Origin of the sequence: Maribacter sedimenticola (assembly GCF_900188415.1) — a bacterium.
GTDB lineage: Bacteria > Bacteroidota > Bacteroidia > Flavobacteriales > Flavobacteriaceae > Maribacter > Maribacter sedimenticola.
Genome location: NZ_FZNV01000003.1, coordinates 576,713 through 634,383 on the forward strand (window position 1 = coordinate 576,713; position 57,671 = coordinate 634,383).

General features: G+C 38.1%; 58 protein-coding genes, 1 tRNA gene and 1 pseudogene (2 of these 60 running past the window's edge). 24 read left to right on the forward strand and 36 right to left on the reverse strand.

What is annotated here, in order from left to right; translation table 11 throughout:
- A protein-coding gene (locus tag CHB68_RS11820) for a sensor histidine kinase (RefSeq protein WP_179213194.1) crosses the window boundary here: on the reverse strand, positions 1–1,548 show its 5' portion. Its footprint begins 72 nt before the window's first position; 1,548 of the gene's 1,620 nt are visible here — the first part of the coding sequence; it begins with the start codon at positions 1,546–1,548; the stop codon falls past the left edge of the window.
- 491 nt (positions 1,549–2,039) lie between these two features.
- Between CHB68_RS11820 and CHB68_RS11825 the strand changes: the two genes are divergently transcribed.
- Positions 2,040–3,404 (forward strand): adenylate/guanylate cyclase domain-containing protein, encoded by a 1,365-nt coding sequence (locus tag CHB68_RS11825; protein ID WP_089261079.1) that lies wholly within the window; start codon positions 2,040–2,042, stop codon positions 3,402–3,404.
- Positions 3,405–3,486: 82 nt separating this feature from the next.
- Complete coding sequence (locus CHB68_RS11830) at positions 3,487–4,884, forward strand: FAD-binding oxidoreductase (RefSeq protein ID WP_089261080.1); 1,398 nt, start codon at positions 3,487–3,489, stop codon at positions 4,882–4,884.
- 537 nt (positions 4,885–5,421) lie between these two features.
- On the opposite strand, the gene CHB68_RS11835 is transcribed toward CHB68_RS11830, so the two are convergent.
- Both CHB68_RS11835 and CHB68_RS11840 read right to left on the reverse strand, forming a co-directional pair.
- Positions 5,422–5,495 (reverse strand) — tRNA-Ala (locus tag CHB68_RS11835).
- A 54-nt stretch (positions 5,496–5,549) separates the two neighbouring features.
- Entirely contained in the window at positions 5,550–6,347 is a 798-nt protein-coding gene (locus CHB68_RS11840) for a universal stress protein (protein ID WP_089261081.1), read from the reverse strand.
- 53 nt (positions 6,348–6,400) lie between these two features.
- On the opposite strand from CHB68_RS11840, the gene CHB68_RS11845 reads away from it, so the two are divergent.
- The 7 genes from CHB68_RS11845 to CHB68_RS11875 all read left to right on the forward strand — a co-directional run bounded on the left by CHB68_RS11845 (position 6,401) and on the right by CHB68_RS11875 (position 12,100).
- Entirely contained in the window at positions 6,401–6,901 is a 501-nt protein-coding gene (locus CHB68_RS11845) for a GNAT family N-acetyltransferase (protein ID WP_089261082.1), read from the forward strand.
- 11 nt (positions 6,902–6,912) lie between these two features.
- Positions 6,913–8,247: an MATE family efflux transporter gene (locus CHB68_RS11850; protein ID WP_089261083.1), complete on the forward strand. Its 1,335-nt coding sequence runs from the start codon at positions 6,913–6,915 to the stop codon at positions 8,245–8,247.
- A 21-nt stretch (positions 8,248–8,268) separates the two neighbouring features.
- Entirely contained in the window at positions 8,269–9,036 is a 768-nt protein-coding gene (locus CHB68_RS11855) for an enoyl-CoA hydratase/isomerase family protein (RefSeq protein WP_089261084.1), read from the forward strand.
- Positions 9,037–9,243: 207 nt separating this feature from the next.
- The gene (locus tag CHB68_RS11860; protein ID WP_089261085.1) at positions 9,244–9,672 is read left to right on the forward strand and encodes a hypothetical protein; all 429 of its coding nucleotides are present in this window, start codon (positions 9,244–9,246) and stop codon (positions 9,670–9,672) included.
- 56 nt (positions 9,673–9,728) lie between these two features.
- On the forward strand, positions 9,729–10,178 hold the full coding sequence (locus tag CHB68_RS11865; RefSeq protein ID WP_089261086.1) for a 6-pyruvoyl trahydropterin synthase family protein: 450 nt from the start codon (positions 9,729–9,731) through the stop codon (positions 10,176–10,178).
- 83 nt (positions 10,179–10,261) lie between these two features.
- Positions 10,262–11,248: an endonuclease/exonuclease/phosphatase family protein gene (locus CHB68_RS11870; RefSeq protein ID WP_143815201.1), complete on the forward strand. Its 987-nt coding sequence runs from the start codon at positions 10,262–10,264 to the stop codon at positions 11,246–11,248.
- An 84-nt stretch (positions 11,249–11,332) separates the two neighbouring features.
- On the forward strand, positions 11,333–12,100 hold the full coding sequence (locus CHB68_RS11875) for a UDP-2,3-diacylglucosamine diphosphatase (RefSeq protein WP_089261088.1): 768 nt from the start codon (positions 11,333–11,335) through the stop codon (positions 12,098–12,100).
- 638 nt (positions 12,101–12,738) lie between these two features.
- Here CHB68_RS11875 and CHB68_RS11880 read toward each other — a convergent pair.
- From CHB68_RS11880 to CHB68_RS11900, 6 genes and pseudogenes are all read right to left on the reverse strand, one after another.
- Complete coding sequence (locus CHB68_RS11880; protein WP_089261089.1) at positions 12,739–14,001, reverse strand: MFS transporter; 1,263 nt, start codon at positions 13,999–14,001, stop codon at positions 12,739–12,741.
- Between the two features lie 106 nt (positions 14,002–14,107).
- Positions 14,108–14,473, reverse strand: a complete 366-nt coding sequence (locus CHB68_RS11885; protein ID WP_245838922.1) for a hypothetical protein — start codon at positions 14,471–14,473, stop codon at positions 14,108–14,110.
- Positions 14,474–14,667: 194 nt separating this feature from the next.
- A complete protein-coding gene (gene recJ / locus CHB68_RS11890; protein WP_089261091.1) occupies positions 14,668–16,356 on the reverse strand; it encodes a single-stranded-DNA-specific exonuclease RecJ in 1,689 nt (562 codons plus the stop codon).
- Positions 16,357–16,442: 86 nt separating this feature from the next.
- Positions 16,443–16,622, reverse strand: a pseudogene (locus CHB68_RS18740) (four helix bundle protein); the annotation flags it as partial.
- 15 nt (positions 16,623–16,637) lie between these two features.
- Positions 16,638–16,796 (reverse strand): hypothetical protein, encoded by a 159-nt coding sequence (locus CHB68_RS18745; RefSeq protein ID WP_245838924.1) that lies wholly within the window; start codon positions 16,794–16,796, stop codon positions 16,638–16,640.
- Between the two features lie 48 nt (positions 16,797–16,844).
- Positions 16,845–17,267 carry an OsmC family protein gene (locus CHB68_RS11900; RefSeq protein WP_089261092.1) on the reverse strand — a complete coding sequence of 141 codons (423 nt, stop codon included), beginning with the start codon at positions 17,265–17,267 and terminating at the stop codon, positions 16,845–16,847.
- Between the two features lie 123 nt (positions 17,268–17,390).
- Here CHB68_RS11900 and CHB68_RS11905 point away from each other — a divergent pair, with 123 nt between their 5' ends.
- Positions 17,391–17,993, forward strand: a complete 603-nt coding sequence (locus CHB68_RS11905; RefSeq protein WP_089261093.1) for a carboxymuconolactone decarboxylase family protein — start codon at positions 17,391–17,393, stop codon at positions 17,991–17,993.
- A 226-nt stretch (positions 17,994–18,219) separates the two neighbouring features.
- Here the strand turns inward: CHB68_RS11905 and CHB68_RS11910 are convergent, their stop codons facing one another.
- The 8 genes from CHB68_RS11910 to CHB68_RS11945 all read right to left on the reverse strand — a co-directional run bounded on the left by CHB68_RS11910 (position 18,220) and on the right by CHB68_RS11945 (position 24,249).
- Positions 18,220–18,798: a uracil-DNA glycosylase family protein gene (locus CHB68_RS11910; protein WP_089261094.1), complete on the reverse strand. Its 579-nt coding sequence runs from the start codon at positions 18,796–18,798 to the stop codon at positions 18,220–18,222.
- Positions 18,799–18,907: 109 nt separating this feature from the next.
- Positions 18,908–19,252: a HopJ type III effector protein gene (locus CHB68_RS11915; RefSeq protein ID WP_089261095.1), complete on the reverse strand. Its 345-nt coding sequence runs from the start codon at positions 19,250–19,252 to the stop codon at positions 18,908–18,910.
- Between the two features lie 30 nt (positions 19,253–19,282).
- Positions 19,283–20,254: a transporter family protein gene (locus CHB68_RS11920; RefSeq protein WP_089261096.1), complete on the reverse strand. Its 972-nt coding sequence runs from the start codon at positions 20,252–20,254 to the stop codon at positions 19,283–19,285.
- 3 nt (positions 20,255–20,257) lie between these two features.
- Positions 20,258–21,295 (reverse strand): cytochrome-c peroxidase, encoded by a 1,038-nt coding sequence (locus CHB68_RS11925; RefSeq protein ID WP_089261097.1) that lies wholly within the window; start codon positions 21,293–21,295, stop codon positions 20,258–20,260.
- Positions 21,296–21,345: 50 nt separating this feature from the next.
- Positions 21,346–22,149, reverse strand: a complete 804-nt coding sequence (locus CHB68_RS11930; protein ID WP_089261098.1) for an MbnP family protein — start codon at positions 22,147–22,149, stop codon at positions 21,346–21,348.
- A 207-nt stretch (positions 22,150–22,356) separates the two neighbouring features.
- Positions 22,357–22,728, reverse strand: coding sequence for a hypothetical protein (locus CHB68_RS11935; protein WP_143815202.1), 372 nt, complete (start codon positions 22,726–22,728; stop codon positions 22,357–22,359).
- 98 nt (positions 22,729–22,826) lie between these two features.
- Positions 22,827–23,498 (reverse strand): 16S rRNA (cytidine(1402)-2'-O)-methyltransferase, encoded by a 672-nt coding sequence (rsmI, locus tag CHB68_RS11940; protein ID WP_089261100.1) that lies wholly within the window; start codon positions 23,496–23,498, stop codon positions 22,827–22,829.
- A gap of 61 nt (positions 23,499–23,559) precedes the next feature.
- Entirely contained in the window at positions 23,560–24,249 is a 690-nt protein-coding gene (locus tag CHB68_RS11945) for a hypothetical protein (RefSeq protein ID WP_089261101.1), read from the reverse strand.
- Positions 24,250–24,354: 105 nt separating this feature from the next.
- On the opposite strand from CHB68_RS11945, the gene CHB68_RS11950 reads away from it, so the two are divergent.
- From CHB68_RS11950 to arfB, 7 genes are all read left to right on the forward strand, one after another.
- Entirely contained in the window at positions 24,355–24,999 is a 645-nt protein-coding gene (locus CHB68_RS11950; protein WP_089261102.1) for a thymidine kinase, read from the forward strand.
- Entirely contained in the window at positions 24,992–26,101 is a 1,110-nt protein-coding gene (gene alr / locus CHB68_RS11955; RefSeq protein WP_089261103.1) for an alanine racemase, read from the forward strand. The genes CHB68_RS11950 and alr overlap by 8 nt, the downstream gene beginning before the upstream one ends.
- 79 nt (positions 26,102–26,180) lie before the next feature.
- A complete protein-coding gene (gene mscL / locus CHB68_RS11960; RefSeq protein WP_089261104.1) occupies positions 26,181–26,588 on the forward strand; it encodes a large conductance mechanosensitive channel protein MscL in 408 nt (135 codons plus the stop codon).
- Positions 26,589–26,824: 236 nt separating this feature from the next.
- Positions 26,825–27,814, forward strand: a complete 990-nt coding sequence (locus tag CHB68_RS11965) for an aspartate-semialdehyde dehydrogenase (protein ID WP_089261105.1) — start codon at positions 26,825–26,827, stop codon at positions 27,812–27,814.
- 85 nt (positions 27,815–27,899) lie between these two features.
- Positions 27,900–30,056, forward strand: coding sequence for a prolyl oligopeptidase family serine peptidase (locus CHB68_RS11970; protein ID WP_089261106.1), 2,157 nt, complete (start codon positions 27,900–27,902; stop codon positions 30,054–30,056).
- An 87-nt stretch (positions 30,057–30,143) separates the two neighbouring features.
- A complete protein-coding gene (locus CHB68_RS11975; protein WP_089261107.1) occupies positions 30,144–31,133 on the forward strand; it encodes an ABC transporter ATP-binding protein in 990 nt (329 codons plus the stop codon).
- A 254-nt stretch (positions 31,134–31,387) separates the two neighbouring features.
- Positions 31,388–31,789, forward strand: a complete 402-nt coding sequence (arfB, locus tag CHB68_RS11980; RefSeq protein WP_089261108.1) for an alternative ribosome rescue aminoacyl-tRNA hydrolase ArfB — start codon at positions 31,388–31,390, stop codon at positions 31,787–31,789.
- Here the strand turns inward: arfB and CHB68_RS11985 are convergent.
- The 12 genes from CHB68_RS11985 to pdxA form a co-directional block, all read right to left on the reverse strand.
- Positions 31,786–32,622: a fumarylacetoacetate hydrolase family protein gene (locus tag CHB68_RS11985; RefSeq protein WP_089261109.1), complete on the reverse strand. Its 837-nt coding sequence runs from the start codon at positions 32,620–32,622 to the stop codon at positions 31,786–31,788. The two genes, arfB and CHB68_RS11985, sit on opposite strands and share 4 nt — an antisense overlap.
- 10 nt (positions 32,623–32,632) lie before the next feature.
- Positions 32,633–33,961: a GntP family permease gene (locus tag CHB68_RS11990; protein WP_089261110.1), complete on the reverse strand. Its 1,329-nt coding sequence runs from the start codon at positions 33,959–33,961 to the stop codon at positions 32,633–32,635.
- Between the two features lie 3 nt (positions 33,962–33,964).
- Complete coding sequence (locus CHB68_RS11995; protein WP_089261111.1) at positions 33,965–35,686, reverse strand: IlvD/Edd family dehydratase; 1,722 nt, start codon at positions 35,684–35,686, stop codon at positions 33,965–33,967.
- Between the two features lie 63 nt (positions 35,687–35,749).
- Positions 35,750–36,220, reverse strand: a complete 471-nt coding sequence (locus CHB68_RS12000) for a hypothetical protein (RefSeq protein ID WP_089261112.1) — start codon at positions 36,218–36,220, stop codon at positions 35,750–35,752.
- The gene (locus CHB68_RS12005; RefSeq protein ID WP_089261113.1) at positions 36,207–36,818 is read right to left on the reverse strand and encodes a hypothetical protein; all 612 of its coding nucleotides are present in this window, start codon (positions 36,816–36,818) and stop codon (positions 36,207–36,209) included. Before CHB68_RS12005 ends, CHB68_RS12000 begins: the two co-directional genes overlap by 14 nt.
- Before the next feature lie 159 nt (positions 36,819–36,977).
- Positions 36,978–38,093, reverse strand: a complete 1,116-nt coding sequence (locus CHB68_RS12010) for an NAD(P)/FAD-dependent oxidoreductase (protein WP_089261114.1) — start codon at positions 38,091–38,093, stop codon at positions 36,978–36,980.
- Positions 38,094–38,175: 82 nt separating this feature from the next.
- On the reverse strand, positions 38,176–39,528 hold the full coding sequence (gene accC, locus CHB68_RS12015) for an acetyl-CoA carboxylase biotin carboxylase subunit (protein ID WP_089261115.1): 1,353 nt from the start codon (positions 39,526–39,528) through the stop codon (positions 38,176–38,178).
- 86 nt (positions 39,529–39,614) lie between these two features.
- On the reverse strand, positions 39,615–40,112 hold the full coding sequence (gene accB / locus CHB68_RS12020) for an acetyl-CoA carboxylase biotin carboxyl carrier protein (protein ID WP_089261116.1): 498 nt from the start codon (positions 40,110–40,112) through the stop codon (positions 39,615–39,617).
- Positions 40,113–40,142: 30 nt separating this feature from the next.
- Positions 40,143–41,138, reverse strand: a complete 996-nt coding sequence (locus CHB68_RS12025; protein WP_089261117.1) for a beta-ketoacyl-ACP synthase III — start codon at positions 41,136–41,138, stop codon at positions 40,143–40,145.
- Positions 41,139–41,373: 235 nt separating this feature from the next.
- Positions 41,374–41,571: a 50S ribosomal protein L32 gene (gene rpmF / locus CHB68_RS12030; RefSeq protein ID WP_089261118.1), complete on the reverse strand. Its 198-nt coding sequence runs from the start codon at positions 41,569–41,571 to the stop codon at positions 41,374–41,376.
- A 7-nt stretch (positions 41,572–41,578) separates the two neighbouring features.
- Positions 41,579–42,109, reverse strand: coding sequence for a YceD family protein (locus CHB68_RS12035; RefSeq protein WP_089261119.1), 531 nt, complete (start codon positions 42,107–42,109; stop codon positions 41,579–41,581).
- Between the two features lie 118 nt (positions 42,110–42,227).
- Positions 42,228–43,280, reverse strand: coding sequence for a 4-hydroxythreonine-4-phosphate dehydrogenase PdxA (pdxA, locus tag CHB68_RS12040; RefSeq protein WP_089261120.1), 1,053 nt, complete (start codon positions 43,278–43,280; stop codon positions 42,228–42,230).
- 60 nt (positions 43,281–43,340) lie between these two features.
- On the opposite strand from pdxA, the gene CHB68_RS12045 reads away from it, so the two are divergent.
- A complete protein-coding gene (locus CHB68_RS12045; RefSeq protein ID WP_089261121.1) occupies positions 43,341–43,925 on the forward strand; it encodes a riboflavin synthase in 585 nt (194 codons plus the stop codon).
- Here the strand turns inward: CHB68_RS12045 and CHB68_RS12050 are convergent, their stop codons facing one another.
- The gene (locus CHB68_RS12050) at positions 43,926–45,011 is read right to left on the reverse strand and encodes an acyltransferase family protein (RefSeq protein ID WP_089261122.1); all 1,086 of its coding nucleotides are present in this window, start codon (positions 45,009–45,011) and stop codon (positions 43,926–43,928) included.
- A 10-nt stretch (positions 45,012–45,021) separates the two neighbouring features.
- Positions 45,022–46,833 (reverse strand): sodium:solute symporter family protein, encoded by a 1,812-nt coding sequence (locus CHB68_RS12055; protein WP_089261123.1) that lies wholly within the window; start codon positions 46,831–46,833, stop codon positions 45,022–45,024.
- Positions 46,834–46,908: 75 nt separating this feature from the next.
- Between CHB68_RS12055 and CHB68_RS12060 the strand changes: the two genes are divergently transcribed.
- Positions 46,909–47,664 (forward strand): sulfite exporter TauE/SafE family protein, encoded by a 756-nt coding sequence (locus CHB68_RS12060; RefSeq protein WP_245838925.1) that lies wholly within the window; start codon positions 46,909–46,911, stop codon positions 47,662–47,664.
- 115 nt (positions 47,665–47,779) lie between these two features.
- Positions 47,780–49,303 (forward strand): GH3 family domain-containing protein, encoded by a 1,524-nt coding sequence (locus tag CHB68_RS12065; protein WP_089261125.1) that lies wholly within the window; start codon positions 47,780–47,782, stop codon positions 49,301–49,303.
- Positions 49,304–49,310: 7 nt separating this feature from the next.
- Here CHB68_RS12065 and CHB68_RS12070 read toward each other — a convergent pair whose 3' ends face one another.
- A complete protein-coding gene (locus CHB68_RS12070) occupies positions 49,311–49,916 on the reverse strand; it encodes a hypothetical protein (protein WP_245838926.1) in 606 nt (201 codons plus the stop codon).
- Positions 49,917–49,934: 18 nt separating this feature from the next.
- The gene (gene cls, locus CHB68_RS12075) at positions 49,935–51,359 is read right to left on the reverse strand and encodes a cardiolipin synthase (RefSeq protein ID WP_089261127.1); all 1,425 of its coding nucleotides are present in this window, start codon (positions 51,357–51,359) and stop codon (positions 49,935–49,937) included.
- Positions 51,360–51,491: 132 nt separating this feature from the next.
- Here cls and CHB68_RS12080 point away from each other — a divergent pair, with 132 nt between their 5' ends.
- Together CHB68_RS12080 and CHB68_RS12085 are read left to right on the forward strand one after the other, a co-directional pair.
- Positions 51,492–51,908 (forward strand): arsenate reductase family protein, encoded by a 417-nt coding sequence (locus CHB68_RS12080; protein ID WP_089261128.1) that lies wholly within the window; start codon positions 51,492–51,494, stop codon positions 51,906–51,908.
- An 85-nt stretch (positions 51,909–51,993) separates the two neighbouring features.
- A complete protein-coding gene (locus CHB68_RS12085) occupies positions 51,994–53,550 on the forward strand; it encodes an AsmA family protein (protein ID WP_089261129.1) in 1,557 nt (518 codons plus the stop codon).
- A 63-nt stretch (positions 53,551–53,613) separates the two neighbouring features.
- Here the strand turns inward: CHB68_RS12085 and CHB68_RS12090 are convergent, their stop codons facing one another.
- Positions 53,614–53,796 carry a hypothetical protein gene (locus tag CHB68_RS12090; RefSeq protein WP_089261272.1) on the reverse strand — a complete coding sequence of 61 codons (183 nt, stop codon included), beginning with the start codon at positions 53,794–53,796 and terminating at the stop codon, positions 53,614–53,616.
- A 266-nt stretch (positions 53,797–54,062) separates the two neighbouring features.
- Between CHB68_RS12090 and CHB68_RS12095 the strand changes: the two genes are divergently transcribed.
- Both CHB68_RS12095 and CHB68_RS12100 read left to right on the forward strand, forming a co-directional pair.
- Complete coding sequence (locus CHB68_RS12095) at positions 54,063–55,109, forward strand: helix-turn-helix domain-containing protein (protein WP_089261130.1); 1,047 nt, start codon at positions 54,063–54,065, stop codon at positions 55,107–55,109.
- Positions 55,110–55,269: 160 nt separating this feature from the next.
- The gene (locus CHB68_RS12100) at positions 55,270–56,298 is read left to right on the forward strand and encodes a helix-turn-helix domain-containing protein (protein ID WP_089261131.1); all 1,029 of its coding nucleotides are present in this window, start codon (positions 55,270–55,272) and stop codon (positions 56,296–56,298) included.
- Here the strand turns inward: CHB68_RS12100 and CHB68_RS12105 are convergent.
- Positions 56,295–57,044: an SOS response-associated peptidase gene (locus tag CHB68_RS12105; RefSeq protein ID WP_089261132.1), complete on the reverse strand. Its 750-nt coding sequence runs from the start codon at positions 57,042–57,044 to the stop codon at positions 56,295–56,297. The genes CHB68_RS12100 and CHB68_RS12105 overlap by 4 nt on opposite strands.
- A gap of 181 nt (positions 57,045–57,225) precedes the next feature.
- A protein-coding gene (locus CHB68_RS12110; RefSeq protein WP_089261133.1) for a ferritin-like domain-containing protein crosses the window boundary here: on the reverse strand, positions 57,226–57,671 show its 3' portion. The gene runs 4 nt beyond the window's last position; only the last 446 of its 450 coding nucleotides appear in the window; its start codon lies off the right edge, out of view; it ends in the stop codon at positions 57,226–57,228.

Below are 57,671 nucleotides of genomic sequence, written 5' to 3' on the forward strand. Positions count from 1 at the left end.
ATCAAAAGTTCCCCCAATGAAATCGGTTCTAAATGCAATACTTTTTAACCCCATTCCTTTCCCTGTCTCTATAGCCTCTGGTTCAAAACCTTTTCCATCATCTTCTATCGTAAGGTCGAACCATTCTTCGCTGTATGTGATCTGTACCAGAACTTCCTTCGCTTGGGCATATTTGACGATGTTATTCAAGCCTTCTTGAACAATTCTGAATAACATAATATTGGTATTGTTATCAAATATTTTTTCAGTTCCGTGAACATGAAATTGGGCATCGAAATCATGTACCGCATCCATTTTTAGTACTAGGTCATCTAGAGCTTTCCTAAGTCCTAATTTTTTTAAGGACTGAGGCATCATTTCATGGGCAATCTTTCTTACTTCGGTACAGGCCTCATCAATCATCTGGCTAGCGGTTCCGTAGATTTTTTTAGAATTATTGTCATCAAAATTAATCTGTAAACTGCCTATATTCACTTTCAAACTAGAAAGTAAGTTTCCTAAACCGTCATGCAAATCTCTAGCAATTCTTGTGCGCTCCTTTTCCTGTCCTTCTAGCATCGAACGCATCGATATAATTTGTTGCTCCCTATTGGCTTCATTAAGTTCAAGTTGCCCTGCCTTTACCCGGTTTTGGTAATAAAGTAGAGCTATTAAAGAAACCAGAAGCAATCCTCCTAGGGAAAATAGTAATGTAGTCATACGATCTTGACTTTTTTGATTTATCACCTCTTCTTCTAAGAGCTGAATTTTTAATTGATCTTTTTCAAACTTAACCTTCATATCGGCCATCGCCTCCAAACTACTTTCACTGAGTTTGTATTCTTCTTGTATTTTTTTCTGTTGCTCCAGCAATTGATAAGCGGTTTTATAATCTTTGTTCAATACGTAGAGCTGTCGTTTAACGTCCATTATGCTGTTTTGAAAACCGATTCTTTCAGCAACTCCATTGAACTGCTCTGCAATTTCAATAAGGTGCCTTGCACTTTTAAACCCGTGGCCTTGAATTAATTCTGATATCGAGGTGGTATCTATGTTTTGTTCTGCTGCTGCATAAATCATGGAGGCTATGCTGAGCATAGATTCAACTACCCCTATATTATTAGCTTCGTTTCTGTGGTCGTACCCTTGGAGGTAATTTTTAGTGGCCAAATCCAAATCCCCGTTTATTCTATGGCATTCCCCCATGCCTTGATAGAGTCGGGCAATATCAATATGTGATATCGGTTGCTCTTTTAATCTAAATTTCAAAGCCTTTTCATACTTATTGAGTGCTCCTTTAGTATTTCCGCTAGTATATTCTGCAATAGCCCAGTTGTTGAGCACACCAGCTTGACGTTCAGCATCGGGTATTTTTAAGAAGTAATCAAAGGCCTGTTGATAGGAGAGCAGGGCTTCATTTAGTGAGCCGTACTCCGTAAGGAATACGGCCTTGGTGTCAGACACATTCCCCAAGCCATAGTAATCTTCTATCACTGAGAACTTGGCCGCAGCACTATCTAAATATGCAGTTTTCTTATCCATCTGATCAAAACCAAGGCACCAGGCCAATCTATGAAATGATTTACCGATTAGCCTTGGATTTTTAGTGATTTTCGAAAGCTTCAAGGCCTTATTGGCGTACAACTCAGACTCTTCTCCGGCATATAGGAGGTAAGCAATCCTCAGATATGCCTCACATTTTACTGAATCCTCAGGCATTGATTTTACCACGATTCGTAAACTATCTAATTCTTTTGATTGCCCGTTCATCAAATTGAAACCAATTATAAATAAAATAATGAATAGCCGTTTTGCCAGCATGCTAATAACTTTTACAGTAATAAATCAATCCACCATAGATTTTGATAGCCTTTTGTGTTTTGAGTGGAATTTAAATTTGATATGGTCAAAGTTATCGAATTCTAGGCCCCATACAACATCTAAAACAATGATTATCAGTATCACACAATTGTGTGATGTCTCCTTAAAGAGAAGTATGATTTTTTAAAATCACAGAATAGGGTGTAAAAAAAACGAAGGTCCAAATCTAACTTTGACCAGTGCCAAAAAATACAATAGGAAAAGCTTCATTAATTCAAATTCAAATGGTTAACAAGATAACATATTCAGCAATTAACAGGCAGGTAGACTTCGAATCCAATGCCAATACACTTTTGGATATATCAATCAAGAATGGAATTCCTCACTTACATGAATGCGGAGGGAATGGCATCTGTACTACCTGTAGGGTTAGGGTAATGGACGGGATAAATAATTTAAGTCCTAAAACAGAATTCGAAAATGCAAGTTGCCAAGTCAGAAAGTGGGATCCATCTATTCGTTTGGCATGTCAGGCACGTCCTAAAGGAAATGTTACGCTACAACGTTTAATATGGTCTAGTGGGGAAATTAACAATCTACAAAAAGAATTAGTCCCTAGAGGACGTGCAGAAGAAAAACCAATTGCCATTCTTTTCTGTGACCTTAGAAATTTTACGAACCTTTCTTCCCATAATCTCAACTTTGATATTGCGTATATGCTCAACAAATTTTATACGGCATTAGGAGAGCCAATTTTGATGAACAATGGTGTTATTTATCAATATGTAGGGGATGAGATAGTGGGTGTATTTGGTACCACGGGAGGCACCGCCCAAAAAAATTGCGAAGATGCGATTCGGGCGGCACTAGGTATGCAGTATTCACTTGAATCACTTAACAGATCTGATCTTAAAGATATCGACATTAAACTAAAATCGGGAATAGGCATCAACTTTGGCTCCGCTTTTTTAGGTCATCTAGGACATCCTACACATAAACAGTTTTCTGTCATTGGTGACCCTGTTAATGTGGCGAGTAGAATCCAGAACGAAACCAAGGCAACGGATACCGATATTCTAATATCAGATACGGTTTTGAAAAATGTTGATAAAGATTCGATAGTCATTGGACGCAAATTCTGCAACAAAGTAGCAGGTAAGGAAGATGCTTTGAATTTATTTGAACTAAAAGGGTTCAAAGCCATGGATCTTCAATTAGAATTGCAAGCTTCAATGAATTTAATGCTTGAGGACGAGGTGGGGTTCGCAAAAATCTTCTATGATAAGGTGTTCAAGTTAGCTCCTTTTGTGCGGGCCCTATTTCGTAAAAACATGACAGACCAAGGGAGGTTGCTTACACATATGCTCGGAGGCATCGTTTATTCGCTTTCTAGACCAGAACATTTAATGAAAGGATTGGCTAAACTCGGTCAGAGCCATGTCAATTATGGCGTAAAGGCGGAATACTACCCTATTGTCAAACAAGCAATGCTTGAAACTATTAATGAAGTTTTGGGAGATAATAAAACTAATCGAACAATTGAAGCTTGGAATGAAGCGCTGAATTTTGTGATAGATACTATGAAAACACATGCACATTCATAATCAACGCATTCATAAGGGTAAGGGTTAAAAAATAAATAAAAGCTAAAAGCATACCAATTAATATAAATTTAAAAGAACAGTTATGTCAACAAAAGTTAAAGTAAAGGAGTTGGAAGATTCGATTTTGGAAGCCTTTAAAACGCAGATCAGAGGGGAAGTTATATTCCCAAATGATGATACATACGACGAGACGCGAAAAATTTACAATGCCATGATCGATAAGCGACCGGGAATGTTCGTAATGTGTACGAATGCCGCGGATGTTATCTACGCGGTAAATTTTGGAAGGGAGAACAACCTTTTAATTGCCGTCAGGGGAGGCGGTCATAATGGTGGTGGCCTAGGTCTTTGTGATGATGGAATGGTCATAGATTTATCTGGCATAAAATTCGTACATGTAGATGTAGAGAATAGCACAGTTAGAGTAGGCGGAGGAAATTTATGGGGAGAAGTAGATCATGCAACCCATCCGTTTGGACTTGCTGTTCCAGCTGGTATCATTTCCACCACTGGAGTTGGAGGTCTCACCTTGGGCGGTGGTGTAGGATATCTTTCGAGAATGTACGGCCTTACTATTGACAATTTACTTGAAGCAGACATGATATTGGCAGATGGTTCATTTGTGACCGTAAACGCTAAACAGAATACAGATTTGTTTTGGGCTATTCGCGGAGGGGGTGGTAATTTTGGTATAGTTACTTCCTTTAAATTTCAAGCTCATCCTGTAAAAAATATTATTGGAGGGCCTTCGTTATGGCCTATTGAAAAAATAGATGAAGTGATGGAATGGTATCATAAATTCTTAAACGATGCCCCGGATGAGCTGAACGGATTTATTGCAACAATGGTCATTCCAGGGGCTCCTTTTCCGGAGGAGCTACACAACAAAATGTTCTGTGGTATTGTTTGGTCATATCTTGGTGAACCTGAGAAACTGGAAGAAGTTTTTAAACCCGTCCTTGACATGAATCCGGTCTTTTACCATGTCGGCGAAATGCCGTACCCTTCCATTCAGACCTTGTTCGACGGGATGCTTCCCCCTGGCTTACAATGGTATTGGAGAGCCGACTATTTCAATGACCTAGGTCCGGAAGTTAGAGCCAAGCATTTGGAATTTGGATCCAAAATTCCCACGCCTCTTTCACAAATGCACTTATACCCTATCAGTGGAGCGGCTAGCAGGGTCGGAAAGGAAGAAACTCCTTGGGCCAATAGGGATGCTAAATATGCTGGTGTAATCGTAGGGGTCGACCCTGACCCAAAAAATGCGAATAAGATTACAAATTGGTGCAAGGAGTATTGGGAAGCACTACATCCCTATTCGACAGGGGGAGCTTATTTGAACTTCATTATGGACGAGGGTCAAGAGCGAATAAAAGCGAGTTATAAACAAAATTATGAGCGCTTGGTCCAAATAAAAAAGAAGTATGATCCTAAAAATCTGTTTAGAGTTAATCAAAATATTAAACCAAAAGATTAGGAATATAAATTTATGATTTATTGGAAATTATTAATAGAGGAAAATGATACTATTCTGGAACCGACCTAATAACCAGTTTTATATCCTGCTGGGCTAGCTGAAAGGTTAGAAATTATTGGTTCTACCTAAATTTCGGGATGATATTACCCATCTAATAAACAGAGGCCTTCATGAAAACGGAGGCTTTTTCTTATTTACTTGCACGATTTGTACACTTTTTAAAATCACTACCTTTCCTTAAAATTTAACCTAAGTAAGCTCCAAATCCATCCAATAAGCTTAAATTATAAATTGCATTTTACGAGCAACTAGTTTTTTAAAAATACAGAATCACAGGACTATCTTAAATTTATTTATGTAAAAGTCACGTAAAACGAACGTTTTATAAAACTAATTTTCACACTCATTTGACTTAAATTCAATCTATTTATATCAAATTTTAACTGAAAAAGAAAAAATTTTCAAAAGTGTGCACAAAATGTGCATTGCGGAAAAACGAAAAAGCCCCCACATTTGTGAAGGCTTTTGTTAACTATGTGGAGAATACCGGATTCGAACCGGTGACCTCTTGCCTGCCAGGCAAGCGCTCTAGCCAACTGAGCTAATCCCCCAATTTTTAGAACGGGTCAAAGGAAATACTTTTTGGCAAAGTATCAAAAAACTATCTAATCTTTCTTTACGCTAAGGACCAATACCGGTACCGGAGCATAAAACTCGGCCTTGGAAATCGTACTTTTCTCCCATAACTTTTTAAAGAATCCCCTTTTTCTTCTAAAAACGCATAACAAATCTGGATGTTGAGCTTGGAAATGTTCCAACACACCTAAATAAGTGGTTTGGTTCTGAGTAAACGTCATTTGAGAACTAATGTCCATTAATGCGGTATTGACCTTGAGGTCATCATCAGAATAACCGGGGGTTTTTACCAATAATAGATTTACCTCAGAACTATGTTTTTTCTTGATGTCGATCAAAGGATCAAGAATACGTTTTCTTTTTAGTATGCCAGATTTAAATGCCACAAGAATGGTCTTGAATTTTTTATAGGTTGTTCCCTTTGGCACGATAAGGGTAGGTATATTGGTTCTTTTAATAATAGCTCCTGAGGTCTGGCCCAAATAAAATTCTTCCTGTACGTCATTACTTCTTGGGGCCAAGATAATAAGGTCTATTCCCAATTCTTTGTCCAATTCCCTTAACCCGTCCGCCAATTCGCCATTGAAATTAACGATCTTGATTTCATTACCGTCAACTTTCACTTGCCCCACAATATCCTTAAGTCGCTCCCTGCTATTTTCCGCAATTTTTTGGGTTATGTTGGTTAAGGTGCCTGTCTTTCCAGTAACGTTAAAAACCTCCATTACATAAATCTGGGCGTTAAAATCAGCTGCAAAATCTACTGCATATTGCAATGTTTCGTGGGCGTCCGTAGAGGTTCCAATTGGTACAAGAATGTTCATCATATTAAGAATTGTTGTTTATTACCCTAAATTTACGATTTATATAAATCGGTTTTATGATTGAGCTGGCAAAGATATCGGAATTAAATGAAATTTTACATTTAACGGATGCCTGTAGAATTGCAATGGAAAACAAAGGCATTTATCAATGGACCACTGATTACCCCTCACGAAAAGCTTTTTTGAACGATCTAGACCGTAATGAACTTTTTACTCTAAAAAACCAACAAACCATTATAGGATGCATTGTAATATCAACCTACATGGATACCGAATATTCACCCGTGTCATGGTTGACCCCTAATGGATTAAATTACTACATCCATAGATTAGCGGTACATCCTAACTTTCAAGGTAAGGGTTTTGCCCAGCGCCTTATGGATTTTGGAGAGGATTTTGCCAAAAAAAACAAGGCCCTTTCCATTAGGTTGGATACCTTTAGCCAAAATAAACGTAACCAGAAATTTTACGAACAGCGTGGCTATAAAAGGTTAGAAGATATCTTTTTTCCCCAACAAAGCCCATACCCTTTTCATTGCTATGAACTCGTCTTATAAAATCCCTTTTTTTGAAAACTTCAGTTAATTTCAAAGCAATCAATAAATTGGCCATACCCGCTACCATTGCAGGTATAGCAGAACCCCTTTTGTCTATTACGGATACCGCAATTGTAGGCAATATTCCCGTAGATGGACTTGAATCCTTGGCAGCGGCAGGAATTGTGGGATCCTTTCTTTCTGCACTTATCTGGATTTTGGGACAGACCCGTAGCGCCATATCGGCCATAATTTCTCAATATTTGGGAGCTGGAAAATTAGCGGAAGTCAAAACCTTACCGGCACAGGCCATTTTCTTGAACATTGGTTTAAGTGTCCTCATATTGTTATCCACCGTTTTTGTTATCAGGGATATTTTTGAACTATTAAATGCATCGGGCAAAATATTGGAATACTGTATTAGCTATTACGCCATACGTGTATGGGGTTTTCCGTTGACTCTTTTTGTATTTGCCGTTATGGGAATCTTTAGGGGTCTTCAAAATACATATTGGCCCATGGTAATTGCCATTACAGGTGCCGTGTTGAACGTAATTTTTGATTTTGCCTTTGTGTACGGCATAGAGGGTTTCATTGATCCTATGTTTCTGGAAGGTGCCGCTTGGGCTAGTTTATTGGCACAGGCCGTTATGGCCATTTTGGCATTTTACCTACTATGGACAAAGACAGATATCAGCCTAAAATTAAGGTTGCCCATACATCCTGAACTGGGGAGGTTGGTGGTCATGAGCCTAAATTTATTTGTACGTGCAATTGCCTTGAACACGGCCATTGTTCTTGCAGCACGTGAGGCTACGGCACTTGGAGGTCAGTTTATAGGTGCGCACACCATTGCCATAAACCTATGGCTGTTTTCGGCATTCTTTATAGATGGTTATGGTGCTGCAGGAAATATTATGGGCGGTAGGCTTCTAGGGGAACGAAACTATGATGGACTTTGGACCTTGGCAAAAAAAATCATTAAGTACGGACTTTGGGTCAGTGTATTGATTATGGGGCTTGCCAGTATATTTTATAGGCCCTTGGGAAGTTTGTTTACAAATGAAACTTTAGTGCTCACTACGTTCTATAGTATATTTTATATCATTATTTTAGGATTGCCCATTAATACCGTTGCCTTTGTATTGGATGGTGTTTTTAAAGGATTGGGTGAAATGAAATATTTACGAAATACCCTATTGGTGGCAACCTTTTTAGGTTTTGTACCTATGCTTTTCTTAGGAAAGTATCTTAATTGGGGACTTACCGGAATATGGCTTGCATTCACCGTGTGGATGCTGATAAGGGGCGGCGCCTTGGTATGGAAGTTTAGAAACAAGTTTAAACCTTTATTGCAAAATCCGTAATTTTATCACAAAGAAAATGCTATGGTCACTACACGAAAGAATGGAAGCTTATATACGCGAATAAACGGTAAGGTCGCCGAAGTGGAATTTGGCCATCCGGCTAGTAATTCATTTGTATCCGAGTTGTTGGAACGACTTACGAATACTATCGACGAACTATCTGAAAATGATGGTATTTCCGTAATTCTTTTAAAGTCCGAAGGTGAGAAAGCGTTCTGTGCAGGTGCTTCTTTTGATGAATTATTGGAAGTGACCACCCTAGAGGAAGGTAAGGCTTTTTTTAGCGGTTTCGCCCATGTTATAAACGCCATGCGCAAGTGCAAAAAAATTATTGTAGGCCGTGTTCACGGTAAGACCGTAGGGGGCGGTGTAGGTCTGGCCGCAGCGTGCGATTATGTTTTTGCCAATGTAGATTCATCCATAAAACTATCGGAATTAAGTATTGGTATTGCGCCCTTGGTAATTGCCCCAGCAGTAGAACGAAAAATAGGCAAAGCAGCCTTGGCAGAATTGTCCTTGGCTCCTACAGATTGGAAAAATGCATATTGGGCCCAAGAAAAAGGATTGTTTTCCAAAGTTTATGAAACGGCACAGGAAATGGATAAGGAACTAGAATTTTATATCCACAAATTAGCCAGCTATCATCCTGATGCATTAACGGAGTGGAAGACCGTGTTATGGGAAGGAACGGACCATTGGGACGTTCTATTGAAGGAGAGAGCTGCTATAACCGGTAAATTGGCACTTTCGGAATTTACCAGAAACGCATTATCAAAATTTAAAAAATAAACAATAAGCGCCACGCGCATTCGTTCTTTCCCTAAAATAGTTCTTATGGAAATTTTTCAATTATTAAACGGAAACCTAGTTTTTCCAATTTTGGCACTTCTAGTAGTGGTTATCTATTTTGTGAATAAAATACGTGCCAATAGAAAATTTAAAAGATAAAGACACGCAACGTTTATAAGAAATTGCATCTTTTATAAAAATTTGACAATGGTTTATAAATTCTTAAGTTTTGCTTTTTTCATTTTCATTGCATCATGCTCCAATACCGATGATACTGTAAAAGAGGATTGTAGTGAAAATACAGTTTGTACCCAAAATTTTGTTACGATAGGGGTTACCGTAAAAGATGCGTCTGGCGTAAATGTACCGCTTGATCGTTTTAAGGTTGTGGATACAAAGACAGATGAAGATATTACCCTGGTGCAAAACCAAGAAGAATTTGAGGATTATGCCAAAGACGGGTATTACCCTATTTTCAATGATGCCTACAGACTTGATTACCAAAACCAGACCACTACCATTGCCTTTATAGGGTATAACGCTGATAAAGAAATTGTAAACGAAGAATTTACAGTAGGCGCGGACTGCTGCCATGTACTTCTAATTTCGGGCAATACGGATATTATCATTGACTGATCCCAAACTATAATTGCTTTTAAAGATTCCCTACCTTTGCCATTTAATTGTAGGCTATGAGCAACATACGTATTACCAAACAGTTTAATTTTGAAACAGGTCATGCGCTTTTTGGTTATGATGGTAAATGCAGAAATGTACATGGCCATAGTTATAAACTATCCGTAACCGTTATAGGTACGCCCATTACGGATACTTCGCACGTTAAATTAGGAATGGTCATTGATTTTGGCGACCTGAAAAAAATCGTAAAGGAGGAAATTGTGGATAAATTTGACCATGCTACCGTTTTCAATAAGAATACACCCCATGTAGAGTTGGCCAAGGAATTAACGGATCGCGGGCACAACGTTATCTTGGCAGACTATCAACCTACCAGTGAGAATATGGTCATTGATTTTGCCGCAAAAATTAAATCAAGACTTCCAGAAAACATCACATTGTTCTCATTGAAATTACAGGAAACCGATTCTTCATTCGCAGAATGGTTTGCCAGTGATAATTAATTTTATCAAAATTTAATCCAAAACACTGTTTTCATCTTTCAATAATGTGTTATTTTAAGGGTAATCCCTTAATTTACAATGACATGGTCAAACATCATATTTACTGGTGGAATCTTGAAAATTTGTTCGACATTGAAAATTCACCCCGTAGAAGCCAATTTTTAAACGATCATTTAGGGTCTGAGCTCCATGGGTGGAATACCAATATCCTAAACAAAAAAATTACTAATCTCACCTCTATTATTTCGCAGTTTAACGATAACCAAGGCCCTGATATTTTGGGTGTCTGCGAGGTAGAGAACGAATTTGTAATTGAATTGTTGATCACCGCAATGAACGTTGCCCTTAACAGGCAATACGCTTTTGTTATTTCGGAAAGTGAGGACAAGCGTGGAATAGATACGGCCCTGATCTATGATACCGAAAAATACGGTCCTGAACAACTTACTTTCAGCCTACGCATTATTAAAAGAAATAGTACCAGGGATTTATTTCAGGTGCATATAAATACCGCTAACGGAAATAAGTTAATCTGTATTTTGAACCATTGGCCATCACGGTCCGGTGGTGAACTTACCAGTGAGCCCTTTAGGATCATGGTTGCAGAAAATTTATCCTATTGGATAGAGCGCATCTATGAGGAACAAGGAGATGATGCCGCAATTCTCTTAATGGGAGACTTTAACGATAATCCTTTTAACAAATCTATTACCAATTACTTAATGGCAATTAACAATAAGGCCTTGGTCAAAAGTAACCGTGTGCGACTTAAATACTTTTATAACGTAATGCATAGGTTTATGGATGACCAAATAGGCACTTTTGTTTTTGGTAATGAATATAACCTTTTGGACCAATTTATGGTTTCAAAAAGTATCCTTTCCGAAAAACCGACGTTACCATTTAAATTAAGTTCCTCAGCTATAGTAGATTTTCCGGAACTTACATCCGGCTCTTACAATAAACCCGTTAAGTTTGGCAGACCCAATGCCTCAAAATTTAATCTAAATGGATATAGCGATCACTTGCCCATAAAAATCGTTCTCAGTGAAAAAGCTTTAACCTGGTAGCAAGACAGCTTTGGTCAACTTGGTAGCATATAAAAACAAATACCTGATTTATACGCAAAACAGTTTTTATATATTTACATCCGCATGACGAACATTGAACTTCCAAAAGGGAAAAAAGTATATTTTGCGAGTGACAACCACCTTGGTGCCCCTACTATGGAGCAGAGCAAGGTTAGGGAGTTGAAATTTGTTCATTGGCTGGAGACCATTAAAGCTGATGCCCGAGTAATTTTCCTAATGGGAGATTTATTCGATTTTTGGTTTGAGTACAATACCGTTATCCCTAAAGGCTTTACGAGAACCCTGGGCAAATTGGCAGAATTATCCGATGCCGGCATAGCCATTCATTATTTTGTTGGCAACCATGATTTATGGATGAACGGGTATTTTGAGGAGGAACTAAATATACCGGTCTATCATTCACCCCAACAATATCTAATCAATAATACTTCATTTTTTATAGGGCATGGAGATGGTCTGGGACCACACGATAAAGGCTATAAAAGAATGAAAAAACTTTTTACCAACCCCTTGGCCAAATGGTTCTTTAAATGGCTACATCCTGATATTGGTGTGCGATTGGCCCAATATTTTTCCGTAAAGAATAAATTGATTTCCGGTGATGATGATGCCACGTATTTGGGCGATGATAAAGAATGGCTGGTACAATACGCCCACAGAAAACTGGAGAACCAACATTTTGATCATTTTATATTTGGTCACAGGCACCTTCCTTTAGAGATACCTTTAAATGAAAATGCTACATACACCAACCTTGGTGATTGGGTCAATTTTTATACGTATGCCGAGTTTGACGGTATACACCTGTCTTTAAAAAAGTTTGCGGAATAAGTATATTGCCCACAGAAAATTTGCCCATACAACATGTAATACTTTTCTTACAACGTATTCTTACATGTTCACAACAATAGTTTTATAAAAAAACATCTATTCCATAAATTTACAGTGTTGTTATTTAAGTATTTATGTTCCAAATCTAATTATTACCTACAAATTCCCCCGTTTAAGATTCCAAATCTTAAAAATTACCTACAGTAAAGAAAAGTCCCTAAAATAGGGGCTTTTCTTTGTTCAATAATTTGACTAATACTACAGAAAAAAGGAGGCACAGAATTGTTAACCTGCAGGTATGCCTATAAATATTTACCCCAAACTAGCGATATGAAAACTATATAAAATACAACAGTTATTTACATATGTATTCTTACAAAAAGTAACCTACTGTCCATTTCAAAAGCACTAAACAATGTGTAATCCTTTTCTTACAACATAATTTAAGGTGTTCACAACAATAGTTTTATAAAATTGGCACAACCCTATATCTTTACTTTGTTGTTAGTTTAATGGTTGATTCCCAAATCTTCAATTACCTACAAGTTCCCCCGCTTAAGTACCCAAATCTTGAGCACTACCTACAATAAAAAAAGCCCTGTAAAAAAGGGCTTTTTTTATAACTAACAATTCAGTTTTTATTTTTCATGCTCATCTATATCTTTTTGAAGGTCCAGTTTACGAAAACCTGGAGATACAATTGCCGTAAGACCAACGGTCAAAAGTGTCATGGTTCCTCCAAATACAACTGCGGTAACCGTACCCATTAATTTAGCTGTAACACCACTTTCAAACGCACCTAGTTCATTGGACGAACCCACAAACATTGAATTTACAGATGCTACACGACCACGCATATTGTCAGGTGTTTTTAATTGTAAGATCGTTTGCCTAATAATCATGGAAACCCCATCTACCGCTCCACTAATAAACAAGGCAATAACGGATAACCAAAAATAGGTAGACAAGCCAAAAACGATCATACAGACCCCAAAACCAAATACGGCCAATAGCAATTTTTTACCCGCATTTTTGTGTAAAGGAAAACGTGTGGAACCAAGCATAGTAATGGCCGCCCCTACGGCAGGTGCCGCCCTCAATACCCCAAAACCTTCAGAACCTACATGCAATATATCTTGGGCGAAAATTGGTAACAAGGCTACCGCGCCACCAAATAAAACCGCGATCATATCCAAGGTCAAAGCTCCCAATACCGCCCTGGTCTTAAAAACAAAGCTCAACCCTTCCTTTAAACTTTCAAAGACGGGCTCACCAATTTTAGGATTTAAAATTGGTTTCCTGGATATATTGAACAATGCGGTCAATGCCAAAAGTGAAAACCCGAATATGACACACATAGACCAATGTACACCTATTAAACTTATTGAAAAACCTGCCAAGGCCGGGCCTAATACCGCAGCCATTTGCCATGTTGTACTACTCCATGTAGCAGCATTGGGATATATCTTCTTGGGAACAATTAAGGCAATCAATGAAAATATTGTGGGACCTAAAAAAGCACGTACCAAACCACCAAAAAAAACTAAAGTATAAATGCCATATAAAATGGTCTTGGTTTCATAGGTTTCCAAGACGGAAGGCAGACTTAATATAAATAACCCAAAACTAATTACGGAGAAACCAAATATACATTTCATCAGTAGATTTCGCTTTTCTTTTTGATCTACTATATGACCTGCAAAAAGTGCCATACCCACCGCAGGTATTACCTCCATTAAACCTATAATCCCCAAGGACAAGGGGTCTTTGGTAATGGTATAGACCTGCCATTCTATAACAATGAATTGCATAGACCATGCAAAAACCATTGCAAAACGAACCAGAAGAAAAATATTGAATTCCCTAAACCTTAAGGCAGCATACGGGTCATTTACATTCATAGGGTAAGCGCTAATTAAACATCAAAGATATTTAATAAATAATGTGCAGTTTAAGGAAGTTGAAACTTATTTAATGCAATTTTGCTTTCTAAAAAAACAAATGAAATTAGCTTATTCCTATATCGTTGAAGTAGGCATCTAGTTGTATTTTGAATAATGTGCCGTCTATTAAATCCTTTATTTTTAATGCTTCGGTATAACTTACGGCAAACGACACTTGATGTGCCGGCGAGTTCAGCAATAACGACCTGCATTCGCCTTTAATTTGGCAGTCATTACACAAATTACCGTTACCGCTCTGCAACGTATCATGTATACATTTTGAAAAATAGTGTATTTCCTTTTTGGTAAGCAATAAACCCGTATCCCTAAAGATTATTTGGACCTTATTGGTTTTGCTGGGTTTTTCCGGTTTCCATTTAAAAGCAATACCGTATTCATTTTGGTAAATGGGCGTTATATCGTTCATCATTTTCTACATATTTCATATAAATATATTAAATTTATTTAGACTCAATATAAATAGTGTGATTTATTTCCCATAATCGACCTACTTAATAAACTATAAACGGCAATTTATTGATGAATTTTTGAAATTAATAACAGCAAATAACCCATAGCTAATAGTAAAACTATGCGTATTCTTAAAATTATAATGCGCCAGACTTATTTAATATCCCTTATTTTTAATTGTAGACTTACCGTACCTTGCCACTCATTTTCATCAATGGAGAAAACAACATCAAAAGGTTTTCTACCCGTTACCAGCGATAATTTATCTCCTAAATTAAAACCAATACCGTCAATTTTATAACTGTCCTGCTGTACTACCGCTACCTTTAAATGTGCACCATTGGCCCCGACCCCTTTTGCATAACCTGTGTCCGCCACATTTTCCGCCATAAATACAGGTGACATATTCCCTGGACCGAAAGGAGCAAATTGCTTTAATATGCGCATTAATTTTGGTGTTATCTGCTTAAGGGTAATTTTGGAATCAATAGTTATTTCCGGGGTAAGTAAATGCGGCTCTATAGTTTCCTTGACCACCTTCTCAAACTGATGTTTAAAATTATGGTACTGCTCTTCCAATAAAGTGAGACCCGCTGCGTATTTATGTCCTCCAAATTGTTCTATATAATCTGCACACCCCTCCAATGCGTTGTACACATCAAACCCTTTTACAGATCTTGCGGAAGCCGCCAATTTGTCCCCGCTTTTTGTAAATACCAATGTAGGCCTGTAATAGGTTTCTATTAAACGTGAGGCAACAATGCCAATTACGCCCTTATGCCACGAATCATGATATACCACAGATGTAAAACCTTCTATTTCTCCGTTTTCCTTGATCTGGACCAATGCTTCTTCAGTTATGGATTTATCCAGACCTTTTCTATCCGCATTGAATTTCTCTATTTCCGCAGCAAATCTTAAGGCCTGTCCCATATCGGTTTCTGTCAACAGATTTACGGCATGTTGCCCATGTTTCATTCTACCGGCAGCATTTATTCTAGGAGCAATAATGAACACAACATCTGTAATAGTAAGTTCCTTTTTATTGATTTGGTCAATTATAGCTTTAAAACCAATTCTAGGTTGCTGATTGATAACCTGTAGGCCATAAAAAGCCAATATTCGATTCTCCCCGGTTATCGGTACAATGTCCGCTCCAATTGCAGTTGCCACTAAATCAAGGTAATAGATTACATCATCTATAGTTTCACCTCTACGGGAGCCCAATGCCTGAATGAGCTTAAAACCAACACCACAACCACATAATTCATCATACGGATATGAACAATCTTCTCTTTTAGGGTCTAAGACAGCTACAGCACTTGGTAATATTGTACCAGGTCTATGGTGGTCACAAATAATAAAATCAATTCCTTTTTTTTGAGCATAGGCAACTTTATCTATCGCCTTTACCCCACAATCTAATGCAATGATCAGTGAAAAACCGTTGTCCTCGGCAAAGTCGATACCTTTAAAGGAAACCCCATACCCTTCATCATAGCGATCGGGAATATAGGTTGCCACATTTGGGTAATAACTTAACAGATAGGATGACATTAAAGCCACGGCCGTGGTACCATCAACATCATAATCTCCATACACTAAAATATTCTCACCATTGGCAATGGCTTCTTCAATTCTATGAACGGCAATATCCATATCCTTCATTAAAAAAGGATCATGAAGATCACTTAACTGTGGTCGAAAAAAATGCTTTGCCTCATCATAGGTAGATATACCTCTTTGCAACAACAATTGCGCCACCAAATCATCGACCTTTAACGCATCGGCTAAAGCATTGATATCTTCTTGTTTTGGTTTCGGTTTAATTGTCCAGCGCATGGTTTTAGTAATCAGTTTTCAGTAACAGTTGGCAGTTCTTTAAAAATCAAGTTCAAATACAAGTTTCAAGTTCAAAAAACATCAACTCAATTCTGCTTTTTGTTTTTAATAATTGTTGCTATAATTCTAATTAATTGTTCCAATTCATCTAGGAGTTCACCCCTTCTTACAGCATTACCATAATTAACTTTGGATAGTATCTTAAGATTGACTCTCGACTCCTTCAACTCTTTTAAAGAGATGGAAGCCTTATTGATATAATCCCTATCTGTATTTGTTCCTTATGCTTCGCCAAAATTTAGAGCTGAGCTACCGGCAGAACTTAATAATTGATTTCCGTAATATTGACCCGTTAAATCTGAAGGTAAGTCTTTACAGAAAATAACAACAGTGGCAGCAAATTCGACTAATCTATCTTCTAAATCAAATTTTTTATCCATCAATTAATCTTTAAGCTTGAGCTTGAAACTTGTATTTGAACTTTATTTCTAATGAAATACAGTCTTAATCTCCAGTTCAGCAAATTGTCTGAACATTTCCATTACTCCGCAATACTTCTCAATAGATAAATCTACCGCTCTTTGAAGTTTTTTCTCATTTAAATTACTTCCATGAAAATGATATTCTATCACGACCTTATCATAAAACTTTGGATGCTCATCTGTTAAATTCGCAATGGTTTCAATATGAAACTCATCTACCTCTAACTTCATCTTTTTAAACATAGCCGCAACATCCAGTCCTGAACAACCGGCCAATGAAGAAAGCATGAGTGCTTTTGGTCTTAACCCACTACTGTCACCACCATCTTCTTTGGCGATATCAATTTTTAAAGCATGTCCGGACGGATTATTACTTTCAAAGGCCATATTGCCTAACCATTTCGTGGTAATATGATTTGTTGTGCTCATAATTTTTTGTTTCTTGTAGAATACAAAAATACGATAATCTAAGCGGTTATTCTGAGCACCAAAACATGGGTTGCCCCATCAATTTAGAGATATCACTAACAAACAATTTCTTAAAATTCAACTATGGCATTAGTAACACCACTTGACCCAAATCATGATCCCGAGACCAAAGAACTGGCTGCATTTTTCAACGAAACACTTGGATTTTGCCCTAATTCAGTCTTGACCATGCAGCACCGACCCGCAATATCCAAAGCTTTCATTAATCTTAACAAAGCCGTTATGGCCAATGAAGGCAGGGTTACTTCGTCCTTAAAAAGAATGATTGCGTGGGTGAGTAGCAACACTACGGGTTGTAGATATTGCCAAGCTCATGCTATACGCGCTGCAGAACGCTATGGTGCAGAACAGGAACAACTAGATAATATTTGGGAATACAGAACACACCCTGCGTTTTCCGATGCAGAGCGTGCCGCTTTAGATTTCTCCTTACAGGCCTCACAAGTACCCAACGGTGTTGATGCCGAAATAAAAGAACGTTTATACCAACACTGGAACGAAGGTGAAATTGTTGAAATGCTAGGAGTAATCTCCCTCTTTGGATATCTTAACCGCTGGAACGATTCTATGGGGACATCTATTGAAACAGGAGCTGTTGAAAGTGCCGACCAATACCTAGGTAAACATGGCTGGGAAAAAGGAAAACATGATGGGTCGGTTTATTAGTTGATGGTTGATGGTTGATGGTTGATGGTTGATGGTTGATGGAAATTAAAAAATTCGTCATTGCATGGCACGACGCAATCTGTTTAATTGTGAATAAAAACCCTTAGCTTTCACTAAGGTTAGTTTGAGTGGTTAGTGCTTACAATAGAACAAAAAGAAAAAAATGTATCTAGAACCTTTTGGAATATGTAAGGTTCTCGAAATTTTTTATAGAAAAGCAGTTATGTCAACTTTTCTGTAAAATACCAGCAACCAATTTCTGCAATTCTCCAACAACATCATCTTCGAACCAAGGATTTTTACTTCGCCAAAAACGATTTACTGGTGATGGATGTGGCAAAAGGAAATACTTTGGCAAAAACTCTTCGTAGTGCAACACATTCTCCGTCAAGTTCTTTTTAGCTTCTTGACCCAAATATTGATCTTGCGAATACTTGCCAATAAGTAGAATGAGTTTTACATTCTTGAACTCTTCCCACACTTTTGTGTGCCACAACGGGGCGCATTCTTTCCTTGGAGGTAGATCACCTGTTTTTCCTTTTCCAGGATAACAAAATCCCATTGGTAATATTCCGAAATTACCTGGATTATAGAACTCATCGTCCGTAACACCTAGCCATTCCCGTAACTTTCTACCACTAGGGTCATCCCAAGCTTTATTTTCGACATGGGCTTTTCTACCTGGTGCCTGACTTACCAATATAATCTTAGAATTTATAGATCCTGCAACAATTGGTCGTGGTTCTAAAGGCAAATGGGCCTTACACACTTGACATCCTCTTATTTCAGTTAATAAATCTTGCATATCGTTCTCTTGTAAATCGTATCAAAACCCCAAGAACCTGACTTTTAATTGCTGAAGTCCTACGGATTTAAAACCTTGATGCTAATTGGGTCACAATTACGCTTGACTTCTAAAACGGCATTAAAGGCTCACCATTAAAATGCAATCCTTTAAATCCTGTTTTCATGAAATTTCTAATATTTTGATGCCCTTCACCATTAGGTTCCTTTAAAACTTCATCGAAATAATAAGAGCCGAAACAGGCTAAAGTTTCGTCTTTGGACAACCCCGCTTTCTTGGCAAAAGCAAAAACCTTGCACGAACCGGAATTTTGGCCGGCCTCGTTATCTAATTCCCCATTGGTAAATGATGTTGGAGTAAATTGATAATTGGCATCAATTACATCCATGGTTTCCGAAAATGATATCTCCTTAGGCCGTATTGCCAATTTTAACTTGTACTCTTCTATTGTCATTAATTCTATATTTAATCTAATTATGCTTCTTCATATATTAATGTTTAAATATAAGGAAACCCTATTTTTTACTTCCACCTTTCCGTTATTTAAGTTTTGGGATATTGGCAACATGCTTGAGATACCAAATGAATACCTCTTGTAATTCGTTTCAAAACCCAATCGGGCAAAATAAACTTCGCCACCTGTATCTGATACCTTTAAACCAAATTCCTTGTTCTCGGAAAAAATTTCGCTTCCCAGTCCTACTTGCGGTGTAAGTGAAATTGTATTGGACACATAGTAGGTCTTATAGGTGTTTAGTGTTAAATTCCATTGATTTCCAAATTGATAATTTGTACTATTTTCTGTCTTGAGCGTATAATTTACTGATGCGGACAGACCCCAATTTCTATGTACCACCCCATAATTTGTGGCAAAAAGATAATCCCAACTACCCGTACCTAATTGAAAACTTGGGTTTACGGTGCCTTCAATATTTGCAGCATCAAAACTTCCCGTGGGCACCTTGACCCCGCCACCAATCTGTAAAGTGTGTTCCGCTCCTATGGAGACCAAACTATCCGGAGTTTGGCTAAGTAATAGATAATACGCCAATACCGTAGCATCACCAACACCTTCAATACGTTGTTCGGTATTATCCGCAAAGGTCCTATTATGAAAATGATAAGGTAAAAGAGCATTTAACAATACCCGTTTACTCACCGGGAATTTACCCCAGGCCTGTACCGTATTGAAGTTTTCGTTGATCCAAGGCGAATTATCAAAAATACCATCTCTTGAACGATACTTCTGACCTATATATCTCAACCCTATGAAATTATTGTTCAACCCTGTGCCAAAACCCATGCTACCACCATTACCCCCGCAGCCACAGGTGTCGCAGAAATATTCAAAATCGGTATTTTTCCAAATACAATCAGATTCTACTTCTAGCAAATCATTTGCTTTGGCACTAAATAGTCCCCCAAGCAAAAACATATATATTATAATCTTGTTCATTTTTTAATATTCTGAAAATCGTTCGTCATTTATAAAAGTCTCATCTGTCAATAGTTCAAAGAAGGCCAATAGCCCTTCTTTTTCCGCATCGCTTAATGCTATTCCAAGTCCGTTATCAGTTCTTAAAGAATCATCCAATGTTTCTGAATCTACCACGCCATTGGCATAAAAATTCAGTACGGATTCTAGGCTACCGAACCTACCATCGTGCATGTAAGGAGCCGTTAGCGCTACATTACGTAAACTGGGCACTTTAAACTTGTAATTATCATTAACACTACCGCTAACCTCAGCCCTACCAACATCGTTCAGTTGAGGATTGGGTGGCAAGCCATTGTTTCTAAAACTACCATCGGTAAATAGATCAGTGGCATGGCAAGTGGTACACTTTTGTTGAAAAACCGATAAACCATATGCTTCAACTTCGGTTAATTCGCCGCCCTCTTCATTCCGTACAAATTTGTCATACTTAGAATTTGAGGAAATCATCATGACCATAAACTGGGATAAGGCCTTTAAAAAATTCTCGGCGTTTACACCACCTTCTTCAAAAGCATTCTCAAACTGTTGCTGATATTCACTGTCCGCTATGAGTTTATTGATGACTCCCGTCATGGTCTCCCCCATTTCTACCTCATTGGTTATAGGTATGATTGGAAAAAGGTCTAAATGCGATGTAGCGCCATCCCAAGCAAATTCATTAAAAAATGCCATGTTAGAAATGGTAGGCGTATTTCTTGTGCCTTCCAAATCATCTACACCGTGACTGAATTGATGACCGTGGTGGGTGAATGCAAAATTTTGCTCATGGCAGAACCCGCACGAGATAAAACCGTTAGAAGAGAGATTACCATCATAGAATAATTTCTTACCCAACTCAAAACCTAATTGTGTTGGCGGGTTGGCTTCTATATCATAAACCAAATCAGGAAAATTCTCAGGAACTTCTACGGTCAACAAGGTATTCTCCAATGGTAGATATTCCTCATTATTACAGGACACCAAACACACCGACAGTAATACCCAAAATAGATATTTCATCTTTTTTAATTTTTAAACAGGGCCGCTAAAATTAAGCGACCCCTATGTGTTTAATGTGAATGTCCTGTACCGTTATGAACGTGGTCTACCGTAAACATACTTGCCGTATTTAAGGCCACCAATGGCGACTTTTCTTCGCTAACCATAATTACCGACTGTTCAGAAAGTGATAATTTATGCGCTCCGTCTAAAATAGCATTGGCATCTGCCACTAGGTGAACAATGGGAGACATTTCATCACTTACCAAAGCATCTGTACCCAGGCTTAGGGTAACTTCCTTATAATTATCCAAGCTTGAACCATGACTACCCATATGCACTTTAAAATCTGTTGTTTCGGTCACGGTTTCCGAAGTAAACGTTCCTTCGAAATTCAAAAACTTATAGCCTGCCTGCCATGACCACATCATATTGGTCTCTTCGGCTACGGTTAAAAAATCGCCCTGGCCTTCAGCACCTTGAAGGTACTTTTCTTGATCTACACCCACACCAAAAGTGATAGATACATAGGTTCCCGCAGGTATATTCTCTAACACTACCTCTGTATTACCGGTTTCTTCACTGGTAACAAAGTAGCTGTCATCTTTTTCATAAGTAAAGGTTTCACCTTGATCATTGGTTAAACGAAAATTACTGACAATATAATTGAGCCTTGTAATTGTCAATGTTTCATTTTGGGAATTGGTATAGCTAGATGTCGCCAGTAAAAGATCGTCCGATCCCACACTGTTATCAAACTCAAGTGTTACACTGTTCTCGCCAATTAACTCCGTAGCAGTATCATCATCGCTGCTACAACTAACAAATACGGTTAATACTAAGGTTAGTGCTAAAATTTTATATATAGATTTCATCTGTTGATATATTATTATGAATGCAGAAGCCATATAAAATTGGCTTGTTACATTCTTGTCATTGTAATGGTTTCACCTTATGCACAGGCATAAGTTGTTTTTAAATAAAATAATTGATCAGTTACCCCCGACTTCCGAATTTGAGCCGTGGTAAAAGCACATAGCTGGGCATCACTTCAAATAAGCTTGCCTAATCTACAATGCTATTTAGGAGATGAAATTGGGTGGACGAAAAACAGGTGATATAAACTGTTGTTCGTTCAAGTTAGGATGCATTGAAACCAAAGCTGTTTTGATCAATACACTTTCAAAATCAACATCAAGAATATTTACAAAGCCAATAGGATATTCGCGAAGATCGGCAGATGGTATATCTTGATGATCTTTTTCTTGTTGTTCTTTGATCATTTGTGCCAAGTAACATTTACCATCACAATTAAGCATGGGCTTGTCTTTATTGATACACAGTACTTCAGCAATATAATCTTTATTTAACACATACTCTAACACAGGCAATACCGGCTTTACCATTGCAGTGAGGTAAAGAAGAATAAAGGTATATGTGAGAGTTTTATTCATGCTAAACTGGAGTAAAGGTAATTCTCATTTTGAAAATTTCTTATTTATTTCTCCAATTTAACACTTACTTTCTTTATTTTGAATGATTTGAATCACTCCTATTTATTCCCCCCAACAATAATAACTATTTCACCTTTTGGCGGTTTTTCCGTAAAATGTTTTAAAACTTCTTCGGCAGTACCACGAACGGTTTCTTCGTACAACTTAGTTAATTCCCTTGATACGGAAACCGGTCTTTCCGCCCCAAAAAATTCAACAAAATTTCCTAATGTCTTTAAAAGTTTATGTGGAGATTCATAAAAGATAATGGTGCGCGGTTCATCTGCCAATAACTTTAAACGTGTTTGCCTACCCTTCTTTACCGGAAGAAATCCTTCAAAAACAAATTTATCATTTGGCAAACCACTGTTGACCAATGCGGGTACAAAAGCCGTGGCTCCTGGCAAGCATTCTACCTCAACATCTGCTTCAACACAGGCACGGGTCAATAAGAATCCGGGGTCTGAAATTGCCGGCGTGCCAGCATCGGAAATCAATGCAATATGCTCACCACCTTTTAATTTTCCCACTAAATAATCGACCATTTTATGCTCATTGTGCATATGGTGACTTTTCATTGGCGTAGCAATTTCAAAATGTTGCAAGAGCTTTCCACTGGTACGGGTATCTTCTGCAAGAATAAGATCCACCTCCTTAAGAACACGTATGGCCCTTAGGGTCATATCTTCCAAATTACCTATTGGTGTAGGCACTAAATACAGTTTTCCCATCTACTTTAAAGTAAAACACCCAACACAAGTGCCGGGTGTGTACAGTGATTCAATAATATTTTTAAGCAAATCTACGTGATACCAATTCTAAAAATCGCTCTTCAAAAGGTTCCTTGCCCTCCCAATTGTTATAATCGGGTTTTACCATGTTTTGTATAAAAGCAATAGATCGCTCTTCAGTATCTATGGTATTTAATTGGGATAGTACACGGTTGTAGTCTTCCATATTATTATTGAACAAATGTTTTACAAATGCCAAACGGTCATTAAGATCTACCTTGACATTGCTTTTTCCCAAACGATCGTTCAGTGACTTAGGTGCCAACTCTTTTTTCTGCAAGTCTTCATTTGAAGGCATAAAAAGCTCCTTATCGTTTTTCATATAATTGGGCTTTGACATAAAATCTGCCAAAACATCCTCTAACTCCCCATTACTGGGCATTTCTGACACCATATCCTTTATGGTATCCATGCCGGGAATCATGATATCTTCCTCATGTGGATTGTTTTCAGGAACCGATTTGTTGGAATCCAATACGGCATTGGCCAATTCTTCAAACTTGGCGGCAATGGCGTTTTTGGAGACATTTACTTCCATGTCATTAAGTTCCACTTCTATAAACTTAAGGACGGCCAATTTTTCATAAAGTGATCGGGACTTTTCATAAAGCCCTGCAATATCATCGAGATCATCTGCCGTAAGAATATCGGTAGATAATTTCCTTAACTCCTTTTTCAACTTATTTTTCATCTCACAATTTTTTATGTCAAGACCAAGAAGGCGGCTTTTTTTAATAACTTTATCCTCGTTTAACTAATAAACGAAAAACCCCTTATTTTCGTCTAAAATTACAAAATGTTTCTTGAAAACACAGTGAATCCGAAAGAACAATTCGGATGGATAGAAGTCATTGCCGGGTCCATGTTTTCTGGAAAGACAGAAGAATTGATCAGAAGGCTAAAGCGTGCCCAATTTGCCAAGCTAAAGGTTGAAATCTTTAAGCCTATGGTAGATACACGTTATGATGACGAAATGGTTGTCTCCCATGATGCAAACGAAATTCGTTCTACACCGGTACCAGCTGCCGCAAATATTAGGATTCTTGCAGATACCTGTGATGTTATCGGAATAGATGAGGCTCAGTTCTTCGATGACGAAATCGTTACGGTTTGCAATGACCTGGCCAATAAAGGGGTCAGAGTTATCGTGGCCGGACTGGATATGGACTTTAAAGGTAAACCTTTTGGTCCAATGCCCGCTTTAATGGCAACTGCAGAATATGTTACCAAAGTACATGCCATATGCACGCGTACCGGTAATTTGGCCAATTATAGTTTTAGAAAATCCAGCAATGACAACTTGGTTATGCTGGGTGAAGTAGATGAATATGAACCTTTAAGCCGTGGGGCATTCTATAAGGCAAAACTTAAGGAAAGTGTAAAGTCGTTAGAGGTCAAATCGCAAGAAATCAAAGTCCCAAAACAGCATAAAAATGGCTAAAGCAACAGAAACGGTTTTAGAGATCGATTTGAACGCATTAGTGCACAATTACCGTTATCTACGCTCACGCATAAGGCCAGAAACCAAATTCATGGCTGTCGTCAAGGCCTACGGTTATGGGAGCGATGCCCAAGAAATAGCCATGTGCCTACAACAGGCTCAAGTGGACTATTTTGCAGTAGCTTATGTAAATGAAGGTATAGCACTTAGAAAAGCAGGTATAACCATTCCTATTTTGGTGCTTCACCCCCAAAAAGTACACTTTAAAACGCTGATTGAACATAATTTGGAACCCAGCATTTACTCCCACGCCATTTTAGAACAATTTATTAGAACGGCACAAGAACTGGGCAAATTAGCTTATCCAATTCATTTGAAATTTAATACCGGTTTAAACAGATTAGGTTTTACTTATGCGGATTTACCAAAAATTTATACCGCTACAGAGGCACAACATGCTATAAAGGTCAAGGCTATTTTATCTCATTTGGCCGCAACGGAAGACCGTAATGAAACCGAGTATACCCAATTACAATTAAATCGATTTGAAGCCATTTGCAATAAGGCCGAAACATTATTTGGCTATAAACTAATCAAACATGTACTAAATACCTCTGGCATTATTAATTACCCAAACGCGCAATTGGATATGGTACGTAGCGGTATTGGCCTTTACGGATACGGAAACGATGCAACTATAGATGCGGATTTAATACCCGTGGTAACATTAAAGACCATAATAGCCCAGAAACATACTATTCCGGCAGGAGAGTCCGTAGGTTATAATCGAAAGTATGTATCCAAAAAACCAACTGTCACCGCCACCTTGCCCCTAGGCCATGCGGATGGTATAGGTAGGCAATACGGCCAAGGCAATACTTTTGTTCTTATTAATGGCCAATTAGCGCCAATAGTGGGAAATGTTTGTATGGACATGATTATGGTAGATGTTACCGAAATTGAATGTGAGGAAGGCGATGAAGTCATAATTTTTGGGAAGAAACTGCCGGCCACGGAATTTTCTGGTACCGCGGATACTATTTCCTATGAACTATTGACCGGAATATCCCAACGTATACCACGTGTTATATACAAGAATTAATTTAACATTATTTTAAGGATTGAAAATTTTTAGTACCTTGCCGTAGTTTAATATTAACCATTAATAAAACACTAGAAACATGTTAAAAGAATTTAAGGAGTTTATTATGACGGGTAACGTCATAGATTTAGCCGTAGCCGTATTACTTGCCGGCGCTATGGGATTAGTTGTTAGCGGGTTCGTTAGCGACGTTATGATGCCAATTGTTGGTCATTTTAGCGGTGGTCTTGATTTTGCCGATATGAAAGTTGTATTGGACGAAGCAGTTGTTGCTGCCGATGGTACGGTTACTAAACCAGAAAATGCCATTCTTTACGGAAAATGGATCAATGCGATCATCAACTTGGTTATCGTTGGTTTTGTATTGTTCATGATTGTAAAAGCTTACAATAAGACCAAAACTCCTCCTGCTCCAGTAGAAGAGGCTCCAGCTGGTCCTACTGCCGAAGAATTATTGGCAGAGATTAGAGATGCTTTAAAAAAGTAATTTAAAACATACCCTTTCTAAGGGAACCGTTGCACTGCAACAAATTTTAACTTAAACCGTCAACGCTGTTTCGCTAACAACGTTGACGGTTCTTTTTTTAAATCAATACCATATATACAACATAATGAAATGTTATAAATTAAACATTTTGTTATATTTTGATTAATCTTTGTGTTTTTGCTTGTAGAGGTAGAAGTATTAGTTATTTTTGCCGCATAATTTATAATGTATAAAAAATGAAAGTAGCTGTAATCGGTGCCACAGGTATGGTTGGCGAAGTAATGCTTAAAGTCTTGGCAGAACGTAATTTTCCGTTGACCGAATTGTTGTTGGTAGCGTCTGAACGTTCCGTAGGTAAAAAAATGAACTTTCAAGGTAAGGAATATACCGTTATCGGGCTAGCGGATGCAGTAGCGGCAAAACCAAATATCGCCATATTTTCAGCAGGTGGAGACACCTCTTTGGAATGGGCTCCAAAATTTGCGGAAGTAGGTACAACAGTGGTAGACAATTCTTCTGCCTGGAGAATGGACCCTACAAAAAAGTTGATCGTACCAGAAATCAATGCTCATGAATTAACGGCACAAGATAAGATTATAGCCAATCCTAATTGCTCTACCATTCAATTGGTTATGTGCCTTCATCCATTACACCAAAAATACCATATGAAGCGTGTAATCGTTTCCACATACCAATCCGTTTCCGGTACGGGTGTCAAAGCTGTAAAACAGTTAGAAAATGAGGTTGCCGGTGTACAAGGGGAAATGGCCTATCCTTATCCTATTGGAAGAAATGCCCTCCCTCATTGCGATGTCTTTTTAGAGAACGGTTATACAAAAGAAGAAATGAAATTGGCCAGGGAACCGCAAAAGATATTAGATGACCGCACGTTTTCAGTAAGTGCAACTGCAGTACGTATTCCTACCGCAGGAGGACATTCAGAGTCTGTCAACGTAGAGTTTGAAAATGATTTTGATCTAAATGAAGTACGTCAACTTTTAAATGATATGCCCGGTGTAACGGTACAGGATAATCCAGACACAAACACCTACCCAATGCCTATCTATGCGCATGATAAGGACGAGGTGTTCGTAGGACGCATACGTAGAGATGAGACCCAACGTAATACATTGAATATGTGGATAGTTGCAGACAACCTAAGAAAAGGTGCCGCAACAAATGCCGTTCAAATTTCAGAATATTTAGTAGAAAAAGGTTTGGTCTAAACCTTATTAACAGAACGTTAAAACCTTCAAAACATATATGTTTTGGAGGTTTTTTTATCTTAATTTAGTAGAAACTCAACTACTAATGAAAATAATACTACCCGGTCTTTTGACCCTTATTTTAATTTCTTCATGTAAAAATGAAGCCAAACCACAACCTATTATCGTGAATTACCCCACCACTGCAAAAGTAGATACTACGGACACCTATTTTGGAACTGAAGTAAAAGACCCTTATCGTTGGTTAGAAGATGATAGAAGCCCAGAGACAGAGTCTTGGGTAAAAGACCAGAACAAAACAACTTTTGGCTATTTGGAACAAATTCCATTTAGGGAAGATTTAAAAAAAAGACTGGAAAAATTATGGAACTATGAGAAGTTAGGTTCTCCTAGAAAAAGGGGAGATTATACCTATTTTTATAAAAATGACGGATTGCAGAACCAATATGTAGTCTACAGGGAAAAAGATGACGAGGAGCCAGAAGTTTTTCTTGATCCCAATACATTTTCAGAAGATGGGACCACTTCACTGGCAGGGTTGACCTTTACCAAGGATGGCTCTTTGGCAACCTATTTAATTTCAGAAGGAGGAAGCGATTGGCGCAAGGCAATCGTTATGAATGCCATAACTAAGGAAATTATTGAGGATACTCTTGTAGATATCAAATTTAGTGGTATTTCCTGGCGTGGTAACGACGGTTTCTATTATTCCAGCTATGATAAGCCCAAAGGAAGTGAACTCTCCGCAAAAACTGACCAGCACAAGGTTTATTACCATAAACTAGGCACTTCACAACAGACGGATAAATTAATATTTGGTGGAACACCTTTGGAAAAACACAGATATATAGGGGCAAGCGTTACAGATGACAATAAATATTTGATTATTAGCGCATCTGTATCCACTTCTGGCAACAAGCTGTTCATCCAAGACTTGGAAGACCCTAATGCACTGTTGATTCCTATTGTAGAGGATACCTCTTCTGACAACTATGTTATTGACAATGTGGGCTCAAAGCTTTATATCGTAACCGATAGAAATGCACCCAATAAAAAAATTGTCACCGTAGATGCCAATAATCCACAGGAGGAGCATTGGGAAGATTTTATCCCTGAAACAGAAAACGTACTTAGTCCCAGTACGGGAGGTGGCTACTTCTTTGCAGAATATATGGTAGATGCAATTTCAAAAGTTTTTCAATATGATTATGACGGTAAACTTTTACGGGAGGTAAAGTTGCCGGGATTAGGTTCCGCAAGTGGTTTTGGCGGAGAAAAAGAAGATAAGGAGTTCTATTTTTCGTTTACGAACTACAATACGCCCGGATCAACCTATAAGTATGATGTTGAAAGCGGTTCATATGAACTTTATTGGAAACCTGAAATAGATTTTAATCCAGAGGACTATGAGTCTAAACAAGTGTTCTACGATTCTAAGGACGGCACCAAGATTCCTATGATGATCACCTATAAAAAAGGTCTGGAACTTAATGGTAAAAACCCAACGATATTATATGGTTATGGCGGATTCAATGTAAGTTTAACCCCCTCTTTCAGCATTACAAATGCCGTCTGGATGGAGCAAGGAGGTGTTTATGCGGTTCCTAATTTACGAGGCGGTGGAGAATACGGTAAAAAATGGCATAATGCGGGTATCAAGACTAAAAAACAGAATGTATTCAATGACTTCATTGCCGCAGCGGAATACCTTATTGCCAACAAGTATACATCAAAGGATTACTTGGCCATAAGGGGCGGATCCAATGGTGGTTTGTTGGTCGGTGCAACCATGACACAAAGACCGGATTTAATGCAAGTGGCATTGCCTGCTGTTGGTGTTATGGATATGTTACGCTACCACACATTTACCGCCGGCGCAGGCTGGGCCTATGACTATGGTACGGCAGAAGACAATAAAGAAATGTTTGAATATCTAAAGGGTTATTCACCCGTACACAATGTAAAGGCCGGTACTGAATATCCTGCTACATTGGTAACCACAGGTGATCATGATGATAGGGTAGTACCCGCCCATAGTTTTAAATTTGCGGCAGAATTACAGGAAAAACAAACAGGAACAAACCCTACCTTGATCCGTATTGAAACCAATGCTGGTCACGGAGCAGGCACTCCGGTAAGCAAAACCATTGAACAATATGCCGATATTTATGGCTTTACCTTGTTCAATATGGGATACACCGAACTGCCGAACAAAAGTGTACTTAAAGATTTTAAAGAGTAAGTTTTTTTCTAGGAATCAATAAAATATTGAAAAATCCGTTTCAAATAGAAGCGGATTTTTCAATTTTGCACATCAAAGATCAAATACATGCTACGAGTAGAAAATCTTTCCTTTTCCTATGATGAATTAGAGGTACTTTCATCCATAGATATCCGTATACAACGTGGAGAACATGTTGCCATTATTGGGGAGAGTGGTTGTGGTAAGAGCACATTGCTCAAACTTATATATGGTCTAATGGATCTGGAGCATGGTGAAATATTTTGGGAAGATGAGCAGATTCTTGGACCTGCCTATAATTTGGTGCCAGGCGCACCTTTTATGAAATATCTTTCCCAGGACTTTGATCTGATGCCCTTCATTACTGTGGCAGAAAACATTAGTCAATATTTATCCGTTTTTTATCCTGATGAGCTCAAACAAAGAACACAGGAACTTTTGGAATTGATAGAGCTTACGGATTTTGCGAATAAAAAAGTAAAGACCTTAAGCGGTGGGCAACAACAACGTGTAGCCTTGGCAAGGGTATTGGCACAAAAGCCAGAAGTTTTGTTATTGGATGAACCTTTTGGACATATTGACAATTTTCTAAAAAACAGCTTACGACGGAATATTTTCAATTACTTAAAGGAAAATAGGATTACAACTATCGTTGCTACCCATGATGTGCACGACGTTTTGCCGTTTGCAGACCGCGCCGTTGTTCTTCGTAATAAAGAAATTATAGCTAGGGCCAGACCTATGGAACTTTACCGCAATCCAAAGTCTCTCTATGTAGCTTCTTTATTTAGTGAGGCCAGTATGATCGCTATAGACGTGCTGAAAACCTACGCAAACACAAAACGAAAAATTATTGTATATGCCCATGAATTTAGGGTGTCACCATCTTCAGGGTTACAGGTTACCGTAGAAAAAGCATACCCCATGGGAAGCCATTATTTAACCGAAAGCAAGAACGAAGATGGAGAAACCGTTTTCTTCAATGCAGAACAATTACTACCCAAAGGCAAAGTGGTCTATTTAAATGTTGCCATTGAAACCATAAACCAGCGAATTCAAGAAGCCACAACGATTTAATATTTAAGACCACATCTACTATTTAATACGTTTTGTTGTTGTAAAGCGCTATTTTTCAATGCAATGCGTTAGTGTCCTGAATATTAAATTTATCCCATGAAAAAATTACACTTTGTATTGGCCTTGGTTGTTTTTGCAATGCTGCTTTTACCACTGTTATAGACCATAAAAAGTCTTTGAGATATACTACTGTTCCTATTTTTCAATGAAATTTAGGAACATTGGTTTTTATGTACTTTTGTGAAAATTAAATTGTGGACCAAAATCAAATTCTTACCGAAATACAATACAAGGCTATAAGAAGTGGTGGTCCGGGTGGACAACATGCCAACAAAGTTTCTTCAAAAATTGAACTTACATTTAATTTAAACGCTTCCGCCGGATTAACGGATAAGGAGAAAAAAAGAATTTTACTTAAACTAAAGAGTAGATTAACCAATGATGGCTTGTTAATTTTACAATGCGATAAAACTAGAAGCCAGCATAAGAACAAGGAATTGGTTTTAAAGCGTTTTATTAAATTGTTGAACAGTACTTTAACCATTCCAAAACCCCGGAAAAAAAGTAAACCCACAAGATCTTCAATTGAAAAAAGACTAAAAAGCAAAAAAATAGCTTCGCTCAAAAAAGAACAAAGGAGCAAGCCCACATATTAACCTACCGTATTTACCAAACTTCCTATTCCATCAATTGAAATAATTACCTCATCACCGATAGCCAGCGTAAATTCGGTTGGGGGAATAATACCCGTACCGGTCATCAATATACTTCCGTTTGGAAATGAACATTCCCTATATAGATATGCTACGATATCACCTAATTCTCGCTTTATCTGATCTATTCCAATTTCCTTTTTGAATACGATTGTACCTGCCCTTTTGATTATTAATCCAATTTGGGTGTTTTTAGGTAGCGGGTCATAGCTTAACAATACACAAGGACCTAATGCAGCACACCCATCATACGTTTTTGCTTGGGGCAGGTACAAAGGATTTTCGCCCTCAATACTTCTAGAGCTCATGTCATTACCTATAGTATATCCAATTACTTTGCCTGTGGATGTAATGACCAAACTCAATTCCGGTTCTGGCACATTCCAAGTTGAATCTTTCCTTATTCTCACAGTACCCCCGTTACCTACGGTACGGTGGGCCGTTGCCTTAAAGAACAGTTCTGGCCGGTCCGCTTCATATACCCGGGCATAAAAACTACTTCCACCAGACTCCTTGGATTCTTCTTCCCTACCTAGTTTACTGTTATAATAGGTTACTCCACTTGCCCATATTTCTTGACTTTTAACCGGTGCCTTCAATTGGTTGAGCAGGATAGCATTCACCTCGTTAATCTTATTGCCTTCGTTCAGTTTTGAACGGGTATTGGCAATTATATGATCATCGTTTATAAACGAATCCCAATTTTCTTGTTCAAGTAAATGAAACATGGCATTTTCCTCGACCAATATTCCTTTTTGTGTATGATATACCTTCATTTAACTAAGATTATGCAAAAATTGTATAGAAAATAAATACGGCAATCGCTCCTGTAAGTCCAAGTAGACCACTACCTAAACTAAATAGCCTATACCCGGTGTTTACATTCATGCCGCTCATTTGGGTCACTACCCAAAAAAAACTATCATTGGCGTGGGACACGACCGCCGATCCCGCACCAATTACAATAACCACTAGGGCCTTTTGTATTTCAGAATCAAAACCAAGCGAACCCATCATAGGCATAATAATGGATGCTGTTGTGACCAAAGCAACCGTTGAGGAACCCTGGGCGGTTTTTATGGCCGCTGCCAAAACAAATGGCAGAAAAATACCCATATTATAATCTGTCAAGGTCTGTCCCAAAATATCCGCTATGCCGGAATTCTGTAAAATTTTACCAAAAATTCCTCCCGCACCCGTAATAAGAATAATAGATGCAGCATCTTTGATGGCCTTACCTACCCAACCCGAAGAAGACAACATATCCTGATTTAATTTTTTAGGCAATAGCAGGCATAACAGGATTCCGATCAATAGGGAAATTACCGGTTCTCCCACAAAATTTATTAGTTCAACAAAACCGTTGTTTAATCCAGTTTTTACAGGATTTAGAACAGACTTCAATACAATTAGTACAATGGGGACCAAAATAGGAATAGAGGCCTTAAATGCGCTTGGGGTGTCCTTTGATGCCGCTATGGTTTCCTCTGCGATTTCTAATCCTGGTTCTATATAGGTTTTGGAGGCATACTTCCTGGCAAAAATAATTCCTACGACCAATGCAATTATACTTGTTGGAAAACCAAAGGCAATTACCAATCCTAAATCTGCTTCCAAAATACCAGCTGCCGCAATAGGACCTGGAGTTGGGGGCACCATAGTGTGAGAGGCCATAAGACCTAAGCCCAAGGCAATTGCCGGACCGGCAATTGAAATTTTTGCTTTTTTGGAAAGGCTTTTGTTCAATGGATGTAACAACATAAAACCACTATCAGCAAATACCGGTATAGAAACGATATACCCAATTATGCCCATGGCGGTTGGCACTCTTTTACTACCAATAACCTTTAGTACTTTTTCTGCAATGGCATATGCTCCACCCGTATTTTCCAAAAATGCACCTATAATAACGCCAAGGACTATGATCAAGCCTATTTTACCTAACGTTCCGCCAAATCCGTCATTTATGGAAACTATGATATCTGCATACGGCATACCGGCAAAAACCCCGTATAATATAGAAATGACGAACAAGGCCAAAAAAGCATGAATCTTTAATTTGGTCGTTAGTATAATAATGGCAACGACAGCAATAATGAGATAAAATATTTCCATAGTCTAGTGTAAATCACGTTCTACTTTAGACCCAGAACCACCCACAAGAAAATCTAAATCTGCTCCCTTATCCGCTTGTTCCACGTGGTCTATATACATTTTAACGTATCCTCTTTTTGCCAAAGGTTCCGGAGCCACCCATTCCTTTTTACGTTTGATCAGCTCTTCCAATTCTACATCTAGATGTAAGGTACGGTTGGCAACGTTAAGTTCTATCATATCGCCATTTTTAACCAATGCCAAGGTACCCCCTATGGTAGATTCCGGTGAAACATGTAAAATGACCGTGCCTGCAGCCGTTCCGCTCATTCTGCCATCTGATATACGAACAAGATCCGTTATTCCCTTTGCCAATAATTTTTTGGGAAGGTCCACATTACCTACTTCAGGCATTCCTGGGTATCCTTTTGGTCCAACTCCTTTTAGAACAATAACACTGTTCTCATCTATTTCTAGATTAGGGTCGTCTATACGTTCATGGTAATCTTCCATGCTTTCAAAAACTACCGCTTCTCCACGATGGTGCATCAACCTTGGCGTAGCCGCAGATGGTTTTATAACGGCCCCGTTTTCACAAAGATTTCCTTTTAATACAGCTATACCGGCCTTTTCTTGAAAAGGTTTGTCCAAGGTGGCAATTACATCTCTCTCATAACAAGTTACATCATCGTAATTATCAGAAATTTTCTTTCCGTTCACCGTAATGGCCCTTTGATGTAATAAGGGACGTAATTCTTTCATAACAACCGGCAATCCTCCCGCGTAGAAAAAATCTTCCATTAAATATGTTCCCGAAGGTTTTAAGTTCACCAACAAAGGGACCTTACTGCCCACTTGATCAAAATCTTCTAAGTTTAATTGTACCCCAATTCTACCCGCTATGGCTATAAGATGAATGATAAGGTTGGTAGAACCCCCTACCGCTGCATTGGTAATAATAGCATTTTCAAATGCCTCTCTTGTCAATATTTTAGAAAGTGTGAGGTCTTCCTTAACCATTTCCACAATTCTTCTTCCGGATAATTGTGCGTGTAGCTTTTTTCTGGAATCTACAGCGGGTATGGATGAAAACCCTGGCAAGGTCAGTCCAAGGGCTTCACACATTGTAGCCATGGTAGAGGCAGTGCCCATTGTATTGCAATGCCCAATACTTCTGGCAACACAAACCTCGGCTTCGCGTATATCCTTGGTGGTATAACCCCCAATTTCCTGGCGTTCCTTTATCATCCAGTTCATGGAACCGGAACCTATTTTTTCCCCTCTAAACCTACCGCTCAACATTGGCCCTCCTGGAACCACAATGGTAGGCAGGTCAACGCTACAGGCACCCATGATTGTAGAAGGAGTTGTTTTGTCACATCCCGTCAATAACACGATACCGTCCAAAGGATTGGCACGTATGGACTCTTCCGTATCCATACTTGCCAAATTGCGAAATAACATGGTGGTGGGTTTCATTATGGTTTCGCCCAAAGACATCACCGGAAATTCCAAAGGAAAGCCCCCTGCTTCTAACACCCCCCTTTTTACAACTTCAGCAAAATCACGTAGATGACCATTGCACGGTGTCAATTCTGACCAGGTATTACAAATACCTATTACGGGTTTTCCTTCAAAATAATCATCTGGGTAGCCTTGGTTTCTTAACCAAGATCTATGCACAAAACCCATTTTATCATTACCACCAAACCACTCGCTACTACGTAATTTCTGCTTCTTATCCATATTATCATTTAGGCAATGAAACGAATGCCGGGATTAAGATAGCGAAATAATTTATACGAAAAATTAGTGAATTGTTAGTATCGTAATGGTTTTACCGTTAAAACTGAAGTGTTCCCCAACAGATTTCCTAAAAAGTAATTGTCCAATAGGTGTTCCGGCAGAGATACAATAGACCAACGATGTACCTTGCTTATATACTCCGGCAGAAATTCCTATATAATACAGGGCCGCATCGGTAACCACCAAATTACCTAGACCAATATTTGTAATCCCCGAGTCTCTTGGAATTTTAGAAAGTACCTGTTTTGTTTTTTCCAATTCTGCCAAGCGTTGGCCCAATTTTTCGCGTTCCAATTGAATCATGGCCCTACCCGTTTCATGTTTATCTCCCGCACTACTCTTGGTCTCTGTAGTTAAAGCCGTTTCTAATTCTGTTATCTGCAAATGAATTTTATCAAATTTATCAGCCACAAATTGACCACAAAATTGATATGCATTGTCTTTTAGTTCCTGGAAATCGTTAGTTTTCTTCAACGTGGTATAAATCTGCCAATTTATAAATCAGATAATTGACCATTTGGTGGTCCTGCTCACCTGAACGCATCATTTTAAGAATTGCCCTTTCGTTCTCCGCCTTAAAATACTTCAAATCTCCAGAGCGATCTTCACTAAAGATATTCCAAGATTTTAATCCGCTCAACATGGCTTTATGGGCATTATATTTCTTGGTGATTTCCTGTGCCCTTTTTTTATCATGGCCATTGGCCAAATCTTCTGACTGTATTAATTTGTATTCGGCAGTAATAATTGCATCAGCTTTTTCCGCCTCTGTTATAATCTTAAAATAGGCTTTTGAAACTAGTTCTTGATATCTATTATCAAAATCAAGGGCAGCTCTATTATCTTCTGCCAAAGAAATAGTTTCCTCCGCGCTAGTATAAAAATCAGTAGCACCATTGCTAGCGTTGGTCATCAATGATTCTTTCCATGCCTGTGATTTTATCAATTCTTTCCAGACTTTGGCATATTCTCTTTGATAGTGTGTCTTGGACGCTCCACAGCCCCAAAGACCACTACTTAAAATGGCAGCCAACAATACACCAAGATTAAACCTTACAAGTAATTTTTTCATATAGTTTCCAGTGCTTTCCACAATACATAGCCTATTGTTCCATATAAACTATCATAATCCGCTTGGATAAGCTGTGGAGCGCTACAATTTAGATATAATTTATAGAGTACAACGCTCTTTTGGACAAGATCAAAAAAAACGGGATGAACGGATAAACGCCTATTTAAACAAGTCTGCCAATTGATGCCCAATACTTGTTCCAATGGCGATTCCCATACCTCCCAAACGTACCCCACAGGCTACATTATCGGTCATTTTTTTAACAATTGGTTTCTTTTGCGCACCAACGCCCATAATACCGCTCCATTTCATATCAATTTCAACAGAAGTATTGGGCAATATGACCGTTTTCAATAAGTGAATTAATTTACGTTCAACCAAATTAGTCATTCCAAAATTGGTAGTTTCCTCAGCTTTAAAATCTAAATTTCTACCTCCGCCCAAAAGAATTCTATTATCAATATTTCTAAAATAGTAAAACCCTTCGTCTAAATGAAAAGTACCTTTTATTGTTAGTCCGGGTATAGGTTTTGTTAGTACTATTTGGGCACGGGCAGGTTGCACCTCTTCTTGTATCAATTGTTTTGCGAATCCGTTGGTAGCTATAATAAGTTTTTTAGTGTTGAATTCTATATCACTTGTACGTACCAACACGTTAGTGCCTAGATCCTCAAAAGAACGCACAGTAACCGAATTGATTATCGTTATATTCTTTTTTAATACCAAATGCACCAAGGATTTCATCATGCCCCCCGTATCTATTTGCCCTTCATGCGCATGAGTGATATAATGGTCGTTTACTCCCCCAAAATTAAAAAGATTGGAAGTAATTTTGAATGCATTATCTTGAAATACAGGATTTAACAACTCATTGACCCGTTTTATCTGCTCCTTACAAGTTTGGAACAAGTCATCCCTATCTTCCAAGAAAAGTTCATGACCGCCATTATTCTTGAATCCTAATGCGGTATCTCCCAAAAGGCTGCGTAATAGTTGTATTCCTTGCCATCTATTGAACACCAATTCCTGCACCTCTTGTTCTGTATGGTTTTTTAAATCCGATAGAATTTCCGAAATACTGCCAAAGCAGGCAAAACCAGCATTTTTTGTACTGGCACCTTGTGGCAGACTTCCTTTCTCCAAAACCAGAATCCGAGCTTTGGGATAGCGATTTTTTAAGGCCAAGGCACAATTTAACCCTACAATACCACTTCCTATAATAGTAAAATCTATATTTGAAAACCAAGATTTACGCTCCCAGTAACTAAGGTTCATATTCTCTGTATTTTATTGATGCAACCAAAGATCAGTAAAATAAACCATAAAAAAACTCCAACATTGCTGTTGGAGTTTTTTGTTAATCTTCTTTTGGCGGATTCATTTTCCAGTCGTTCATAAATGCCGTTGTATAATTCCCGGCCAAATAATCCGGGTGATCCATCAACTGCCTATGAAAAGGAATAGTGGTCTTAATACCCTCAATTACAAATTCATCCAAGGCACGTTTCATTTTATTGATCGCTTCTTCCCTTGTCTGGGCCGTTGTAATTAGTTTTGCGATCATAGAATCATAGTTTGGCGGAATGCTATACCCACTATAGACATGGGTATCCATACGCACCCCATGACCTCCCGGTGTATGCAATGTGGTAATCTTACCTGGCGATGGCCTAAAGTTATTATATGGATCTTCCGCATTGATTCTACATTCAATGGAATGTAATTTTGGAAGATAGTTTTTTCCGGAAATTGGCACTCCTGCCGCAACCAAAATTTGCTCACGAATTAAATCATAATCTATGACCTGTTCTGTAATAGGGTGCTCTACTTGAATACGTGTGTTCATCTCCATAAAATAAAACTTACGGTGTTTGTCCACCAAAAATTCTATAGTACCTGCACCTTCGTATTTAATATATTCAGCAGCTCTAACCGCAGCTTCGCCCATTGCTTCCCGTAGCTTATCGGTCATGAAGGGTGATGGAGTTTCTTCCGTTAATTTCTGATGACGACGTTGTATGGAACAATCCCTTTCAGATAAATGACATGCCTTACCGAATTGGTCACCTACGATTTGAATTTCAATATGTCTTGGCTCCTCAATAAGCTTTTCCATATACATACCCCCGTTACCAAAGGCCGCTGTAGCCTCCGTTACGGCACTATTGAACAGCTCTTCCATTTTGTCCTCTGACAAGACGGCACGCATTCCTTTACCACCACCACCGGCAGTAGCTTTTATCATTACCGGGTAACCCATTTTCTTGGCTACCTTCTTTGCGTGTGCAACATCCTTTAATAGTCCGTCCGATCCGGGAACACATGGTACACCGGCTTGTTTCATGGTTTCCTTGGCCGTAGCCTTGTCTCCCATTTTATCGATTTGATCACCGGAAGCACCAATAAATTTTATATCATGCTCGGCACAAATACGGGAAAATTTTGAGTTTTCAGAAAGAAAACCATATCCAGGGTGTATGGCATCTGCATTGGTAATTTCCGCTGCAGCAATTATATTGGGTATTTTCAAATAAGATTCGCTACTTGCGGCAGGTCCTATACAAACAGCTTCATCTGCAAAACGCACGTGTAAGCTCTCTTCATCTGCCTTACTATACACCGCTACCGTCTTTATACCCATTTCCTTACAGGTACGTATAACACGTAATGCAATTTCTCCCCTATTTGCAATCAGTATTTTTTTAAACATCTTTTAAATTTTAAGTTCTAGGTTCCACATGATTCTTACATACCATTAAATACAATGATATCTAACAATTATTACTCAAAATTTAGTTAAGAAGGGTCTACCAAAAACAATGGCTGATCAAACTCAACTGGTGATGAATCATCAACCAAAATCTTGACAATGGTTCCCGATACCTCTGATTCGATATCGTTGAACAATTTCATAGCCTCTATAACACAAAGCACATCACCGGCCCCAATAGTATCACCTACTTCAACAAAAACTGGTTTGTCCGGAGATGGTTTCCTATAGAAGGTTCCAATAATTGGCGATTTTATTGTAATATATTTATCATCTTCTGCCTTCTTCTTATCGGCTTCCGCAGTGCTGTCTGCAACCGGTTTTGGCTGTTCTGCCTGTACAGGTGCAGCCTGCATGGCAGGCTGGGCCATAGGCATAGTATGAACGTAAGTAGGCTCTGAGCTGCCATTGCCAAGGCTACCGGTACGTATGGTGATCTTAATATCGTCCGTTTCCAATTTTACCTCGCTTGCACCAGATTTGGCCACGAACTTGATAAGGCTTTGAATTTCTTTAATATCCATAGTAAATTAAGTTATATTGGTAGTTATATGTTAGTTGTAAGCCCATTTTAAATAAATAGATCCCCAAGTGAAGCCTCCTCCAAAGGCGGCGAACACCAAGTTATCTCCTTTTTTAATCTGACTTTCGTAATCGTTTAGCAATAAAGGCAACGTAGCCGATGTAGTGTTGCCGTAATGTTGAATGTTCATCATGACCTTAGAGTCGTCCAAGCCCATTCTTTTAGCCGTTGCATCAATAATACGTTTATTGGCTTGGTGCGGTACCAACCATTTTACATCTGTTTCGGTCAAATTATTTCGCTCCATTATCTTGGCGGCAACATCTGCCATATTGGATACTGCAAACTTGAATACGGTTTTACCGTCCTGAAAAATATAATGCTTTCTGTTCTTTACACTTTCTATGGTAGCAGGCATTAGTGAACCTCCGCCTTCCATTCCCAAGAACTTTCTTCCTTTTCCGTCTGCACGCAAATACTCGTCCTGTAGGCCCAAACCTTCCATGTTGGGTTCAAAAAGTGCCGCACCGGCCCCATCCCCAAAAATAATACATGTGGTACGGTCCGTATAATCTATTATCGAGGACATTTTATCCGCACCGATCAACAATACCTTTTTATATCGCCCCGTTTCAATGTGGCCCGCAGCGGTTGACATCCCGAACAAAAAACTGGAACAAGCTGCCAATAGATCATAGGCAAATGCATTTACGGCACCTATTTCAGAGGCAACGAACGCCGCTGTTGACGATACCAAACTATCTGGAGTTGCCGTTCCTACGATTACCAAATCTATCTCTGCAGGGTCAATATTCTTTTTTCTTATTAGGTCCTCTGCCGCCTTGATCGCTAAATATGATGTGCCTTCTCCTTCTTCCTTCTTTAAAACCCGTCTCTCCTTAATACCTGTACGCGTGGTAATCCACTCGTCATTGGTATCTACCAACTCTTCGAGTTTTTGGTTTGTCATTACAAATTGGGGAACATAGCCTCCTACAGCGGTAATAGCTGCTGTTATTTTGGTCATACTTAATTTTCTTTCTTATAAAAAAACTTAAAAAACGAGACAAAAGTCATGAAAATTAATGATTTTCAACGACTTTTTGCCCAAAGTTGTCTTGTTTTTGAAAATTTACACCCTTAATTGAAATTGGCCTTAAAACCTTAAACATTTGAAATACAAAGCACAAAAGAACAAATAAAGGATAAAAAAAGCTCCCTACTTCATACGAAATGGGAGCTTTATATTTTTATAAAAGGTCTTAAGCCTCTGCTTCTTCAGTTTTATCTACCAAAACCTGACCTCTATAGTGAAGTTTACCTTCATGCCAGTGAGCTCTATGATACAAGTGCATTTCTCCTGTTGTGGAATCTTGCGCCAATGTTGGGGCTACCGCCTTATAATGTGTTCTTCTCTTGTCTCTCCTTGTTTTGGAAATTTTTCTTTTAGGATGTGCCATTTAAACCTTATTTATCCGTTAATAGTTTTTTTAATTCATCCCACCGGGGATCGTTCTCTTCTTTATCTGTTCTTTTCTCTTTTGGCCGAAGCTCATTTAACCTGTCTAAAACCTCTGACTGTAACGTGCCATCTTCTATACCAGGATGAATTCTTTTCTGCGGAACTGCCAATACAAGCATTTCATACACATACTGCGCAATGTTCAATTGGTGTTCCCCATGGGGAAGTATCAAAATTTCATCATCCTCATCATTGAACTCCTCCCCAAATTTTACAACCAGATGTAACTCTCCATCTATAGGTTGCTCATAAGGCTCACTAGTAATATCACAATTTACATTTACCGTTCCAGATGCCTCTAAATCAAGCTCTAACATTGTACTAGATTTATAAAGTACAACGTCTAAATTGACATCTGCAGCATTGAACTCATCGTATCCAAAAGAATCAAAGAACGTATTATCAATCTGGTAATTAAAGTGGTGTTTTCCCTGCTTCAATCCTGAGAAAGGAATATTAAACTCCTTTTGCTTCATCACGTACACACTTAATTTAACAATATTGGCCCATAAAAGGCGGGTGCAAAGATACTATTATTTTAATAAAAGGCAATAGTTATCAACTATTTATCTTTATAACTTTTTAACCTTAAAATTACCGCTCTCTCTTTAATCGTTGTTTCTTTAAAACATCCTTGGTAAGCTCTTGATATTCCGTCCTGTTCTTGAAAATCTTTAACGCCATAAATACCGCCTCTTTGAAGGAACTGGCATCTGCCACTCCTTTACCGGCAATTTCATAAGCGGTACCATGATCCGGAGACGTCCTAACCTTATTTAGTCCTGCCGTAAAATTAACCCCCTGTCCAAAAGATATGGTCTTAAAAGGTATTAATCCTTGATCATGGTAAGCAGCTAATATAGCATCAAATTTTTTATATCCGTCAGAACCAAAAAAGCTATCTGCAGAATAAGGCCCGTAAACCAGATGCCCCATATTGGCCATTTCCTTAATTACCGGTTTCAACACCTCATCATCTTCCTTGCCAATTACCCCATTATCCCCACTATGCGGATTTATGCCCAGCAATGCAATTTTAGGTTTGCGAATACCAAAATCTACCATGAGCGATTTTTCAATGGTGTTCACCTTATCCCTGATCAATCTTGGTATAATCGCGGAGGAGACATCCTTGACCGCTACGTGGTCTGTAAGTAGCCCAATTTTTAAAGTATCGGTAACCATAAACATTAAACTTTCCCCTTCAAGCTCCTGAGCCAAATAATCTGTATGACCGGGAAATTTGAAATCATCTGATTGTATATTGTTCTTATTGATGGGGGCAGTGACCAGCACATCTATTTCACCTTTTTTAAGCGCATCTACGGCAGCGAACAACGATTTTAAGGCATATTTTCCCCCGTCTTCGGTGGCTTGTCCAAAATTAATTCTCGGTACTTCTTTCCATACATTTACAATATTCAACTTATTATCAATTGCCTTGGATGCGGAGGGTACCCCATTAAATACAATGTTAAGCCCCAACACCTTCATCTGATGGGAAACGGTTTTGTTCGATGCAAATATAACCGGGGTGCAGAAGTCTAACATTCTATTATCCTCAAAGGTTTTCAAAGCCACTTCACAGCCTATTCCATTTAAGTCTCCTATTGAAATCCCTAACTTGATTTTACTATTTTCCTCCATGATAATCTGTACCTTTGTACTGAATTTTGAATATCCAAAATTACTTAAATTAAACGACACATGTTTACTGGTATTATTGAAACATTAGGTAAGGTTACCGCTCTTGATCCCAAAGGCGGCAATTTAGATATCACCATAGAATCTACCCTTGCCCAAGACTTAAAAATTGACCAAAGTGTTGCTCATAACGGCGTATGCCTTACGGTGGTAAGCCTAACGGATACTACCTATACGGTTACCGCAATTGCGGAGACCCTTAAAAAAACAAATTTAGAATTCCTTAAGGTAAACGACCTCGTTAACCTGGAACGCGCTATGATCCTGGGGTCAAGATTAGATGGCCATATTGTTCAAGGCCATGTGGACCAAACCGGTAAATGTACCGGTGTTAAGGAAGAAAACGGTAGTTGGATTTTTTCCTTTAGCTATGATGCCGCAACCGGCAACCCTACCATAGAAAAAGGATCCATCACTATAGACGGAACAAGTTTAACGGTCGTTAATTCAGGAACAAATACTTTTGATGTTGCTATAATACCGTATACCTATGAACATACCCGATTCAATACCTATAAAGAAGGAACTATCGTTAATTTGGAGTTTGACGTAATAGGAAAATATGTGGCAAAATTGATGCTCAAGTAATTACACCTTGATGAAAATTTTTCTTTGATATAGAATATACCCTATTAAACTATAGAATAGGACCACACTTAACCCATATAATAACGAGGAGGTTTTTAGGGCAAGGAAATCATGGACAAATATATTCTGGAACAACCAACCATGCAATGAGGTCTCCCCTATTTTTATTTGGCCCATTACCTTACTGATAAAGCTAGAAAGAAAATAAATTACGATGGCATTGGCACCTGCATATCTAAAAATAGACCCAAATTCTAATTTTTTTACATCGGTCAAATAGTAAATAAGAGCAAGAATAAGGTTAGCCCAACCTGCGGTGACCAATACAAAGCTACTGGTCCATAAAGCCTTGTTTATTGGAAATACAATATCCCACAAATGACCTAATATCAAAAAACTGCCCCCTAGACCCATTAATATTGTAGCCTTCTTTTCTTGATCGGAGGTAAGGATCAATCCCGTAAATACTCCCAATAATGCACTGGCCATTGCAGGTATGGTACTTAGCAAACCTTCCGGGTCATAATCCGCCTTATAGTTATGGGAACCAAATACTTTTACATCTATCCAATTTGCCAAATTATTGGGTGCTCTATCTAAAGTTGAAGCAACACCTTCTACGGGAACAAAGGTCATTAATAACCAATACCCGATCAGCAATATTCCGGTAACCCAAATTAACTTTTTCCAATTTAGGTTAATGAACAAAATCGCGGTAAAGAAGAATACCACACCTATACGCTGCAACACGCCGGGAAACCTAATGTCACTGAAATTTTTAAAAAATGGATAGTGAATTAAAAATGCTCCCAAGAAAAGCCCCAACGCTACTAACTTAAAGGCCCTTATCGCAATTTTTCTGTAAGCTTTGGCATCAACGGTTCTGTTTTTATAAGAAAAGGCAATAGATGTTCCTACAATGAAGAGAAAGAAAGGAAATACCAAATCGGTAGGGGTATACCCATGCCAATCTGCATGAAGGAGGGGGGCATATACATTTGACCATGTGCCCGGGGTATTTACCAATACCATGAGCAAAATGGTTGCGCCCCTAAATATATCTACCGATAAAATTCTATTGCGCATTATATCTCCATTATAGAATGTTTCCTTTTAGTTTGTTCCATGCCTTGACCAATAACAGACCGGCAACAATTGATATTACGGTCAATACCATTGCCTGTGTTGTTCTACCGTAAATCCAATACCCCGTAGCAAACATTATGGCATAAATAAGGACTACTCCCAGAAGCATGGCAGAGATGCCTGCTGGCACACTCCATTTTTCCTTTGTTCTTACGATTTCTACAGATGCATCATTGGCTTCGGTTACCACTTTGGCCCAACCTGGTCCGCCCGGCTGAATCTTTTTATAAAATCCACGTAATGTTTCATTGGATTCCGGTTGTGTCATAAAGGTTGCTATTAACCAAATAATAGTGGTCACTACTACAATAAAGATATATTCTGACCAATCTGGCAACACCCCGGTGTCCGCAGCAAATAGAAAAGCCCCTACCGGTGTAAGTTTCAATATAATGGAAATTATACCTGATGCAAACATCGCTGTAATTTCACTCCAAGCGTTTATTCGCCACCAAAACCATCTAAGGATGAAAATTAATCCAGTTCCCGCACCAAAAGCCAACAATACATCAAATAATTGAAGTGCATTTTGCAACAACAAAGCCAATACCGCACTAAATATCATTAAGACCACAGTAGAAATTCTACCTACGGCTACCAACCTTTTTTCCGAAGCGTTGGGATTGATCTGTTGTTTATAAAAATCATATACAATGTATGAAGAGCCCCAGTTCAACTGGGTACTAATGGTACTCATGTACGCTGCCACCAAAGAAGCCAAAACTACTCCCAATAATCCGCTTGGTAGTTTTGTCAACATAGCCGAATAGGCTAAATCATGACCTAATTTATCTGCAGTTACATTTGGGAAAGCTTCCTGTATACTCGCCAAATCCGGATACACGACTATGGAGGCCAATGCAACTAAAATCCAAGGCCATGGCCTTAACGCATAATGCATAATATTAAAAAAGAATGTTGCCCCAATAGCATGGTTCTCATCTTTTGCAGCTAACATACGCTGGGCTATGTAACCCCCGCCACCTGGTTCTGCCCCAGGATACCAGGAACTCCACCACTGCACCGCCAATGGGATTATAAATAAGGTAATCAATGCTTTTTTGTTACTAAAATCGGGGAGTATGTTCAATTTCTCGGTAACATTTTCATTTGCCATTAAAGCTTCTATACCGCCTACTTCCGGAATATTAACCAAATAATAAGCAGCTCCTATTGCTCCTGCCATAGCCACAAAGAACAATAGAAAATCCGTGTATACCACTCCTTTAAACCCCCCAAGGGCACTAAAAGTTACCGTAATCAACCCTGCACTTACGACCGTCTGCCACGGCTCAAGCCCTAACATAATACTCCCGATCTTAATTGCTGCCAAGGTAACTGCAGACATGGTAATGACATTAAAGATAACCCCAAGGTATACCGCCCTGAATTTTCTTAAGAAACTTGCAGGTTTACCACCATATCGCATTTCATAAAATTCTAAATCGGTATTTACATTGGACTTACGCCAAAGTTTGGCATATACGAATACGGTTAACATTCCTGTAATCAAAAAACACCACCATACCCAATTACCAGAAACACCATTGGTACGGACGATATCCGTTACCAAATTGGGCGTATCCGTAGAAAATGTCGTTGCTACCATGGATAGCCCCAATAACCACCATGGCATTGTACGTCCAGAAAGAAAAAATTCAGAGGAATTTTTGCCTGATTTTTTAGATACATAAACGCCTATGCCCAAGACAAGTGAGAAAAAAACTATGATAAAGGCATAGTCCAAGGTACTGAGTTCCATAAAATGGTTTTTGGTTGATTGTTAAAGATATGTTTTTTTAGGATATTTTTGTCGCTAATACGCTAAACGTACTACGTGCTACTATCAATGACTTCTGAAATTACCCCAACCGCATGGATCCTTGCTTATGGGGCTACATTTATCATAGGATTATCCAAAGCTGGCATAAAGGGAATTGCAGTATTGAACGTAACTTTTATGGCTTTGGCATTTGGAGCCAAGGAATCTACCGGTATGGTAGTTCCGCTATTGATATTGGCAGATATTTTCGCAGTCATTTATTATAATAGATATACCCAATGGAACTATGTTTTTAAAGTGCTTCCTTGGATGGTACTGGGCCTTTTGATCGGTGTGTTCATCGGCAAGGACCTTCCCGAGAAATTCTTTAAGATAGGCATGTCCATTATTATTATCATTACCGTTTTCATGATGTATTGGTGGGACCGTAAAAAAACAAAATCCGTACCTACACACTGGGCATTTGCCAGCTCTATAGGTACCGTTGCTGGTATAACCACCATGGTTGGCAATCTGGCCGGGGCATTCTCCAACATTTATTTTTTGGCCATGCGCTTACCCAAAAACCATTTTATAGGTACAGCAGCCTGGTTGTTCCTTATTATTAACATTATGAAATTACCCTTTCATTTTTTCGTGTGGGAAACAATTTCGTTCCAATCCCTTTCCTTGAACCTCATGCTCTTGCCCGGTATACTTTTTGGGTTTTTTGCGGGAGTGCGATTTATTAAGGTTATTAAAGAAGCATTCTTTAGAAAAATGATCTTGGTCCTGACCGCTGTTGGGGCTATTTTAATAATGTTGAGCTAAACTTTCCTTTTTTATTACAAACAAAATTGAATAACGTCTGTTTATTTGAGAAACGAGTCATTCCCTACCCTATAGAACCCTTAATTTTATAGCATAATCCAGCCATATATATGCTATGAATATTATAGGTAATTTTATTAAGGGGGTCATTAACGTAACCGACAAGATTACCGGTGAGGATAACCCGGTACAAGATCAACAGGAAATCCTGAAAACATTACTGGAAACGGCTAAGGATACCGCATTTGGCAAAGCATATAAGTTCGATGAAATGCTGAACGATGAGCACATGCAGCAAACCTTTAAAAATCGCGTTCCCTATTTTGATTATAACCAAATTAATGACCAATGGTGGCAAAAACTACACGAAGGCCAGACCGATGTTACATGGCCCGGTCGCCCAGATTATTATGCGCTAAGTTCAGGCACCACTGGCAAAAGCAGCAAACGAATACCGGTAACCAATGAAATGATCGATGCTATTAGACAGGCAGGAATAAAACAGGTGTTGGCATTATCCAACTTTGACCTTCCGGCAGATTTTTTTGAAACAGGTATCTTAATGTTGGGCAGTTCCACTGATCTGGTTGAGCACAATGACCATTTAGAAGGTGAAATTAGCGGTATCAGCGCAAGCAATATTCCCTCTTGGTTCAGCGGATATTATAAGCCGGGAAAGGAAATTGCACAAATAGACGATTGGGACGAACGTGTTGCAAAGATTGCGGAAAAGGCTGCCGATTGGGATATAGGAGCGTTAAGCGGAATTCCTTCCTGGATAGAATTGATGTTGAAAGAAGTCATAAAAAAACACAAGCTTAATAACATTCATGAAATATGGCCCAACCTAAAGGTATACACCTCTGGCGGAGTTGCATTTGGACCCTACGAAAAGAGTTTTAATGCTTTAATGGGTAAACCTGTTACCGTAATTGATACCTATTTGGCTTCTGAAGGTTTTATTGCTTTTCAAGCCAGACCCGAAACTGATGCCATGAAATTGGTGACGGACAATGGAATTTATTTTGAATTTGTTCCTTTTGATCCCGATTATATTTTGGAAGATGGTTCGTTGGCACAAAATGCCCCGTCATTATCCCTTTCCGAAGTACGCACTGGACAAAACTATGTACTGATCATTAGTACCGTAAGCGGCGCATGGCGCTACTTAATTGGTGATACCATTGAATTTACAGATGTGGAACGTGCCGAAATCAAAATTACCGGCCGTACCAAGTTTTTTCTTAATACCGTAGGTTCCCAACTATCCGTCAATAAATTGGATGACGCCCTGCAGGAGGTTATGCATACCTTTGATATTGAAATTCCAGAATATACGTTATGCGCAAAAAAATATAAGGATGGTTTTTATCATACATGGTATCTGGGGACAACCGCAACCATAGATCCCAAGAAAGTGGCCAAAAAACTGGATGACTCCTTAAAAGAAGCGAATAAAAACTATACAGTAGCCCGGTCAAAGGCATTGAAAGGAGTAAAAGTATTTATAGTAGAACCAGAAATTTTCTACGAATGGAACGATGTTAATAAAAAGAAGGGCGGACAGGTAAAAATGGAGCGAGTAATGAATGAGGAGAAATTTGCCCAATGGGAAGATTTTGTGGACAAGCAAAGCTAATCAAACCTTATTCAACTATTTCATCCTTATCGCGCTCTTCCACCAAGAGCATTATCTCTTCTGGCGAAAGATAAAAGTTTTTAATACGCTCTACATATTTTGGTGCTAACCCTGCTTTTTCAAGAATAAACTCCTTAGTGGCCAATATATAGGTTTCCATACCGTGGTTTACCGCAAACGAATCTGCCCTACGTTCCGCTTCCCTAATGTACTTTTTTGAGGTGAGGTAACTAAATCCAAAACCTATTAAATTAAAACCACTACGCTTTTGAAAATCCATGATATGTCCTAATTCATGGCCTAGCCAACCGATCATTATCTTGGCCGGCATGTCTTTGGTATAATACACAGAATCGGCAATGTTTATTTTTTCGCTGATCAATATTTTATAGGACCTATTTTTTTTTGATTTGAAAATGCTGGAGAATTTAGGTTGCGCCTGCATGGTAGATTTTTTAATGTTCTTCTTGAACTTGAATTCTATTGCAGTATCTTCCAGTTCCGGATAATGTGCCAAAGCAATTTTTGCTTCTTCTAGTATTTCATTGGGTATTTTGTGCTGTGCGTTTGCCGCCATAGGTATGCCTAATATTAAAAGGAATAAAATTTTCAAGTTGTATAATTTGCTTTGTTATAATAAGGGACTGAAGAATTTGGCAAGACCTTCCAAAAATTTACTGAATGCAGATCTTTTTTTAAAGGAATCCAATTCCAATTTTACCTCTGCCTTGCAATGAGACATAAAAAATTTTTCTATCTCCCCTGCCTTTTTATCGTCATATAAAATGGCGTTGGTCTCAAAATTATGCTCAAAACTTCTATAGTCAAAATTTCCTGACCCCACGGATACGATTTCACTATCTATAATAATAACTTTACTATGGGAGAAATCAGGTCTTAGATAAATATGCGTTCCTACTTCCAATAAATTTTCAAAGGTTGAAAACATGCTGTATTGTGCCAAAAGCGAATCAGATTTTCTTGGGGTAAGCAATGTTACCTTAACCCCACTAAGTGCTGCAATCCTTAACGCCTCCAAGACAGGTTCACCTGGTATAAAATAAGGATTGGCTATACAAATACTTTCCTTGGCAATATTGATCATGGCCAAATATTGTTGCATTATTGCGGGGTATCTTGAATCAGGACCGCTTGAGATTACCTGTGCAACTGTCTCTCCTTGGGGTGCTATTTTTGGAAAATATTTATCCTGTAACAACAGTTCTTCCTTACCTGCAAAATGATAATCCTTTACAAATATGCGTTGTAAACTGTTTACTGCCGGACCGTTAATCTGTATATGCAAATCCTGCCATATACCTAGTTCAGAAACCGGCTTCATATATTTATCGGATACATTGAACCCTCCGGTGAACCCAATTTTGCCATCCACAATGACAATCTTTCTGTGGTTTCTATAATTTAGGGTAAACAACAGGTTCCCAAATCTTATGGGCAGGGTAGAATGCGCCTTAACACCTATCTTCCTAAACCGTTTAACGACCTTGCCCCGCATGGAATTACTACCTAATGAATCGTACAACATTCTTATTTCCACGCCTTCCTTTACCTTTTGTTGAAAAAGTTCATAAAACCGGTCAAGGAGCATGCCGTCCTCTAAAATATAATACTGCATATGTATAAACTCCTTGGCTTCTTCTATGGCCTTAAATATGGCGCCAAAAGTTTCTTCCCCACTGTTCAACAAGGTAATTTTATTGCCCTCATAAGGTGCAAAATAGCTGTTCTTCCTAATAAGCGAGGCAAGTTTATTCTGCTTATAATCCTTAAATTCATGAACACTTTGCTTTCCCCCTTTTAATTCTTTGTAAGTTTCTGAATATAGCCTTCGTTTTTCAGTCTGTTTTAATTTGAACAGTTTAAATTTTCGGCGATTGATACCAAAAAGATAATAGAAAAGAGGTCCCAAGAACGGTAATATTATGACCGATAATGACCAACTGATCATCTTGGTGGCCCTAGAACCATTAAAAATGATATTGATAATACTCCATAAAGTAACCGTAATATATGCAAGCCAAAAAAGAGTCGTCATCAGTACAATTTTGTTCTACAACAAGATAGTGTATTTTAAGGTGTAGCTAAACCTCTATAATCGTTTAAGATACTTTTCATTTGATACGAGTTAATTATAGAACTTAGTTGTGACTAATTTTATAAAAAAGTGATGGGAACAATTGCTATGGACAAAAAACAGATAACGCTATATTATAGCTCATTGAATTCTTTAGGGAAACAGGTAAATGCATATGTTGAATCTTCTGAAATGGAACATTTGACCATAGATATTGCCAAAACCAACGTTACCGGCACCCAATGGGCCGAACTGGCCGATGGACTGAACAAGAATATTTCCGAATTGATAGACCAAGATCATGCCGACTTTAAAAAAATATACGGTGAGAAAGAGGTCAATCTCGACAATGACGGATGGTTAAAAGTACTGGACAAGAATCCAAGTCTTTTAAAATATCCTATAGTGATACAAGGCAAAAAGTTTATTGAATTAGAAAGTGCATCGGACTTTAAGCAATACATGAAACCTGATAGTGCCGGGTTAGAGAAACCATATAGAAAAGAGTAGACATCTTTCCTAGGCGTAAATTGCATTGCTAATTTTAACCTGTGGTGCCCAAAAATTCCTAACGTTAAAATAATTGGCAATTTGCATGAACAAATTTTTAAAATGGTCCATAGCGTTAGGCTTTTTGATTATTGGGGGATACTTGATCGCTCAATGGCAAATGAAAGTGCAGGTCATTGACTTTCTCAATAAAAAAATTCCAAACCATATAGATTTTGCTTATGACAACCTAACGGTCAACCTACTCAAAGGAAATCTACATTTCAATGAAATTGAAGTGGTCAGCCTTGGTAAACAGACTTCATCTTGTGAAATAATGGTTAGCGCCCAACAATTATCCATTAGCGGGTTTAGCTATTGGAACCTATTTATAAACAAATCAATACACGTAAAATCCTTACATCTATTACAACCCGACCTGAAGTTCAAAACATGTTCCACGGATAATGGCGATGGTAATACTAACCAAGCCAATCCTATAAAATTATTGAAGGAAATATATATTGACGAGGTAGTTCTTAAATCTGGCAAGGTATCCATTCTAAATGCCAAAGAGGACAAAGAACTGTTATCCGTAGCGGCCATAGACGTTCAGCTTAATGAAATTACTACGAATCCAGAAATAATTACGGAATATATACCTTTTAGATTTTCGGATTACCATATAACCGTAAATGAGCTAAATGCACCTTTAGGTAACTTTGAACAGTTGCATATGGGCTCAATGATACTGAACAGTACAACCATAGAGGTTGCTAACATTGTATTGAATACCACCTTGTCAAAAAAAGCCTTGAGCCAAAAAATAAGAGTTCAACGGGACCATATTGATTTACAGATTCCTGGTATTAAAATTACCGATCATACCTATAACCGGCAAAATGATACCCTACAGGTAAATTTTGCCACCATGTCCTTAAATACCCCCATTTTAGAAGTATACCGTGATAAATCCAAATTAGAGGATTTTACCAGAAAACCTTTATACGCGGAAATGCTGCGCAATTTACCTTTTCATATTAATATAGATGCAACGACCATTACTGAGGCTACCATTATTTATGAAGAAAACATTCCCAACGAAGTAAAGGCCGGTGCCTTGAGCTTTGAACAATTAAATGCATCTATAGACCATCTATCCAACATAAAGAACGCTGGAGATAACGTGAATATAAACATTGAATCTGACCTAATGGGCGCCGGCAAGTTTAACCTAAATTGGAAATTCAATGTACATGACGAACACAACAGATTTGTAATTAGTGGAGGCTTGTCCAATTTTAAGACCGAAAGATTAAATGAATTCCTTACCCCAAACCTTAGAACCCAAACAACAGGAACCATAGATCAAATGTATTTTACAATATCCGGTGATGATTATACGGCCAATGGAGATATTAAAATGAACTATGAGGATTTTAAGTTCCAGGTATTGGACAAGGAGCGTAAAGGGGTCAAAAAAATCCTTTCCTTTATTGGCAACCTATTTATCAACGATGGCTCCAAAGCAGATGAAGATGGTTTTCGTTATGGCACAATTTCTACAGAACGCGTACAACATAAATCATTCTTCAATTATTTGTGGATAAGCCTACAGGACGGATTGTTGGACGTTCTTACCGGAAGTGGTAAAAAAGAGTAACTATCATAATTAAAAAAGCCAGACAATTAACTTGCCTGGCTCTTATATGCGCTATACTACGTATTAGTTGTCATCAGTTGCATCTTCAACGGCATCTTCAACTTCTTCCGCACCTTCTTCAATGCCATCACCAACATCCTCTATTCCTTCTTCCATTTTTTCTCCAGCTGTTTTTTCTTCCCTACAACTCATTGCAACGCTAATAGTCATAAGTGCAAAGACAAACATTAATATCGATTTTCTCATAATAGTGATTTTAATTAGGTTAATACTCTTAAACGATACATCAATAAAAACAATTATCAATATAGCTATCGCTCCCAGCAAAGTTGCAACAATTGACAAGCATAGCTTAATGGTAAAAAAACAAATATTGACTCATCTGAATTTTAAGGTTATTAGATTGATTTACAATAAACTATACTTTATTCCAATTGGCCGAACGAAACACTATGCCTTAAAAGCTATGTTTTTTAATCTTATATTGTGCGCATATAATCAGGGGACAATTCATGAGCAGTAAAAAAGAACTTAAGGAACTGAATATTGTTGATGTCGTTAAGGATATTGCCGCTAGGTTGCGCATAGAGTATCAAGAAGAGAACAATGAAATTTGCCTGGATATACCAGATGAAGCCGGCACAGGACACATTAGGGCCATTAGCTTTTCTCACGGTGTAGGTTTAATGGAAGTTGATATACGGTTAAAAAAAGAAGTAAGGTTTGACCTCAACAAATCCTTGGTACAACCCCTAGAGATTATTTTTAACAGGGAAAGTTCAATCTTTCATGAATTTAACGGCCAGGATAAACAGACGGAAATCATGAGGTTGGAAAGCGCTATTTTTTCCTGCAATAGCAAATATGGAAATGTATTGACCATAAAGGCAAACGAACCGGTATGCTTTATTAATCTGGAAATCAACAGAAAATTGTTCGAGGAGAAAATTGAATCATTCTTACCGGAAATGAATGAGGACCTAGAAGGACTTTTTAGGGATGTAAACGGAATTAATCTATTTTTTCATAAAGGCCATTTTTCTTTGGATATAGCAAAATGCATAGAGGAAATCAATGAAACGGAAGATACTGGTTTTACGAAAAGTGTGTTCATAGAAGGTAAATGCTACGAAATACTTGCCCACCATTTAAGACAATATGTAGATGATACCTCCCCAGATCAAAAACGTACCATTTTAAGGCAATCTACAGTGGTGAAGATTGAAGAAGCTGCCAATATTATAAGCCAGAACTTGGAACACACCATAAGTATTATAGCACTGGCCAAAAAGGTAGGGCTTAATCAGAATACCTTGCAAAATGGATTTCAAAGTCTTTTTAAACTTTCCGTAAAAGAGTACGCCCAAAACAAACGTTTGGAAATGGCTCAACATTTAATGGAAACCACAACATTAAATTGCACTGAAATAACATATAGGATCGGCATAAACTCTAGAAGTTACTTTTCTAAATTATTTAAACAGCGCTATGCCATGACACCCAAACAGTATATGCAAAAACTTCGTACAATGAACTTGGAGAACAAGAAGACCATTTAAAACGTTCTGCCAAAATCTTGTTGTAATACTATCCTAATAACAACTTAGTATTTATATAAATGCGCCCAATATTGTTAATTAACATTTCATAATTGTTAAGGTAATTATAGAGATTCCCGTTCATTTGTAACACCCCCGTACCGTGTTATAAATTTTCATCATGAACGAGTTAACCATATGTAGTTCAAATGATTTTTTCTCCCAACTGCTTTATTTTTTTAATGGTGACCTGACCGAAGCTTGGGGAGAACGTCAATTTGATTTTAGCAATGATTTGGGCCATGGAGCTGTTAGAACCATAGGGTTTGATTGGGGAATTACCCTATTGGACCTTGATATAACATTGCATAAAGACATTAAAATTGTTTTTAATCAATGCCATACCCCTTTTATTGATTTTATCTTTATTTCCCAAGGTTGTTTAAAATATAGCAAGGACAATTCTGGGGAGCATATCTCATTAGAACAGTTTCAAAATATCATCTTTTCGCCTATTGGCAGCTCTCAACCTACATTTATCTACCCTAAGGACCAAAAATTAAAAATCAATTTAATAAAGGTTTTGCCTGCAGAATATCAAAAGAAGAAACACAACAACCTCACCTATCTCAATGAATCCTTAATGCCATTGTTTACTTGCAGCAAAGAAACACAGCCCTATCTACACCTTGGGAACTTTAGTTTGCAATTGGCGGACGAAATAAAACAGTTGTCCAACATACCGGATTACGGCATTCTTAGAACCTTGGCATTGGAGGGTAGGCTGTACATGATATTGTCCATGCAATTAGTTGAACATCATAATTTTACAGAAAACATGAATATGCCCGAAGCCATCTCTAAAAATGAGATTATTAAAATACATCGCTTAACAGAATATATCATAGAACACTTAGCGGACAATACTACAATTACAACCTTAAGTTCAGTGTCTGGCCTAAGCCCTAAAAAATTACAGTTAGGTTTTAAGATACTTTATTCCAAGACCGTAAATGAATACATAAGGCAGCTTAAATTGGAAATATCAAGGGACTATCTTAAAAACACGGATTTGTCCGTTTCCGAAATTGTTTACGCCATTGGTATTAAGAGTAGAAGCTATTTTTCAAAAATTTTCTTTGAAGCTTATGAAATTCTTCCTACCGAGTATAGAAAACAATTAAAAAATAAAAATACCTCACTCAATTAGATATCCGGATGTTCGTTGGGCATAAGCATACTGTCATAGGATATATCTTGATCAAACAACCCTTTTGCAATAGGGTTTGCCGATAATTTCTTAACATCATCTGTTTTTAATAAGTCCAAAACCTGTTCCTTTGATATTTCTGGATCCAACCAACTATCTTTCTCCGTTTTATCTATGGTCAACGGCATAAAATCTACCAGATTTTGATATTTCTTTACATAATCATTACTGGGGCCTGTAATTATTGCACAGGTTTTAAACCCATCTTCCAATACCGTATAAATCCCAGCAAGAAATAAAATACTATCATCCTCTGTCTTGATAAAATAAGGATATATTTCTCCGTCTCTTAATAATGATGTAAAATAACCTGTTACCGGTATTAAACATCTTTTCTCTAGTAATGAATCCTTAAACCACAAATTTGATTGTAGTGTATTTATATGAACATTTAAGGTATTGGTCAATTTTTGAAACAGCTCCCAATCTTCTTGAAAATCACCGGGTAACATTCCCCAAATGGCCAGGGAAATGGTAGTTCGTTGCTCCATTGTAATTATAGGTATGGAAACTTCGGACAAACCGCTGACAACGACTTGTGGTTCATAAAGAATTGGATATTTGAACAGCGCGCCGGCCTCGTGTTCCAATTGCTCTATTTTAGCTGTATTGGAGAGTTTATAATACATGGAAATAGCTTTTTTTATGGGCAAGGTAGATAAGAAAATACTTGACTCTTTGTTCATAAGAACTAAAAGCTAATCCATTAAAAATAAGTTGGTTAATTTAACTTTTTACAATAAAATCCGTGTGTTTGACCACCCCATATTATAGAAGGATATTACTATTGACAATTAGCGGGTCTTCTTGAAAATGAGCAAAAAAAAAGGAGGCAAAGTGCCTCCTTTTCAACTCCTAACCATCCTCTTATTTCAAATCTTCCAACATCCTTATATTGGCCAAACCATTTTCAATGGCCTGCTTTTGACTTCTAAGCACTGTGGAAGTGGTAGAAGGTAATGAAGTATCCTTCAAAACTTCCTCATATTCCTCCAATGCAGCCTTTTCTCCTCTAATGGCCTCTTCAAGCATAGACTCCTCATCATCTAATGAAAACAATGCCTTTACGTCCATCCAAGCCCTATGGGCCTTTCCGGTAAAACTATCTCCTTTGTCAATTTCCTGACCAAAAGATTTAATTTCAGATTTTAGCTCATGTCCAAAATCATAACGTTGTTGGGCCTTGCTTTGAAAGAATGACTTCAATTGCATGTGCTCAGTATTCTCGGCCGCTTTTTTAAATCCTTTTTCCGCATCATATGTTTTTTCCAATAATGCATTTAATTTTTCTCCTACTTCTTCTGTATATGTAC

Excerpts from the sequence above, each read along its gene's own strand:
- CHB68_RS11830 (WP_089261080.1), top strand. The coding sequence starts at position 3,487 with ATGTCAACAAAAGTTAAAGTAAAGGAGTTGGAAGATTCGATTTTGGAA.
- CHB68_RS11840 (WP_089261081.1), bottom strand. The coding sequence starts at position 6,347 with ATGATGAACATTCTTGTACCAATTGGAACCTCTACGGACGCCCACGAA.
- CHB68_RS11845 (WP_089261082.1), top strand. The coding sequence starts at position 6,401 with ATGATTGAGCTGGCAAAGATATCGGAATTAAATGAAATTTTACATTTA.
- CHB68_RS11855 (WP_089261084.1), top strand. The coding sequence starts at position 8,269 with ATGGTCACTACACGAAAGAATGGAAGCTTATATACGCGAATAAACGGT.
- CHB68_RS11860 (WP_089261085.1), top strand. The coding sequence starts at position 9,244 with ATGGTTTATAAATTCTTAAGTTTTGCTTTTTTCATTTTCATTGCATCA.
- CHB68_RS11865 (WP_089261086.1), top strand. The coding sequence starts at position 9,729 with ATGAGCAACATACGTATTACCAAACAGTTTAATTTTGAAACAGGTCAT.
- CHB68_RS11870 (WP_143815201.1), top strand. The coding sequence starts at position 10,262 with ATGGTCAAACATCATATTTACTGGTGGAATCTTGAAAATTTGTTCGAC.
- CHB68_RS11875 (WP_089261088.1), top strand. The coding sequence starts at position 11,333 with ATGACGAACATTGAACTTCCAAAAGGGAAAAAAGTATATTTTGCGAGT.
- CHB68_RS11880 (WP_089261089.1), bottom strand. The coding sequence starts at position 14,001 with ATGAATGTAAATGACCCGTATGCTGCCTTAAGGTTTAGGGAATTCAAT.
- CHB68_RS11885 (WP_245838922.1), bottom strand. The coding sequence starts at position 14,473 with ATGATGAACGATATAACGCCCATTTACCAAAATGAATACGGTATTGCT.
- recJ (WP_089261091.1), bottom strand. The coding sequence starts at position 16,356 with ATGCGCTGGACAATTAAACCGAAACCAAAACAAGAAGATATCAATGCT.
- CHB68_RS18745 (WP_245838924.1), bottom strand. The coding sequence starts at position 16,796 with ATGGATAAAAAATTTGATTTAGAAGATAGATTAGTCGAATTTGCTGCC.
- CHB68_RS11900 (WP_089261092.1), bottom strand. The coding sequence starts at position 17,267 with ATGAGCACAACAAATCATATTACCACGAAATGGTTAGGCAATATGGCC.
- CHB68_RS11905 (WP_089261093.1), top strand. The coding sequence starts at position 17,391 with ATGGCATTAGTAACACCACTTGACCCAAATCATGATCCCGAGACCAAA.
- CHB68_RS11910 (WP_089261094.1), bottom strand. The coding sequence starts at position 18,798 with ATGCAAGATTTATTAACTGAAATAAGAGGATGTCAAGTGTGTAAGGCC.
- CHB68_RS11915 (WP_089261095.1), bottom strand. The coding sequence starts at position 19,252 with ATGACAATAGAAGAGTACAAGTTAAAATTGGCAATACGGCCTAAGGAG.
- CHB68_RS11920 (WP_089261096.1), bottom strand. The coding sequence starts at position 20,254 with ATGAACAAGATTATAATATATATGTTTTTGCTTGGGGGACTATTTAGT.
- CHB68_RS11925 (WP_089261097.1), bottom strand. The coding sequence starts at position 21,295 with ATGAAATATCTATTTTGGGTATTACTGTCGGTGTGTTTGGTGTCCTGT.
- CHB68_RS11930 (WP_089261098.1), bottom strand. The coding sequence starts at position 22,149 with ATGAAATCTATATATAAAATTTTAGCACTAACCTTAGTATTAACCGTA.
- CHB68_RS11935 (WP_143815202.1), bottom strand. The coding sequence starts at position 22,728 with ATGAATAAAACTCTCACATATACCTTTATTCTTCTTTACCTCACTGCA.
- rsmI (WP_089261100.1), bottom strand. The coding sequence starts at position 23,498 with ATGGGAAAACTGTATTTAGTGCCTACACCAATAGGTAATTTGGAAGAT.
- CHB68_RS11945 (WP_089261101.1), bottom strand. The coding sequence starts at position 24,249 with ATGAAAAATAAGTTGAAAAAGGAGTTAAGGAAATTATCTACCGATATT.
- CHB68_RS11950 (WP_089261102.1), top strand. The coding sequence starts at position 24,355 with ATGTTTCTTGAAAACACAGTGAATCCGAAAGAACAATTCGGATGGATA.
- alr (WP_089261103.1), top strand. The coding sequence starts at position 24,992 with ATGGCTAAAGCAACAGAAACGGTTTTAGAGATCGATTTGAACGCATTA.
- mscL (WP_089261104.1), top strand. The coding sequence starts at position 26,181 with ATGTTAAAAGAATTTAAGGAGTTTATTATGACGGGTAACGTCATAGAT.
- CHB68_RS11965 (WP_089261105.1), top strand. The coding sequence starts at position 26,825 with ATGAAAGTAGCTGTAATCGGTGCCACAGGTATGGTTGGCGAAGTAATG.
- CHB68_RS11970 (WP_089261106.1), top strand. The coding sequence starts at position 27,900 with ATGAAAATAATACTACCCGGTCTTTTGACCCTTATTTTAATTTCTTCA.
- CHB68_RS11975 (WP_089261107.1), top strand. The coding sequence starts at position 30,144 with ATGCTACGAGTAGAAAATCTTTCCTTTTCCTATGATGAATTAGAGGTA.
- CHB68_RS11985 (WP_089261109.1), bottom strand. The coding sequence starts at position 32,622 with ATGAAGGTATATCATACACAAAAAGGAATATTGGTCGAGGAAAATGCC.
- CHB68_RS11990 (WP_089261110.1), bottom strand. The coding sequence starts at position 33,961 with ATGGAAATATTTTATCTCATTATTGCTGTCGTTGCCATTATTATACTA.
- CHB68_RS11995 (WP_089261111.1), bottom strand. The coding sequence starts at position 35,686 with ATGGATAAGAAGCAGAAATTACGTAGTAGCGAGTGGTTTGGTGGTAAT.
- CHB68_RS12005 (WP_089261113.1), bottom strand. The coding sequence starts at position 36,818 with ATGAAAAAATTACTTGTAAGGTTTAATCTTGGTGTATTGTTGGCTGCC.
- CHB68_RS12010 (WP_089261114.1), bottom strand. The coding sequence starts at position 38,093 with ATGAACCTTAGTTACTGGGAGCGTAAATCTTGGTTTTCAAATATAGAT.
- accC (WP_089261115.1), bottom strand. The coding sequence starts at position 39,528 with ATGTTTAAAAAAATACTGATTGCAAATAGGGGAGAAATTGCATTACGT.
- accB (WP_089261116.1), bottom strand. The coding sequence starts at position 40,112 with ATGGATATTAAAGAAATTCAAAGCCTTATCAAGTTCGTGGCCAAATCT.
- CHB68_RS12025 (WP_089261117.1), bottom strand. The coding sequence starts at position 41,138 with ATGACCAAAATAACAGCAGCTATTACCGCTGTAGGAGGCTATGTTCCC.
- rpmF (WP_089261118.1), bottom strand. The coding sequence starts at position 41,571 with ATGGCACATCCTAAAAGAAAAATTTCCAAAACAAGGAGAGACAAGAGA.
- CHB68_RS12035 (WP_089261119.1), bottom strand. The coding sequence starts at position 42,109 with ATGAAGCAAAAGGAGTTTAATATTCCTTTCTCAGGATTGAAGCAGGGA.
- pdxA (WP_089261120.1), bottom strand. The coding sequence starts at position 43,280 with ATGGAGGAAAATAGTAAAATCAAGTTAGGGATTTCAATAGGAGACTTA.
- CHB68_RS12045 (WP_089261121.1), top strand. The coding sequence starts at position 43,341 with ATGTTTACTGGTATTATTGAAACATTAGGTAAGGTTACCGCTCTTGAT.
- CHB68_RS12050 (WP_089261122.1), bottom strand. The coding sequence starts at position 45,011 with ATGCGCAATAGAATTTTATCGGTAGATATATTTAGGGGCGCAACCATT.
- CHB68_RS12055 (WP_089261123.1), bottom strand. The coding sequence starts at position 46,833 with ATGGAACTCAGTACCTTGGACTATGCCTTTATCATAGTTTTTTTCTCA.
- CHB68_RS12065 (WP_089261125.1), top strand. The coding sequence starts at position 47,780 with ATGAATATTATAGGTAATTTTATTAAGGGGGTCATTAACGTAACCGAC.
- cls (WP_089261127.1), bottom strand. The coding sequence starts at position 51,359 with ATGACGACTCTTTTTTGGCTTGCATATATTACGGTTACTTTATGGAGT.
- CHB68_RS12080 (WP_089261128.1), top strand. The coding sequence starts at position 51,492 with ATGGGAACAATTGCTATGGACAAAAAACAGATAACGCTATATTATAGC.
- CHB68_RS12085 (WP_089261129.1), top strand. The coding sequence starts at position 51,994 with ATGAACAAATTTTTAAAATGGTCCATAGCGTTAGGCTTTTTGATTATT.
- CHB68_RS12090 (WP_089261272.1), bottom strand. The coding sequence starts at position 53,796 with ATGAGAAAATCGATATTAATGTTTGTCTTTGCACTTATGACTATTAGC.
- CHB68_RS12095 (WP_089261130.1), top strand. The coding sequence starts at position 54,063 with ATGAGCAGTAAAAAAGAACTTAAGGAACTGAATATTGTTGATGTCGTT.
- CHB68_RS12100 (WP_089261131.1), top strand. The coding sequence starts at position 55,270 with ATGAACGAGTTAACCATATGTAGTTCAAATGATTTTTTCTCCCAACTG.
- CHB68_RS12105 (WP_089261132.1), bottom strand. The coding sequence starts at position 57,044 with ATGAACAAAGAGTCAAGTATTTTCTTATCTACCTTGCCCATAAAAAAA.